The 45,874-nt window shown below is 46.2% G+C and carries 43 protein-coding genes, 1 tRNA gene and 2 pseudogenes; 21 read left to right on the top strand and 25 right to left on the bottom strand.

Annotated features, from left to right (window positions below):
* Positions 1-620: 620 nt before the first annotated feature.
* The 11 genes and pseudogenes from ACH2BK_RS08545 to ACH2BK_RS08495 all read right to left on the bottom strand — a co-directional run.
* Positions 621-836: pseudogene (locus ACH2BK_RS08545) on the bottom strand (MBOAT family protein); the annotation flags it as partial.
* Between the two features lie 109 nt (positions 837-945).
* A complete protein-coding gene (locus ACH2BK_RS08540) occupies positions 946-1,263 on the bottom strand; it encodes a hypothetical protein (RefSeq protein WP_394997942.1) in 318 nt (105 codons plus the stop codon).
* Positions 1,264-1,303: 40 nt separating this feature from the next.
* A complete protein-coding gene (locus ACH2BK_RS08535) occupies positions 1,304-2,632 on the bottom strand; it encodes a peptidase U32 family protein (RefSeq protein ID WP_394997944.1) in 1,329 nt (442 codons plus the stop codon).
* A gap of 32 nt (positions 2,633-2,664) precedes the next feature.
* Positions 2,665-3,348 (bottom strand): chemotaxis protein, encoded by a 684-nt coding sequence (locus ACH2BK_RS08530; protein ID WP_394997945.1) that lies wholly within the window; start codon positions 3,346-3,348, stop codon positions 2,665-2,667.
* Positions 3,349-3,465: 117 nt separating this feature from the next.
* The gene (locus tag ACH2BK_RS08525; RefSeq protein ID WP_394997947.1) at positions 3,466-3,741 is read right to left on the bottom strand and encodes a DUF362 domain-containing protein; all 276 of its coding nucleotides are present in this window, start codon (positions 3,739-3,741) and stop codon (positions 3,466-3,468) included.
* A 106-nt stretch (positions 3,742-3,847) separates the two neighbouring features.
* Entirely contained in the window at positions 3,848-4,345 is a 498-nt protein-coding gene (locus ACH2BK_RS08520) for a chemotaxis protein CheW (RefSeq protein ID WP_394997949.1), read from the bottom strand.
* Positions 4,346-4,349: 4 nt separating this feature from the next.
* Positions 4,350-6,737 carry a chemotaxis protein CheW gene (locus tag ACH2BK_RS08515; RefSeq protein ID WP_395003372.1) on the bottom strand — a complete coding sequence of 796 codons (2,388 nt, stop codon included), beginning with the start codon at positions 6,735-6,737 and terminating at the stop codon, positions 4,350-4,352.
* Between the two features lie 58 nt (positions 6,738-6,795).
* Complete coding sequence (locus ACH2BK_RS08510; protein WP_395003370.1) at positions 6,796-7,740, bottom strand: chemotaxis protein CheW; 945 nt, start codon at positions 7,738-7,740, stop codon at positions 6,796-6,798.
* A complete protein-coding gene (locus ACH2BK_RS08505; protein ID WP_395003368.1) occupies positions 7,733-8,557 on the bottom strand; it encodes a metallophosphoesterase in 825 nt (274 codons plus the stop codon). Before ACH2BK_RS08505 ends, ACH2BK_RS08510 begins: the two co-directional genes overlap by 8 nt.
* Positions 8,558-9,598 (bottom strand): N-acetyl-gamma-glutamyl-phosphate reductase, encoded by a 1,041-nt coding sequence (argC, locus tag ACH2BK_RS08500; RefSeq protein ID WP_395003366.1) that lies wholly within the window; start codon positions 9,596-9,598, stop codon positions 8,558-8,560.
* Positions 9,595-10,998, bottom strand: a complete 1,404-nt coding sequence (locus tag ACH2BK_RS08495) for a M20/M25/M40 family metallo-hydrolase (protein ID WP_395003364.1) — start codon at positions 10,996-10,998, stop codon at positions 9,595-9,597. The genes argC and ACH2BK_RS08495 overlap by 4 nt, the downstream gene beginning before the upstream one ends.
* 103 nt (positions 10,999-11,101) lie before the next feature.
* Between ACH2BK_RS08495 and ACH2BK_RS08490 the strand changes: the two genes are divergently transcribed.
* Positions 11,102-12,562, top strand: a complete 1,461-nt coding sequence (locus ACH2BK_RS08490) for a mannose-1-phosphate guanylyltransferase/mannose-6-phosphate isomerase (RefSeq protein WP_395003362.1) — start codon at positions 11,102-11,104, stop codon at positions 12,560-12,562.
* Here the strand turns inward: ACH2BK_RS08490 and ACH2BK_RS08485 are convergent.
* Positions 12,536-13,000 carry a hypothetical protein gene (locus ACH2BK_RS08485; RefSeq protein WP_395003360.1) on the bottom strand — a complete coding sequence of 155 codons (465 nt, stop codon included), beginning with the start codon at positions 12,998-13,000 and terminating at the stop codon, positions 12,536-12,538. The two genes, ACH2BK_RS08490 and ACH2BK_RS08485, sit on opposite strands and share 27 nt — an antisense overlap.
* 175 nt (positions 13,001-13,175) lie before the next feature.
* Here ACH2BK_RS08485 and ACH2BK_RS08480 point away from each other — a divergent pair, with 175 nt between their 5' ends.
* The 7 genes and pseudogenes from ACH2BK_RS08480 to ACH2BK_RS08450 all read left to right on the top strand — a co-directional run bounded on the left by ACH2BK_RS08480 (position 13,176) and on the right by ACH2BK_RS08450 (position 18,131).
* Complete coding sequence (locus ACH2BK_RS08480; protein ID WP_395003358.1) at positions 13,176-13,742, top strand: hypothetical protein; 567 nt, start codon at positions 13,176-13,178, stop codon at positions 13,740-13,742.
* Positions 13,681-14,391, top strand: coding sequence for a flagellar basal body L-ring protein FlgH (gene flgH / locus ACH2BK_RS08475; protein WP_395003376.1), 711 nt, complete (start codon positions 13,681-13,683; stop codon positions 14,389-14,391). Before ACH2BK_RS08480 ends, flgH begins: the two co-directional genes overlap by 62 nt.
* Positions 14,379-15,200 carry a cytidylyltransferase domain-containing protein gene (locus tag ACH2BK_RS08470; RefSeq protein ID WP_395003356.1) on the top strand — a complete coding sequence of 274 codons (822 nt, stop codon included), beginning with the start codon at positions 14,379-14,381 and terminating at the stop codon, positions 15,198-15,200. Before flgH ends, ACH2BK_RS08470 begins: the two co-directional genes overlap by 13 nt.
* On the top strand, positions 15,200-16,171 hold the full coding sequence (locus ACH2BK_RS08465; RefSeq protein WP_395003354.1) for a hypothetical protein: 972 nt from the start codon (positions 15,200-15,202) through the stop codon (positions 16,169-16,171). Before ACH2BK_RS08470 ends, ACH2BK_RS08465 begins: the two co-directional genes overlap by 1 nt.
* A 6-nt stretch (positions 16,172-16,177) precedes the next feature.
* A pseudogene (gene pseH, locus ACH2BK_RS08460) lies at positions 16,178-16,663 on the top strand (UDP-4-amino-4,6-dideoxy-N-acetyl-beta-L-altrosamine N-acetyltransferase); the annotation flags it as partial.
* A 9-nt stretch (positions 16,664-16,672) separates the two neighbouring features.
* Positions 16,673-17,728 (top strand): pseudaminic acid synthase, encoded by a 1,056-nt coding sequence (gene pseI, locus ACH2BK_RS08455; protein ID WP_395003374.1) that lies wholly within the window; start codon positions 16,673-16,675, stop codon positions 17,726-17,728.
* A 121-nt stretch (positions 17,729-17,849) separates the two neighbouring features.
* Positions 17,850-18,131, top strand: a complete 282-nt coding sequence (locus ACH2BK_RS08450) for an HU family DNA-binding protein (RefSeq protein ID WP_394997966.1) — start codon at positions 17,850-17,852, stop codon at positions 18,129-18,131.
* A 79-nt stretch (positions 18,132-18,210) separates the two neighbouring features.
* Here ACH2BK_RS08450 and ACH2BK_RS08445 read toward each other — a convergent pair whose 3' ends face one another.
* From ACH2BK_RS08445 to ACH2BK_RS08430, 4 genes are all read right to left on the bottom strand, one after another.
* Positions 18,211-19,113: an NAD(P)H-dependent glycerol-3-phosphate dehydrogenase gene (locus ACH2BK_RS08445; RefSeq protein WP_394997968.1), complete on the bottom strand. Its 903-nt coding sequence runs from the start codon at positions 19,111-19,113 to the stop codon at positions 18,211-18,213.
* A gap of 2 nt (positions 19,114-19,115) precedes the next feature.
* On the bottom strand, positions 19,116-20,534 hold the full coding sequence (locus ACH2BK_RS08440; RefSeq protein WP_394997969.1) for an alanine/glycine:cation symporter family protein: 1,419 nt from the start codon (positions 20,532-20,534) through the stop codon (positions 19,116-19,118).
* 48 nt (positions 20,535-20,582) lie between these two features.
* Complete coding sequence (locus tag ACH2BK_RS08435; protein WP_394997970.1) at positions 20,583-21,761, bottom strand: MFS transporter; 1,179 nt, start codon at positions 21,759-21,761, stop codon at positions 20,583-20,585.
* A 248-nt stretch (positions 21,762-22,009) separates the two neighbouring features.
* A complete protein-coding gene (locus ACH2BK_RS08430) occupies positions 22,010-22,276 on the bottom strand; it encodes a hypothetical protein (protein WP_395003352.1) in 267 nt (88 codons plus the stop codon).
* 242 nt (positions 22,277-22,518) lie between these two features.
* Here ACH2BK_RS08430 and ACH2BK_RS08425 point away from each other — a divergent pair, with 242 nt between their 5' ends.
* The 6 genes from ACH2BK_RS08425 (at position 22,519) to ACH2BK_RS08400 (ending at position 30,257) form a co-directional block, all read left to right on the top strand.
* Positions 22,519-24,741 carry a heavy metal translocating P-type ATPase gene (locus ACH2BK_RS08425; protein ID WP_395003350.1) on the top strand — a complete coding sequence of 741 codons (2,223 nt, stop codon included), beginning with the start codon at positions 22,519-22,521 and terminating at the stop codon, positions 24,739-24,741.
* Positions 24,742-24,757: 16 nt separating this feature from the next.
* Positions 24,758-24,958, top strand: a complete 201-nt coding sequence (locus ACH2BK_RS08420; protein WP_394997974.1) for a copper ion binding protein — start codon at positions 24,758-24,760, stop codon at positions 24,956-24,958.
* Entirely contained in the window at positions 24,959-26,677 is a 1,719-nt protein-coding gene (locus ACH2BK_RS08415; protein WP_395003348.1) for an ABC transporter ATP-binding protein, read from the top strand.
* A 96-nt stretch (positions 26,678-26,773) separates the two neighbouring features.
* Complete coding sequence (locus ACH2BK_RS08410) at positions 26,774-27,547, top strand: fumarate reductase cytochrome b subunit (protein WP_394997977.1); 774 nt, start codon at positions 26,774-26,776, stop codon at positions 27,545-27,547.
* Positions 27,544-29,526, top strand: coding sequence for a fumarate reductase flavoprotein subunit (locus ACH2BK_RS08405; RefSeq protein WP_395003346.1), 1,983 nt, complete (start codon positions 27,544-27,546; stop codon positions 29,524-29,526). Before ACH2BK_RS08410 ends, ACH2BK_RS08405 begins: the two co-directional genes overlap by 4 nt.
* Positions 29,526-30,257, top strand: coding sequence for a fumarate reductase iron-sulfur subunit (locus ACH2BK_RS08400; protein ID WP_395003344.1), 732 nt, complete (start codon positions 29,526-29,528; stop codon positions 30,255-30,257). The genes ACH2BK_RS08405 and ACH2BK_RS08400 overlap by 1 nt, the downstream gene beginning before the upstream one ends.
* Before the next feature lie 7 nt (positions 30,258-30,264).
* On the opposite strand, the gene ACH2BK_RS08395 is transcribed toward ACH2BK_RS08400, so the two are convergent.
* Positions 30,265-30,822, bottom strand: coding sequence for a phospholipase D-like domain-containing protein (locus ACH2BK_RS08395; protein WP_395003342.1), 558 nt, complete (start codon positions 30,820-30,822; stop codon positions 30,265-30,267).
* 64 nt (positions 30,823-30,886) lie between these two features.
* On the opposite strand from ACH2BK_RS08395, the gene ACH2BK_RS08390 reads away from it, so the two are divergent.
* The 4 genes from ACH2BK_RS08390 to argS are packed head-to-tail and all read left to right on the top strand — an operon-like array spanning position 30,887 to position 35,347.
* Complete coding sequence (locus ACH2BK_RS08390) at positions 30,887-32,794, top strand: hypothetical protein (RefSeq protein WP_395003340.1); 1,908 nt, start codon at positions 30,887-30,889, stop codon at positions 32,792-32,794.
* Positions 32,791-33,402, top strand: coding sequence for a guanylate kinase (gene gmk / locus ACH2BK_RS08385; RefSeq protein WP_395003338.1), 612 nt, complete (start codon positions 32,791-32,793; stop codon positions 33,400-33,402). Before ACH2BK_RS08390 ends, gmk begins: the two co-directional genes overlap by 4 nt.
* A 50-nt stretch (positions 33,403-33,452) precedes the next feature.
* The gene (tatA, locus tag ACH2BK_RS08380) at positions 33,453-33,683 is read left to right on the top strand and encodes a twin-arginine translocase TatA/TatE family subunit (protein ID WP_394998006.1); all 231 of its coding nucleotides are present in this window, start codon (positions 33,453-33,455) and stop codon (positions 33,681-33,683) included.
* Between the two features lie 41 nt (positions 33,684-33,724).
* On the top strand, positions 33,725-35,347 hold the full coding sequence (argS, locus tag ACH2BK_RS08375; protein WP_395003336.1) for an arginine--tRNA ligase: 1,623 nt from the start codon (positions 33,725-33,727) through the stop codon (positions 35,345-35,347).
* A gap of 67 nt (positions 35,348-35,414) precedes the next feature.
* On the opposite strand, the gene ACH2BK_RS08370 is transcribed toward argS, so the two are convergent.
* The 5 genes from ACH2BK_RS08370 to ACH2BK_RS08350 all read right to left on the bottom strand — a co-directional run bounded on the left by ACH2BK_RS08370 (position 35,415) and on the right by ACH2BK_RS08350 (position 41,314).
* Positions 35,415-36,302, bottom strand: coding sequence for an arginase family protein (locus ACH2BK_RS08370; protein WP_395003334.1), 888 nt, complete (start codon positions 36,300-36,302; stop codon positions 35,415-35,417).
* Positions 36,303-36,324: 22 nt separating this feature from the next.
* Complete coding sequence (locus tag ACH2BK_RS08365; RefSeq protein WP_394997992.1) at positions 36,325-38,106, bottom strand: DUF262 domain-containing protein; 1,782 nt, start codon at positions 38,104-38,106, stop codon at positions 36,325-36,327.
* Positions 38,107-38,284: 178 nt separating this feature from the next.
* On the bottom strand, positions 38,285-38,866 hold the full coding sequence (locus ACH2BK_RS08360) for an NAD(P)H-dependent oxidoreductase (RefSeq protein ID WP_395003332.1): 582 nt from the start codon (positions 38,864-38,866) through the stop codon (positions 38,285-38,287).
* Between the two features lie 104 nt (positions 38,867-38,970).
* On the bottom strand, positions 38,971-39,735 hold the full coding sequence (locus tag ACH2BK_RS08355) for a TdeIII family type II restriction endonuclease (protein ID WP_395003330.1): 765 nt from the start codon (positions 39,733-39,735) through the stop codon (positions 38,971-38,973).
* Positions 39,728-41,314 (bottom strand): DNA methyltransferase, encoded by a 1,587-nt coding sequence (locus ACH2BK_RS08350; RefSeq protein ID WP_395003328.1) that lies wholly within the window; start codon positions 41,312-41,314, stop codon positions 39,728-39,730. The genes ACH2BK_RS08355 and ACH2BK_RS08350 overlap by 8 nt, the downstream gene beginning before the upstream one ends.
* Positions 41,315-41,389: 75 nt before the next feature.
* Here ACH2BK_RS08350 and ACH2BK_RS08345 point away from each other — a divergent pair, with 75 nt between their 5' ends.
* The gene (locus tag ACH2BK_RS08345) at positions 41,390-41,662 is read left to right on the top strand and encodes a winged helix-turn-helix transcriptional regulator (protein WP_395003326.1); all 273 of its coding nucleotides are present in this window, start codon (positions 41,390-41,392) and stop codon (positions 41,660-41,662) included.
* 91 nt (positions 41,663-41,753) lie between these two features.
* On the opposite strand, the gene ACH2BK_RS08340 is transcribed toward ACH2BK_RS08345, so the two are convergent.
* Both ACH2BK_RS08340 and ACH2BK_RS08335 read right to left on the bottom strand, forming a co-directional pair.
* Complete coding sequence (locus ACH2BK_RS08340) at positions 41,754-41,963, bottom strand: molybdopterin-binding protein (RefSeq protein ID WP_394997997.1); 210 nt, start codon at positions 41,961-41,963, stop codon at positions 41,754-41,756.
* Between the two features lie 155 nt (positions 41,964-42,118).
* Complete coding sequence (locus ACH2BK_RS08335) at positions 42,119-42,628, bottom strand: peptidylprolyl isomerase (protein ID WP_394997999.1); 510 nt, start codon at positions 42,626-42,628, stop codon at positions 42,119-42,121.
* An 80-nt stretch (positions 42,629-42,708) separates the two neighbouring features.
* Here ACH2BK_RS08335 and ACH2BK_RS08330 point away from each other — a divergent pair, with 80 nt between their 5' ends.
* Complete coding sequence (locus tag ACH2BK_RS08330; protein WP_395003324.1) at positions 42,709-43,701, top strand: hypothetical protein; 993 nt, start codon at positions 42,709-42,711, stop codon at positions 43,699-43,701.
* Between the two features lie 79 nt (positions 43,702-43,780).
* Positions 43,781-43,855 (top strand) — tRNA-Asn (locus tag ACH2BK_RS08325).
* A gap of 144 nt (positions 43,856-43,999) precedes the next feature.
* On the opposite strand, the gene ACH2BK_RS08320 is transcribed toward ACH2BK_RS08325, so the two are convergent.
* Positions 44,000-45,841 carry a glycosyltransferase gene (locus tag ACH2BK_RS08320; protein WP_395003322.1) on the bottom strand — a complete coding sequence of 614 codons (1,842 nt, stop codon included), beginning with the start codon at positions 45,839-45,841 and terminating at the stop codon, positions 44,000-44,002.
* Positions 45,842-45,874 lie beyond the last annotated feature (33 nt).

Here is a 45,874-nt window from a genome sequence, read left to right as displayed (position 1 = left end):
TGCACACCACGAAGCGGGCGAGGGGCGGTATGCACTTGCGTGCTACACATTTTATGTGATTTTTGCTGCGCAAAAATGGCGCAATTTTACAATTGCGCTCGGCTTGCGCTATTGCGCACATTATTATTTGAATCTGAAGTATCAAAATGAGATTCTAAGCCTTCCTTAGATTCTGAATCTGTCTTACATTCCGCGCTTGGCTTTGCCTCATTACAATGTGTAGGTGCGATAGCACCAACCATCTCTCGCCCTTGTCGTGGTGGCAAAAATGCGTTAAAAAAATGCAGGAGTGCATTTTTAGCATTTTTGACTAGACAAGGAAAAAGCGAGGCTCTCCCCTTGATTGCCGTGCCAAAGGCTTGCAAGCAAAGCGCAGCAAAAACAGCGGCGGCTTTTTCGGGGCTAAGGGGAGCGGGGAGGGGATAAACCCCTTTTTGCGAAAAAACAAAACGATTTTGAGAATCTAAACAATATCCGTGAGAATGCGAATCTAAGAGGCTAGATTCTGAGCTTTGATGAGATCGTGAATCTGTTGGAATAGATTCTATAAAAGCCTTAGATTTTAAGCCCGCACTAGATTCTGAATCCGTGCTAGATTGCGTGCAAGCAAAATTTCCCTCATCGCTCAAGGCGCGATGCCTATAGCAATCCACCAAAAAGGCAATTTGCTGAAAAGTCACAAAAGAGAGCGCAAGGGGCAGGAGAATATGGGGCAGGGGAATGCTAAAGTCTAGGTGCGCTAGCTGCGTGAAAAGATTAAAATTTTCTAAGAAAAAATCGGTGTATTTAAAAAATCCAAGTAAGCAGAGATTAAAACCTATGCCTAGGATAAGCAAGAATCTCGGGGTGAGCGGGGAGTGGGTGCGTTTTTTGGGCTGTTGGTTGTTTGGGTTTTGGGGCTTTGTGGAGGCGTTGCGTGGGTAGGGATCTAGCGCGGCGTGCGGGCTAGATCCTGCCCTGTGCTGCCCCCCCCCCCAATTTGCTTACAGGATAATCACTAGCGAGGCTGTGCGCACAGGCGCGCGATGAGCGTGAGGGGAAGCGCAAAATCGCAAGGGCAAAGAGGTAATTTATCACAATCGAGCCCAAAAGTATGGGGAGATACTCGAGCTTAAAATACGCGTAGAAAAAAAGCGAGGCGAGCACCAAAAAGAGCTTGGCACAGGTGTATGAGGCGGCAAAGGGCAGGGATTTGAGGATATGGAAGCCTAGCCACACAAAGGGCAGAAACGCAAAGATAAAGATATAGGAGGAGAAAAGCATAACAATCCTTAGGAGTGGGGTTGCGCGTGTATCGCGTGTCTCATAGTCTTTGACGCAAAAAGCTAAATGCCGGCAGGGGTAGGGGCAAAAGGAAGTGGTTGGTGTTGCCACTATGGATAGAATCTAGCTCCTTGCCATTTTCTAGCACGATTTTAAAAAAGCGCATATAATGCGCGCCATCGTGCTCGTATATCTCGCCTAGCTCGTTTTTGCCACACACGATGTGTGAATCTAGCGGCGCGACGATCTGCAGGGGCTTGTGCGGGATAATGGTGTGCTTGCAGAGTGCCTTATCGCCGCTTGGGGCGACTTGGGCATTGACTTGGTAGCTTCCCTCGCTGATGGCGGTTTGGTGGTTTTGTGTGTCAAGGCGGCTATGGGGGCGATGCACGAGATAGCCATCGCTAAAACCGCGATTTTTGAGCGTGTGGAGCTCGGACTGATAGAATCTCTCATCAAACGCACCCGCATAATAGTCGTCAATCGCCTTGCGGTAGGTGCGTGCGGTGATCGCGGCGTAATACGCTGACTTGGTGCGCCCCTCGATTTTGAGCGCATTGATCGCTCCAGAATCTAAGATTTCTCTAAGGTGGCTTGCGAGATTGAGATCTTTGGAATTAAAAATATGCGTGCCCACGCCCTCGCTCTCCTCAAGTCTCATCATCACGCCATTATCGGGGTTTTTGACATAAAACTCCCGCCCATCAAAGCGTATGAGCTCATCATTTGCGAGGTTGCGCACATAGTATTCATAATCAAAGCGGCAGTCATTGGCGCAACTCCCGCGGTTGGGCACTCTGCCATTTTGCAGTGCCGAGATGAGGCAGCGTCCCGAGAAGGCAAAGCACATCGAGCCATGCACGAAAATTTCTAACTCTAAGTCGGGCAGGGCTTTTTTTATCTCTATGGCGTCTTTGAGGCTAAGCTCGCGCGCGGCTACTATGCGCTTCACGCCCATTTCATAAAACACCTGCGCATCAAGGACATTGAGCACATTGGCTTGGGTGGAGAGGTGGATGGGGATTTGGGGCGCGATGGTTTTGGAGAGCTTGAGCACGCCCGGAGCAGCGATGATAAAGGCATCGGGCTTGAGCTCTGCCATTTTGGCTATGTGGGACTCTAGGAGTTTTAGCTGGGCGTTGAAAGGGAAGCCGTTGATGGTTACATAGATTTTTTTGCCAAGGGCGTGTGTGTAATCAACCGCTTGTGCGAAGGTCTCAAAGTCAAATTCCTTGCCAGAGCGCGAACGCAGTGAAAAATGGCTAACGCCGCCATACACGACATCTGCGCCATAGGCAAGGGCGATTTTGAGTTTTTGAAAATTGCCCGCGGGTGAGAGGAGCTCACATTTTTTGAGAGAATCTGACATATAAGGCTCTTAAGGCTCTATTTGGCAGGGCTCTACTTGGCGCCAAATGAGGCGATGAGCGCCTCGATATCGTCATCGCTCGCGATATCCCCTTTGTTATCGCCTGCGATATACACAGCGGAGCTCACGCGCTTATTATCCTCGATCTTGCCTTCAAAGAGCGAGTTCATATATTGTGCGAGGGCGCGCATTACATTGATCACGCGCTCGATTTTTTGGCGATGGATATCTTGGTATTGCATAATATCCATAGCCTGCATAGACGCATCGCTCACTTCATCGCAGTAGTTTATGGCTTCTTTGAGGGTGGCTTTGGTGTGGGTGATCTCCTCCATAGTTTTGGTAAATGTCTGCACATTTGGGAAACTCTCGCAGAGCTTGCTAAAGAGCTCCTCTTGGGAGTCGAGGAATTTTTTGATTTGCTTGAGCTTTTTGGCGGCATTATCGGCTGCTGATCCCATAATCTCGAGCTGATCAAAAATCTGTGTGGCTTTGACTTCTGAATCCTTGGTAACATCATCAAGCTGATGAACGACTTTGTGATCGTCGGTTGGAGGTGGTGGGGGCCATTTTTTGTCGGCTTCTACGCGATAGTTTTCCATATTGAGTTCTGATGATTCGCTAGTGTTGTTTTGGGATGGGGTATCGTCCTCTTGTGCAACAACATCATCGAGATTGTCGCTATTCATCAGCATATTGAGTTCTTCTTGGGTCATAATACGCCTTCAAAATGATTTTGTGGGGAATTATAGGATATTTTATTTTATGTTTTTGTTAAATCTTGGGTTTTGGAGAAAAGTTTGGATTCTAGTAAGCACTAGAATCCTAGAAAGTTACACACAAGGATGTGTGCCATCTCTCATATCTGTGGTGATAGAATCTCGGTTGGTAGAGCCGAGCTCACTCCACACGATGCAGCCATCGGTAGGACACGCACTAGCGCACGCTGGTTCGTCATTGTGCCCCACGCACTCTACGCATTTATTAGAATACACATAATAAATGCCCTCTCCTGTTGGGTTATCATCATCATCCACGATCGCCCCTACTGGACACTCATCGATACAAGAACCGCACGCTATGCAAATATCAGTAATCTTAACAGCCATCTTTACTCCCTTATTTGTTGTTGTATTTTGGTAGAACCAAAACCAAAGTATAGGATATTAATCTTAAAATAACCTAAATAATAAGAAAGTTAAGAATTATTTAACCCTAAAATGTCCGTTTTAGGAGATTCTCAAGACTTAGAATAGTGATGAGTCTATCCTCTTGCTTTCCGATACCTTGCATAAAGCTCTCCGCTCCCTCTATCGTCTCTGGGACAGGATCTATATCGTTTTGGTTGATTTTCACGGCTTCATTGAGCTTGTCGATGATTAATCCGACATTTTCATCTTGGTGCATTACGACGAGATAGCGAGTATCCTGATCCTGCTTGATAGAGGGAAGCCCAAACTTAAGGCGCAAATTGATGAGAGGAAACACACCACCCCTTAGGTTAAACACACCCACTACATAGTTTGGTGCTCCCGGAACTCTCGTGTATTCCATAGGCTTGATGATTTCTTTGACATTGAGGATAGGCACGGCAAACTCTTCACTCCCCACCATAAAGCTTATAACCTGTAAAGTCTCTTCAAAGAAAGCATTGTCCTCCCCTGATTTCTTTTTTTGTTGCTTTTCAAACACTTCTTTTAGCTGATTATTCATACTCTTACTCCCCATCTGTTACGAGATTGATATTGCGCCTTACGACGTTTATTAGATACTCTGGCGTATATGGTTTGGTAATGTATTCTGTCATACCAGATTCTACTCCGCGCATTCTGTCGGTTTTGCTATTTCTACTTGTTACAGCAATGAGTGGCAAATTCCTAAATTTGTTGTATTTGCGCACCTCTGAGGCAAAAGTATAGCCGTCCATCTTTGGCATTTCAATATCCACGAGCACAGCATCAAGTTGCTTATCGCCATTTTTGACGATATCTAGCGCCTCCAAGCCGTTTGAAGCCTCAAGCACCGTAACACCCAATGTTTTGAGGCATTTTTTCATAATGGCGCGATCGGTGCTGCTATCATCAATGGCAAGCACGGTATAGTCGCTTGGAGAATTTTTCACTTTTTGGGATTCCACTTCGTCAAGCATTTTGTTGATATTTACCTTCATACTCTTAGCCATATTCATCATACCAGCGACATCCACGATAAGCGTGATCTTGCCATCACCTCGCACCGTGGCGCCAGTGATACCCTCAATGCCTTTGAGATAGTAGCCAAGCGATTTGATCACCACTTCTTCTTGTCCCACGAGATAATCCACAATCACACCGATTTTCTGATCAGCCAATCCGATGATGACGACATACACCTCATTCATTGCCTCAAGCACAGAATCTACCTTGAAAATATCTGCTAAGCGCACGAGCGAGAGCACTTCATCGCGAGAGCGCAGCACGCTCTTGCCATCGACTGTGTAGATTTCATCTTGACTAATGCGCACGGTTTCTATGACAGATGAGAGTGGGATCGCGTAGTATTCCTCCTGCACGCCCACGAGCAACGCCTGCATAATCGCTAGCGTGAGAGGGATTTTGAGCTTTTGTGTTGTGCCCACGCCCTTTTCAGATTCTATCTCGATGATACCGCTAAGCTTTTCGATATTGGTTTTTACCACATCCATACCCACGCCGCGCCCAGAGACATTAGTAATGCTTTTGGCAGTAGAAAATCCGGGCTTGAAAATAATCCCAAACGCCTCTTTGTCAGACATAGAATCTGCTTCCCTCTCGCTAATTAGGCCCTTTTCTATCGCTTTTCGTTTGAGCATCTGCGCGTCAAGCCCCTTGCCATCATCGGTTACCTCAATCACGATATGGTTGCCTTCATTATAGGCTTTGAGTTGCACCGTTCCCATAGCAGGTTTGCCCAGAGCCTGTCGCTCTTCAGGAGATTCTACGCCGTGATCGCAAGAATTTCTGATGATATGCACGAGCGGATCGCCAATCTCCTCTACGATGGATTTATCCACCTCTGTTTCCTCGCCTGTAATCACAAGATCAATGTTTTTGTTAAGCTCTCTAGAGAGATCACGCACCATACGCGGGAATTTATTAAACACCTTGCCCACAGGCTGCATTCGAGTTTTCATCACTGCGAGTTGCAAATCTGTAGTGATTGATGAGATAGAGGAGACGACTTGATTGAGCTCTTCGAGGAATTTTTCCCCATCATAGCGTTCCTCCACATCGCTATAGATTTTGATAAGCCTGTTTTTGCCAAGCACCAATTCCCCGATGAGATTCATCAAATGATCTAGGCGGCGCACATCCACGCGCACTGTTTGTTCGACATTGGTCGCTGGAGCACCGCCATCTTCTTTTTTGGCTCCAGCTTTTGGTTTGGCGGCAGCGGGCTTGGGGGCTTGGGGGCTTGGGGTAGATTGTGCTTCTTTTGGCTCGCTTGGTGCCTGCACATTGGGGGCTAGTCCTTGTTTTTTGAGCTCCTCTCGACGCGCCTTGTCGGCTTCTTGACGTTTTTTCAAAAGCCTCTCGATTTCCGCCTCTACCTGCTCCCCACTCATTGAGGAATAATCCAAATCTGGCTCATCAGCAAGCGGATTATCCGTAGCATTTACGCTTTGCTCTGCCGGTTTAGAATCTTCCTTGTTAGTTTCTTGGCTAGCCTCTTGTGCTGGGGCTTTTTCCTCGCCACTATCGCCAGAAACCTCTTGGAGTCGCTTGACAATATCTGTGATATCAATGCCGCTATTTGCGTCTGTCCCATTGTCCCTAATCGCACTCAAAAGTGCCTTCATCAAATCCACAGATTGCAGCACCACATCCATAACATCGGGAGTGATTTTTAGCTCTGCACGACGCGCTTTGTTGAGCACATCTTCCATATGATGTGTTAGGCTCGTTAAGATATCAAAATTCAAAAACGAGCTTGAACCCTTGATCGTGTGCGCCACGCGAAAGATTCTGTTGAGTAGGTCCAAATCTTCAGGATTACTTTCTAGCTCCACCAAGTCTTGATCGAGCTGCTCTACCATCTCGAAAGCCTCTATGAGAAAGTCCTCCATTATCTCTTGTATATCGTCCATTGCCTAACCTCACTTTCAAAATTTAAACTCTGCCCGCCATTCTAACAGAATTTATTTCTTATTTTGATAAAATTCGAGATATTTCATCATAAAATAACCCCGTATCGAATTTTATCAGATACGCCTCCGCCCCGATTTCCTTGCTTTTTTCTTCACTCAGATTGTCACAGATTGAGGAGTTGAACATAATGGGAATATCCTTAAAACGCTCATCTTGCTTGACTTGCGCGGCGAAGTGGAAACCATCCATTTGGGGCATTTCCACATCCGAGATAATGATTTTTAAATGCTCGCTTAGATTCTCTTGATACTGCTCGTATAATCGCTCGAGCTTTTGTATGCCATCTTCGCCATTGACTGCCTCAATGATATCAAACCCCGCGTCCCTAAGTGAAGTGCGCAGGAGTTTGCGTGCGACGAGACTATCATCTAAAATCAGCGCAAAACCGCTAAATTTGGGCACTTCTTTTTGGCTCCCGTCCTCATTGATCATATTTTTCATCGGATCGTAGAAGTTGCAATCATCTAAAATCCCCTCCAAATCCAAAATCAGCAATGTCCTGCCATCTTCTATGGGCGTTGTGCCCGTGATTTTACCGCGTTGATTGTCGTTGCTTACATTAAACGCCGCGCCCTCGATATCTTTCCAATTAATCCGCCTAATCCTCTTTGCCTCGTGGATGATAAAGCCAATCTTGATATTATTAAATTTCGCCACGATGACTTTTTGGCTCGTTTTTGAAGTGTCTGTCTGCACACACATCCACCTGCCCAAATCCACTAGCGGTATGATCTCTCCGCGCAGATCAAATGTCCCCACCACATAATCAGGTGCAGCCGGGAGATCAAAGACATGATCGGGGAACTCCACCACGCCATCGACTTTGGAGACATTGATCCCATACACGCCCTCATAGCTTTCTTCGCCATGTATCTCGTAGATTCTAAAATCCACCAATTCCATTTCGTTTGTCGCAAGATTTAACAGACTTTTTTTAGCCATTCTTACCCCTAGTTTGTGATTGACAAATGCCAAATTGTAGCCTAAAGATGCTTCCATCAATATAAAATGAGGGCAAACACGCATAAAAAACGCGCCCCCCTCCCGCCTCTAGCCACATCTCGCGCCCTAGGTGGAAGTGCCCCTCGATGATGATGTGTGGTAGAGCCTTGTATCGCTTGAGGAAGTAGGTTTGATACGATTGCGCGCGGCGTGCGCAAAACTCCTCATACTCCCCCCTAAACGCGCGGATATGTTTAGAATCTATGCCTGCTTGCAGTGCCCTATACACCCACCCGCGCGAGAGCCAATCTATAGCCTTTAGCACACTAAGCCCAAAGCGGGAGTTGAGCACACCGATATAGAATCTGTATCGCTTATTTAGGAACAAATCCCCGTGCGCGAGGCTCACGATTTGCCCTCTGTAAGTGGCGATGAGGGGTTGGCGCGCACGAGGGATAAAGCGCACCTGCGCTAGAGCAGAGCCCAACGCCTCTAAGCCAAAGTCGTGATTGCCCTCAAGCCAATACACACAGCTACGCTTACTTAAATTTTGTATGCACTCTAGCAGAGCCTTGTTGGATTCTGTGCTTGTGGCGAGATTGCCCACGAGCATTTGTGCGATATCTCCCATCAAAAACACCTGCGAGCATTGCAGTGAATCTAAGCACGCTAATAGCCCCTCATCGCCTGCCTTCCAATGCGCATCCGCGACAAACACCGCATCGTCATTGATACGCAATGCCGCCGCCTCGCGCAATGCCCCCTCTAATGCCTCTTTTGGTGCTCCCTCTGATAGTTTTGGTGCGTCGCTACTCACTCACCACCCCACTTGCGGTATGCCACAATCTTGCGGCAGCCCACACATTATGTTGGCATTGACCACGGCTTGGGAGCTCGCCCCGCGCATAAGGTTGTCAATCGCGCTATTTATATACAACGCCCTGCCTCGCTTGAGCGCGAAGATATCGCACATATTGCTCCCGCGCACATCGCTCACGCGCACGCTTTGAGTGCAGATTCTCACAAAGGGCGCGCCCTCATACGCTCGCTCCAAAATCTCTAGGGGCTGTATATCCGCATACTCCTCCCTAAGCGTGGCAAACACGCTCACAAGCATACCGCGCGTAAAAGGACACAAATGTGGGACAAAATGCACGCGCGCACTCACTGCCCCAAACTGCGCGCACTTCTCCTCAATCTCGATTTGGTGGCGGTGGGTTAGTGGCGCGTAGCTAAAGATATTTTCATTGATAGTTGGGTAGTGCGTATCATCAGTGAGTTTTTTGCCCGCTCCACTCACACCGCTTTTAGCATCGACAAAGATTTCGCCCTCCACATAGGGGAGAAACGGCAGCAGTGCCAAAAGCGTGGCGGTGGGATAGCAGCCCGGATTTGCGACTAGAGAGGCGCTTGCTATGGCATTGTGCGCGTATTCAGGCAGTCCATACACCGCACGAGAGAGTCCCTCATCATCGATATGTGGGCAATACACCGCCTCATAATGCTCCGCGCTCAAGCGATAATCCGCGCTCAAATCTATGATTTTTAGTGAATCTAGCGAGCTAGATTCTGTATTTTTTTGGGCTTCTCTCAATGCCTTGACAAACTCCATCGCGCTTTTGTGTGGCAGTGCCAAAAACACCACATCGCATTGCGCGCACACATCTTTAGCGCAAGCCTTTTGCACGGGCAAATTAAGCACATTATAAAATTCCTTATGGATTTCATCTAGATTCACACCGCCTTGGGTATTTCCCACATAGCTTATCTCAAAATATGGGTGCTTGTGGAGAATCTTTAGCAAATCCGCGCCCGTGTAGCCACTCACCCCAACTATCCCTGCTCGCAATGTTTTCATACTCTCGCTCCTAGATTCTGTAATGCCCCTTGTAAAATCGCCACAAACACCCTAAGACTCTCAAGGTTTAGCCGCTCCTTGGTGCTATGGGGGAAGTCGATGGTGGGACCGATGGAGAGGATTTTAGTAGGAGTTGGTTTGCTAAGCTCGCGCAGTCGCTGCCCCAAAATCCCGCATTCTAGCCCCGCGTGAATCTGCGTGATATGCGGCGTGATACCATTTGCCTCATATAGCCCTCTCAACATAGCCAAAAGCGCGTCATCATCGCTAATATTGCGCTTCCACGCGCTATAAAAATCGCTAGATTCTACACACATACCAAACGCCCCAAGTAGCGTGCCCACACGCCGCTGCATACGCGCTAGCTTAGCATCATCATTAGCCCGTGCAAAGAGATCGAGCTCTAATGCCCCATCTTGCACGCGCGCACACGAGAGATTGAGTGAATCTATCACACTTTTGGTGCTAGATTCTATCTCATACACGCCGCTATGGAGCGCGATGATGGGCGAGAGGATCTCTGCTGCGTAGGCGTGGGATTGCGCGCTAGATTCTAAGGGCGTGCTAGATTCTGAATGCGGGGCGGATTTTGCGCTAGATTCTGTGCCAGATTTTAGAGGCGTGATGGCAAACATCGCATTGGCGTATTGGCAAAAATCCTCACCAGCCACCACCACGCATTCCACGCCCACAGGGATAGAGTTGCGCTTCTCCCCTGCGCGCAGTGAGAGAATCTGCGCGGGCTTGTCGATGAGAAAATGCGCAAACTCCACAATCGCATTAGGGATATTTTTGTGTATATCCACCCCACTATGCCCACCCACAAAGTCCTTTGAGCGTATCACAAAGGTTTTGTCGTAGATTCTGTGCGTAGGCTCTAGCTTTGAGCGCGCGCTCAGATCCATCCCGCCCGCACAGCCCAGCACGATCTCATTAATGTCTTCAGAATCCAGATTGAGCAGCACTTCAGATTCTATAAGCATTTGGAGATTTTTTGCCCCGAGCATTCCCACTTCCTCATCGTTGGTGATGAGCACTTCAAAATCGCTCATTTCTTTGCCCAGAGCCAGCATACACGCCAGCGCGATACCATTATCCGCGCCAAGACTTGAATCCCGCGCGCGCAGATACGCCACCCCCTCTATTTGCTCCTCATAAGTCTCTATGGGCGTATGACGCGACGCAGCTCCCACGCACACCATATCATAATGCCCCTGCAGACAGCACACGGGCTTAGAATCCCCTTTTTTGGCATAGATATTGCGCGCCTCATCGCTACGCACGACAAATCCGAGGCTTTCCAACTCGCGCGTGAGGTAGGCAAAAAGCTCTTTTGTGTGAAAGCTTGCGTGGGGTATGGCGCATATTTGTGCAAAATAGGCTAAGACTTCCCGATACATCATCTTTCCTTAAGGTTTTAGTGAAGTTTGCGATAATTTTTGGCATTATAGCCAAAGCAAAATGCGTTCTTACCACACCATTTTCAGCTTGAAAGGAGATTTTATGACGATTAGCATACTTTGTGGTGGCTCTGGCACGCGGCTTTGGCCCCTCTCACGCGAGCTTTTGCCCAAGCAATTTGCCCCAATCCTGCCCAGTGCCAAAGAGGCGACTTCACACCGAGAGGACGCCTCACGCAGTGGGGGCACAGACGCGCTAAACACACTCTTTGCCCACACGCTTAGGCGCAACCAACCCTTTGTCCAAAGCCACAACGCTACCTTTAGCGTCATCACTAACGATAAGCATTTCTTTTTGGCTAAAGACATTGCCCAAGATGCGGGCATAGCCATAGATTCTTTTCTCTTAGAATCTTTTGCCAAAAACACCGCGCCCGCTCTGTGCTTTGCCGCACTTAGGGCTTTAGAATCTAGCCCTGAGGAGATCCTCCTCGCCCTGCCAAGCGATCATCTCATCAAAGATGAGCCAAGCTACCAAGCGTGCATACACAAAGCCCTAGATCTCGCCCAAAAGGGCTTCCTTGTAACCTTTGGGATTAAGCCCACTTCCCCACATACCGGCTATGGCTATATCAAAGCCCAAGATGGCATCGTCGAGCAGTTTGTAGAAAAGCCCGATCTCCCCACGGCGCAGCGATACCTCCAAAGTGGCAAATACTTTTGGAATAGCGGGATGTTTTGCTTCCGCGCCGATGTGTTTTTGCGCGATCTAGGGGTGCATACTCCAAGGCTTTTAGAATCCTGCACCAAAGCCTATGAGATAAGCAAGCAAAGCGCGCCAAGCACGCAGATACTGCGCCTCGAGCCCAAAGCGTGTGAGAGCATAGAGGAGATTAGCATAGACTACGCGCTGATGGAGAAAAGCTCCAAAGTCGCGTGCGTGGAGGGGACATTTGTGTGGAACGATGTGGGGGGCTTTGAAGCACTCAAAGAGGAGTGGCAAGCTGATGAAAGGGGCAACGCCACAAAGGGCGCGTATGTGGAGCTAGATTCTACAAACAACTTTATCCTTTCTGATAAGCTTGTCGCCACTATCGGCGTGGAGAATCTCGCCATCATTAATAGCGGAGATTGCCTGCTCATCGCGCCGCTCACGCAAACCCAGCGCATAAAAGAGCTCATCCCCACGCTCAAAGCCACCTATCCGGAGCTTACACAGATTCACAACACCGCGCACAGACCTTGGGGGACTTATAGCGTGCTTTTAGAATCTCCCACTTACAAAATCAAGCAAATCGTCGTCAAGCCAAAGCATAGACTAAGCTTGCAGAAGCATTTTCATCGCAACGAGCATTGGATCGTGGTGAGCGGGAGTGCGATCGTGCAGATTGGGGAGAGGGAAGTGTTTTTGAAGGCAAATGAATCCACTTATATCCCTATGGGTGCTTCCCATCGGCTAGAAAATCCGGGCAAAATCCCCCTCGTGCTGATAGAAGTGCAGATGGGTGAGTATTTGGGGGAGGATGATATTGTGAGATTAGAGGATGATTATAAACGGTTGTGAGTTAAGGCATTGGGCTTTTTTCATGGAAAACGGCTCCTTGGGTATGCAATGCGATAAGATTGCGGATTTTTCGGAAGGCACGCTCGGTTTGTCCGCTAACCTTCCAAAAAATCCGCAAAGCTTACACAGCCACACCGCAATGACTAATTTTTTTGCTTGCAATAGCGAACTCACAGAATCCACACCACGCCAATAGGGCAAGCCAAGCGCGGAATGTAAGGCAGATTCAGAATCTAATGTGGGCTTAGAATCTAATTTAACAGAATCTCGTGTAGATTCAGAATCTAAGAAAAGATTAGATTCTAATTTTGATAATTTAGATTCAAATACAGAATCTAAACAACTTACAGAATCCACAACGCCAAAAAATCCTAGCGAGGCTTTGCTAAATACAAATAATAGTGCGTGCGCAAGCACGATGCCTAAGCGCAATTGCAAAATTGCGCCATTTTTGCAACGCAAAAATCAAATAAAATGTGTAGGTGCGATAGCACCAACCGACACTCGCCCGCTTCGTGGTGTGCAATCGTTGAGAAAAGGAGGCAGCAGTGCCTCCGCAACGATTGCGCTAGAAGCGGAAAAAGCGAGGCTCTCCCGCCAAAAGATATACTTTGTGGCTGCCGAAAAGACCCAACGGGTTGCAAGCAAAGCGCAGCAAAAAAGCGGCGCTTTATCTTTTTCGGGGCTGGGGAGAGCGGGGAGAGGGGAAACCCCTTTTCTTTTTGCGCAAACACGAGATTCTAAGAATCTAGAAAGTATTCGTGAGAATGCGATTCTAAGAAATTTAGAATCTACAGAATCTAGTGCGGATTCAGAATCTAAAACACACACAAAATCTAAAGGGATTCCAAAAAGCGAGCAAGGACAGAATCTAAGCAATGCGGAATTTGGGGAATCCAAAGCAGATTCACAATCTAGGGCATTTACAGAATCTAAGGTGGAGATTCTCAAAAGCGTAGAATTGAAAGAGGTTTTAAAAAACGAGCCAATACAGAATCTAACCCCACAAAAACCAAAGCAGATAAAAAATCCTAAGTCTAGGCTTAGCAAACCCCACGCGGAATGCCCTTTGCTTCTATCCCAAAAACACCAAAACCAAGGATTAGGTGATGAAAAAAATGAGACTATGCGCGGGATTGTGCGCTTTTGTGGGCCTTGCGAGTTTTGTGTATGCTTTTGATGCGGATATCGACTTTAGCGAGATTCCAAACTATGTCGAGGAGTCGCCCTCCCAAGAATTTATCCCAGAGATTCCGCGTGCAGGCAGTCTCTTTGGGACAGGGGATAGGCCACTATTTGCCGATAGGAGGGCGATGAAGCCCGATGATCTCATCACAGTGATTATCAGTGAAAACGCCACGGCAAACTTCACGACTAACAAAGCCTACAACGGCACGAGTGGCGGCGTGGTAACGCCCCCTAGTATCCAATATGGCGGGGCTGATGAGGAGCAGCAAAGAATCGCCCAAGAGCTCAACAACCAAAGTGCCTACACACTCACCAAAGCCAACAACACCACCAACTTCACAGGCGGGGGCAACCAAAGCCATACAGATTCTATCAACGCCACTATCACCGCGCGCATCATCAAAGTGCTAGAAAATGGCAACTACTTCATCGCTGGGCAAAAGGAGATTCTCGTCGATGGCGAGAAGCAAATCCTGCAAGTAAGCGGCGTGGTGCGCCCCTATGATGTGGAAAAAAACAACACCGTGCAAAGCCGCTACCTCGCCGATGCCAAGATCGCCTATCGCTCGGTAGGACCTATCAGCCAAACGCGTAGCAAAAATCCCGTGAGTGATGGGATAGAGAGCGTGTGGCCCTTTTAGGCAATGCTGTGAATCTCGCCATAATCCCCGCGCGCGGAGGCTCTAAGCGAATCGCAAACAAAAATATCAAACCCTTTTGTGGCAAGCCCATCATCGCCTATGCGATTGAGAACGCGCTAAAAAGCGGGATTTTTGATGAGGTTATCGTGAGCACAGATTCTGCACAGATAGCCACTATCGCCGTGCGCTATGGGGCAAAGACGCCCTTTATGCGCCCTCAAGCTCTAGCTGATGATCACACACCCACGCTCCCTGTCATCGCCCACGCGCTTGAGAGCCTGCAGGCGCGCGATGAGGACTTTATCTGCTGCCTCTATCCCGCTACGCCGCTTTTGCCCACGCACTACCTCACACAAGCCCACGCCCTGCTTTGTGAGGATAGGCGCGTGCGCTATGTGTTTGGCGCACTGGCGTATGCGCATAGCCCGTGGCGGAGCTTTAGGCTAGATTCTGTGGAGTTTGTAGATTCTGTAGATTCTGCGGGGTTTATAGAATCTAATGGGCGCGTGGATTCTAGGGCTTGCCTTTTAAACGCGCATAATGCCCACTCGCTCGCCCCCACGCTTTTGCACCCCGAGTTTGAGCACACGCGCTCCCAAGATCTCGCGCCACTCTATCACGACGCGGGGCAGTTTTATTTCGCGCGTGCTAAGAGTTTTAGGGAGCAGCTCCCCATTTTCACCCCACACTCGCGCGCGCTTATCCTTAATCCCCTCCACGCTCAGGACATCGACACACCGCAGGATTGGCAGCTTGCTGAGCTCAAATATCAGCTCACCCACCCCGCCCCCACGCCACAAGCGCAATAATGAAACTCTACCTCTTTTATGATGATGGCGCGCAGGCTGGGCTAGGGCATTATCGGCGTGTGAGCGCGCTCGCACACAAGCTCGCGCTCCTCTCCTCGCGCACAAATCCCATAGAATCTGTGCTATGCCCCATCATTACCCACAAGCTCGATGAGGTAGAAAATCTCAAGGCGTTTTGCGCGCAGATTCTATCAGGGGAGGCGTTGGGCGCGGTGGTGGATAGCTATGTGTTTGGGAGAGAGCATTTCGCGCTGCTAGATTCAGTATTCGCGCGCCTTGTGTGCTTTGATGATACCAATCGCGCCGTGTATCCGCCACAGAGTTTTATCCTCAATGCCGCGCCAAATGCCCACAAGCTCTATGCTGCGCGCATTTCAAGGCATTTGCTAGGTTTGGGATTTGGGCTAAGTGATGAGGCATTTACGCCCATCACGGCGGTGCGCGAGAGGGTGGGCGATATTTTTGTGAGCTTTGGGGGGAGCGATCTGGGCAATCTTAGCGCGCAGATTCTGCCATTTATAGAATCTAGCGTGCTTTTCGCCCCGCACAATCCCTCATTAGATTCTATGCCCTGTGTGATCCACCTCGTGCTTGGGCGACACTACCCCCACACTCCGCCCACGCGCCCTTATCTCAAGCACTATCGCGATCTTAGCCCTGTGCAAATGCACGCGCTTATGCGCCGCTGCGACATCGCCATCAGCGCGGGCGGTGGCACGCTCATCGAGCTGGCTGCTAGTCTTATGCCCACCATTATGATAGAATCCGCCCCAAATCAGCATTTCCAAATCTCGCAATTTGCCGCCCTTGGGGCATTCAAACACGCCCAAAGCCTCGCGCAAATCCCCACGCTCATACAATCCCTATTGCCAAAGTTTGCGCGCAATCAGGCTAAAACCACGCTCAAAGCCCTGCGCATAGGGCTAGAGCTAGAATCTGCCTTGGGGAATATCTTTGGCTTACACTCTTAAAAGGATATGCGTATGAATTACAAAATAGGCGATTATGAGGCGCGGGATTTTTGTGCGTGCGATAGGGAGGTGCTAGAGGAGATACTCGCGATACGCAACACTCCAGAGGTGGCGCGGTGGATGTATAGCGCGCATATCACGCACAAGGGGCATTTTGAGTTTGTGGAGCATTTGAAGCTTGATAAAACGCAACGCTACTGGGCAATCCTGCATAATGGATATATCCTTGGCGTGGGCTCGCTCACGCGTATGCGCCACCAACACGCCTATTTGGGAATCTATACCAACCCCAAAGCCACGCATATCGCGCACAAGGGGCAGGAGATTCTAAAAATCATCGAGCACATTGCCTTTGAGGAGTTGGGGCTGCATAGTTTGTTTTTAGAAGTGATGAGCACAAATGCGCGCGCGATAGATTTTTATACCAAGGCGGGATTTGGCTACAACGGCACTTTGCAGGATTTTGTGGTGAGTGATGGGAGGTTTTGTGATGTGCTCATAATGAGCAAGAGTGATGTCGCAAACTTTGAGATAGCACGCCATAGCACAAATACTGCCAAAGCACCGCTTATCGTGGCAGAGCTAAGTGCTAATCACTGCGGGAGCTTGGAGATAGCGCGCGATTCGCTGCGAGCGATCGCCCAAAGTGGCGCAAACGCCGTGAAGCTCCAAACCTACAAGCCAAGTTGCCTCACGCTAGATGCCAAAAACGAGCATTTTAGAATCCAAGGGGGATTGTGGGAGGATCGCTATCTCTATGAGCTCTATGAGGAGGCGCAAACGCCCTGGGAGTGGCATAAGGAGCTCTTTGCGCTAGGGCGTGAGCTAGGGCTAGTCGTCTTTAGCTCGCCTTTTTCTAAAGAGGGGGTGGATTTTTTAGAATCTCTGGGCTGCCCGATGTATAAAATCGCGAGTTTTGAAGTGCTAGATCTCGAGCTAGTGGAGTATGTGGCGCGGCTTAAGAAACCTATGATCCTCTCAAGTGGCGTGGCTGACGATCGCGAGCTGCACGAGGCGATCACGCTGTGCAAAAAGTGTGGCGTGCGCGATCTCACGCTGCTGCTTTGCGCGAGTGCGTATCCCGCACCCCTAGATTCTGTGCATTTGGCGAGTATGCCCACATTTGCGCAAAAATATGGCGTGAAGTTTGGGCTCTCTGATCACACGCTTGGCACGCTATGTGCGAGTGTGGCGGTGGCATTGGGTGCGAGCGTGGTGGAGAAGCATTTCATACTAGATAAAAGCCTGCAGAGTGCCGATAGTGCCTTTAGCTTGGATGCGCAAGAGTTTGGCGCGCTGGTAAGGGAGATACACAATGTGTGCGAGATGATGGGGGAGGGGGAGTGTATGCCCACACAAAAAAGGGGGCGTGAGTTTGCGCGGAGCATTTGGGTGGTGCGCGATATAGGCGAGGGCGAGGAGCTCAGTGCTGAAAATATCAAGGTGCTGCGCCCAAATGGCGGGCTACACCCTAGAATCTACAAAAGTCTGCTAGGGCGCAAAGCGGCTAGGGCACTGAAGTTTGGGCAGCCGCTCACACAGGGCGATGTGCTATAAATACGCATTGTGCGTAAATTTTTGCCAAAAAAATGCCAAAAACGCGTTAAATCCTTGACTTTTGCGCAAAAATTGCTACAATATGCGTGTTTTTTAAATTTCATTAAGAAAGGGGTTCATCATGAACAAGGCAAGCTTTATAGATCTCGTTAAGACTACAGGAAAGTTCGAAACTAAAAAAGACGCTGAAAGAGCGGTAAATGCTTTCACAGAGGCGGTAGAAAAAGCACTTGCTAAAAAAGAGAGCGTGGAGCTCGTTGGTTTTGGTAAATTTGAAACTGCAGTGCAAAAAGCAAAGAGCGGTAAAGTCCCCGGAACTAACAAAACTTACACTACTAAAGAAAAGAGAGTGCCTAAGTTTAGACCCGGTAAGGCTCTAAAAGATCTCGTGAGCAAAAAATAAGGCTTTATAGCTCTAGGGAGACGCCCCCTAGAGCTCTCCTCCCACCACTTCCTTACACAACTCTTTTAAGATTTCTCTCTTATTTCATCAATGTTTCAAGACTTTTACTGATATGTTTGCCATTGATTATTGCGCACACTTCACTAGCGATAGGCACATAGATACGCTCTCTCTCTCCTATTTGCGTGATAGCCTGTGAAGTCCGCACGCCTTCAGCTACTTCGCCTAGCTCGCATAGAATCTCTTGCATACTTTTGCCTTGAGCGAGCCCAAGCCCCACGCGATAGTTGCGCGACATCGTGGAGTTTGAAGTCAAAAACAAATCTCCAGCACCCGAGAGCCCCAAAAAAGTCTCCATTTGCGCCCCAAAGTGCTCTCCAAAGCGATTCATCTCCACAAGCCCGCGTGCTAGCAGTGAAGCTTTGGCGTTTGCCCCCAGATTTAGCCCATCGCATATCCCCGCAGCGATGGCGATGACATTTTTATACGCTCCAGCGATTTCCCCACCTATCACATCGGGGCTTTCATAGGTTTTGATAAAGCTTGGCATAAGCGCGCCAAACTCCCGTGCAAGCGCGAGGTTGCGCGTATGGATCACAAGTGCGCAGGGCAGTGAGCGCAAAACTTCTGAGGCGAAGCTCGGTCCGCAGAGGTAGGCGACATTGTTTTGTGAGGTAAAATGCTCATAAATATCGCTCACAAAGGCATTGTACTCTGTTTCTATGCCCTTAGAAGCAGCGAGGATTTTGCAATTTTTTGGGAGATTCACACTCGCTAGCCAGCCCCGCAGCGCGTTTGTCGCGATGGCTATCACAAAATATTCACTCTCCAGTGCCTCGCTTAGCCCTACTTGCTTGATATTTGGCGCAAGCGAGTGCGTGAGATCGCGCCTAGAGACGATACACACCTCATTTTTTTGCGAGAGTCCAAAGGCTAGAGCCCTGCCCCACGAGCCACCGCCAAACACACTAACGCGCGCCATTGCTATTTCCAGCACTCGGTGTTTGTGAGCCCCACATCAGCGGCTTTAAAATGCGGATCTTTGCCCTCTTTGCGTTGTTTCTCGTAGTCTCTTAGCACGCGCAATGCGATATTACCAAGCAGGAGGATCGCCACGATATTAGTGAGTGCCATAAGCCCCATAAACACATCTGCCAAATCCCACGCGAGTTTAAAATCTATCTGTGTGCCGGCAAACACCATAGCCACCGCGCTTGCACGGAAGATATTGAGTGCGAGTTTGTTTTGTGTGATAAATTTGAAATTCATCTGTGCGTAGAAAAAATTGCCAATAAGCGAGGTAAAGGCAAAGAGCACCACCGCAATGCTCACAAAATGCAATCCAAACTCCCCAAAATACCCCTGCATCACCCTTTGCATAATCGCCATACCCTTTAAATCCTGCAAATTCTCCTGTGAGCAGAGCACCATTAGCGCAGTAGCGGTGCAGATGATGATCGTATCGATAAACACAGAGAGTGTCTGCACCATACCTTGTTTGGCAGGGTGCGTGGTGTGTGCGGCAGCAGCGGCATTAGGCGCAGAGCCCATACCCGCTTCGTTTGAAAACAATCCGCGTTTAATGCCTATCACCATCGCACTACCCGCAAATCCCCCAAAAATCGCCTCAAAATCAAAAGCCTGCTCAAGGATATGGGCAAACACACGAGGCAGCTCATCAATATGGCTCACGATCACCACAGCCGCCACGCCAAAATACCCAATCGCCATAATGGGCACGAGGATTGAAGTGATGAATGCCGAAGATTTGTTTTTGCCATAAAAAAACCCTACCACAAGCATAGATAGCAAGATGCCAAGAAAGATTCTGAAATAGCCATTTTGGAATGAATCTGAGCCGATATAGATCTCAAACGCAGAAGTGAGCGTATAGGACTGCAAGCCGTTAAATCCATAGGTAAAGCACAAAATAAGCGAGATGGCAAACACGATCCCAAAGCCCCTTGAGCCCAACGCGCTTTGGATATAATACGCCGGACCGCCTTTGTAGTTATACGCGCCGTCTTTGCGCTTATACACCTGCGCGAGCGTGCTCTCTATAAACGCACTTGCCCCACCAAGCAGAGCCGTGATCCACATCCAAAACAGCGCACCCACACCGCCCATACTCATCGCCACCGAAACGCCCACGATATTGCCTATACCCACGCGTGAGGCGGTAGAGATCATCAACGCCCCAAATGGCGAGACGTGCTCCTCGTGGGACTTTTCTCGCAAAATCTTAAAAACCTGTGGCAAAAAGCGAAACTGAATAAAGCGCGTGCGGATACTAAAATAAATCCCGCACGCAAGAAGCGTGAAAACCAAAATATAGGTATAAAGATAGGTGTTTGTCTGATCGAGCAACTCTATAAAAGCCTGAAGTGAAAAAAAATCCTGCATTACATTCCTCCTCAAAAATCCAAAATCCTAGCCAAAAAGCCCTTAATATCACATTTTTCTTAAGCCCACCACCCCCAAAAGTGCAAAAATCACTACACCAAGCCCCAAAAAAAGCTCCAAAAGCCCATAAGCGCGTATGAATGGCTGCGTGATGAGTGGGGAGGCGAATTGCCCAAAAAACATACAAGAGCTCATAAGCCCCATAGCCTTACCTCTTTGATGAGGTTTGGCAATGCTAAAAAGATAGGAGTTGTTATTGACAAGGATTAGCCCCCCGCCACAACCAAGCAAAATCAGCCCCACAAGCACGATGGAGTATGTGTGAAAGGTAAAAAATAGCAAAAACGCGCTCCCCATCGCCGCAAGGGCGAGCATATAGACTTGCTTGATGCTAAGGTAGATTCTGATACGCTCATAAAAAAGCGCGATCACGCCAAACGCCACCGCAGAGATCGCCATAGAGATTCCCACGATTTTGGGGCTCTCATGCAGGTATTGGGTGATAAAAAAGGGCAGGCGCGTGGGCGAGACAAAGTAGGTAACCATCACAAAAAACCCCATAAAATACACAGGGAGAAACGCCCAGATTCTAAAAGGCTCATCGCTATGAATCTCGTGTGATGCGCCCTTTGGAGTTTTGGGCTCAAAGAGATACACACTCGCTAAGACAAAAAACACAAAGCCCAAAAAATACACCAAAAACGGATACCGCCAGCTAAGCGCGGAGAGATACCCCGCTAGGCTCAAAAACACCGCGCTCCCGCCCGCAGTGGCAAAGCCCTGCACACCGAGCATTTTTTGTCGCTCGCTGCCTGTGTAGTAGCTCGCCACTAGCACCGAGGCAGAAGTCATCACAAACGCCGTGGCTATACCAAAAATCGCGCGTGAGATGAGCAGAGAATAAATATCATCAAGCCAGAATCCAAGCACTCCTGCAATGCTCCAAACCACCATTGAGGGGAGCAAAAATCGCACTTTCCCAAAGGTATCAATTGCAATGCCGGCTATGGGCGAGAAAAACATCACAAAGAGTGAAGGCAGAGTGAGGATAAGCGGCACGAGCACATCGGCGTGAGGGATATGGGCAAAATGCTCATTGAGCGCGGGGAGTGATGGGGCGATAACGACATTGCCTAGCACCGTCATCGAGGTGCTCGCAAACAACGCCACCAAAAACAGGGGCTTGTGCGTGAGGGCGTGCATTTTTTGTTCAAATTTTGTGGGCAAAACCATTCCTTTTGTCGTGGATAGAATCTAAGCTCATCATAGCAAAATCTGTGTTAGAAATTCTTGTGGTGGGTGGAGTTGGGAACTATTTACTCTGGGATATTACACTGCGCCGCGAGAATCGTTAGATTCTAAAATTCGGCTTGCACGCAAAACAAGGCGTAGCCGAAGTTTCTTTAGTAATCCTAGAATTTCTAGTGGGAGCAAACAGAATCTAGGGAAAGTTTAGAATCTAGATTCTGAAACAATCACAGAATCTGCCACGATTGCAGAATCTCATCAAGGCTTTGCCCCATTAAAATATGTAGGTGCGTTAGCACCAACCGCCCCTCGCCCTTGTCGTGGTGGCAAAAATCAGGAGCAAGGTGGCAGCAGTGCCACCGCTGATTTTTGCCTAGACAAGGAAACAGCGAGGCACTCCCCTTGATTGCCGAAAAAGAAAAGCGGCGCTTTATCTTTTTCGGGGCTAAGGGGAGCGGGGAGGGGATAAACCCCTTTTTCTTTTGCGCAAACAAGCGACTTGAAAAATTAGAAAATATCCGTGAGAACACGACTCTAAGAAGGCTTGCCAGAAATTCTAGGATTGTGCGTAAGATTTAAATGTTGTGCAAGGCGAGGCGCAAGGAGCTACCTAAGCGGTAGTGACTAAGCCGAGCCGCTGCACTCATTTAAAGATTACTAAAGAAACTTCGGCTACGCCTTGTTTTGCGTGCAAGCCGAATTTCTAAAATTTTCAATTAAAATTATGGAGCTCTTAATGAAACAAGCAAACTTCTACATCGATGGTATGAGCTGCTCAGCCTGCAGCAGCGGCATAGAGCGCTCGCTCTCGCGCAAGCCCTACTGCAAGGACATACAAGTCAATCTCATCAGCCAAAAAGCACATATCACTTATGATGAGAATCTCACGAGCCTTGAAGAGATTTTTGCCTTCATCGCCAAGCTTGGCTACACGCCTAGTATGCTCCCACCCAAAGCCCAGAAAAGCGATACAGAATCTAGCGGCATTTTTGCACGCCTTAACGCCCTAGATTCTAAGCTTCTACCACCTAAGCGACGCCTAATGCTTGCGATTATTTTCACACTCATCACGCTTGTGTTTGCCTTTAACGCGATGTTTGGCTTCCTCAAGCCCCACGCGCTCATCTCGCTAGAGGCAGATTCAGTGATTATGCTTTTTAGCACATTGGTGGTGATGCATATGGGGAGGAGTTTTTATCTTAAAGGCTTCAAAGCCCTCATCGCGCGCAATCCCACGATGGATTCTCTCATCGCCCTTGGCACGAGCGCGGCGTTTTTGTATAGCCTAAAGGGAATGGTGGATATTTTTAGCTCTCACACGCATTTGTATTTTGAGAGCGTGAGTGTGATTTTGTGCTTTGTGATGATTGGCAAATATATCGAAAATGTCTCCAAAGAGGACGCCAAACAAAGTGCGAACTTCCTGCTTGAAATCAACCAAAAAAAGGTGCTAAAACGCGCGCAAAATGGCGAGTGGGTAGAGACTCTAGCCCAAGAAGTGCAAAAAGATGATGTGATAAAAGTCCTGCCCGGGGATATGGTGCTTGTCGATGGGATCGTGCTCGAGGGGCGCAGCAGTGTCGATGAGAGTAGTATCAATGGCGAGAGCATTCCGGTGCTTAAAAAAGCAGGAGATTCTCTTTTATCAGGCTCTATTAATATCGAGGGTGCGCTGGTGCTGCAAGCCACGCAGGTGGGTGCTAAGAGTATGCTAAGCCAGATCTTTACCCTCATCGCTAATGCCACAGAATCTAAAGCCCCTATTGGAATCTTAGCCGATAAAATCGCGGGAGTTTTTGTGCCCGTAGTGATCACGATAGCACTTGTTGCGGGAGTGTTTTGGTGGGCTATGCGTGATTTTAGCTTTGGGCTTGATATTTTTATCGCCACGCTTGTGATCTCCTGCCCTTGCGCGCTTGGGCTTGCCACGCCTATGGCGTTTTTGCACGCTAAGGCAAAGGCGGCTAAGATGGGCGTGTTTTTTAAAACCGCAAGTTGTCTAGAATCGCTTAGCAAAACCACGCATATCGTGTTTGACAAAACCGGCACGCTCTCTGATGGGCTTGAAGTCTTTGAAGCGCGAAGCGAGATAAAAGAGCGTGAGTTTCTCTCCATCGTGCGCTCTTTAGAATCTAATAGCGCGCATATCATCGCCCAAGCACTCACTGCCTATGCCACCGCGCACAACGCGGAGCTAAAGCCTGTGCAAAACTTTGAATCCATCGCTGGCTTTGGGATTAGGGGCGAGATAGAGGGCACAATCTATACCCTAGGCAATCTTGAATGTGTCAAGCTGCATAATCCTCATATCACAAATCCTTTTGTGGATTGCGTAGATTCTAAGCTCGCGGTGTATTTGGCAGATTCTCAACGCATCATCGGCGTGCTGTATTTGCGTGATTTACTGCGTCCCGAGATAGTCCCTACGCTGCAATCCCTGCGTGCGCAAAACCTCCACCTAACAATGCTAAGTGGCGATACCAAAGAGAGCGCGAGGGCGAGCGCGGAAGTTTTGGGGATTGATGAAGTCATCGCACAGGCAAAGCCAAAGGATAAGTTAGAGTTTATCACGCGCACGAAGGCGCACGATCCCCACGCGCAGATTCTGATGGTGGGCGATGGGGTAAATGACGCCGCGGCACTCAAAAGCGCGGATGTGAGTATGGCGTATGCAAGCGGCAATGATGTGGCACAAAACTGCGCAGATATCATTATCTACAACCACAACGCCAAGGCGATTTTAAACACTTATAACCTAAGCAAGGCGACGATTGCCAATATAAAGGGGAATTTATTCTGGGCTTTTGGGTATAATATCGTTTTTATCCCCATTGCGTTTGGGGCACTCGGAGGCTTTGGAATCTTCTTAGACCCGATGTTTTGTGCGCTTGCGATGAGTTTTAGCTCTATTAGCGTGGTGCTCAACTCATCGCGGTTGAGGAGGTTTGAGATTCTATAAATCTAAAGGAGCAACAATGGAAGCTACATTTAACAATGTGGGCGGTATGAGATGTCAGGGCTGTGTCGATAAACTCGAGAAGTTTATCGGATCAATCGATGGTGTGGAGCGCGTGCAGGTGGATCTCTCTGCTAAAAGCGTGCAGGTGGATTTTAGCGCGCCCGCTACACAGGAGCAAATTTCTGAGGCTATTTTGGACGCTGGGTTTGAGCTATAAGTGAAAGTTTTAATCCAGTTTTTTAGACGCTTTTTGCCCTATATCAAGGGGCATTACACTTCATTTATCATCGCTGTAAGCGCGTCCTTGGTGGCGGCACTCTGCACGGCAGGGGTAACCTATATGGTTGAGCCGCTGCTAGGCACGCTTATGGGAAAAGTCCCCAAAAACACTCCCCTTTTTAACTTTGAAGATATGGCGCGAGACAATCTCCTTGCTATTGCTATGCCACTTTTGATTATCCTAATCTATTTGGGCAAAGCGGGCGGGACTTATGTGCAGTCGTATTTTATGAATTTTATCGGGCAGGATATCGTGCGTCAGGTGCGAGATAGAATGCTTGGGCATATGCTAAGCCTTGAGCTAGAATTTTTTAACAAAATGCGTGGCGGGGAGCTAATGTCGCGCATTACCAACGATATTGGCATTATCCGTATGGCAGTCTCTAACTACATTACGGAGTTTATCCGCGAGTTTAGCACGATTATTGGGCTTGTTTGCGTGGTGTTTTACCAAAGCCCCAAACTCGCGATTATCGGGCTTATTGTGATCCCGCTTGCGCTCATACCGATCAATATGATTATCCGCAAGATGAAAAAATACGCTCGCTCCCTGCAAGAAAAAAATGCCGATATCACCTCCAAGCTCACCGAGATTTTCAATAATATCGAGATCATCAAGGCAAGCAATGGCGAAAAGCTCGAAGCCAAGCATTTTGAAGAGCAAAATAGGCAATTCCTAAAAATCAGTATGAAGTCCGTGCGCGTGGGGGAGCTCACCACGCCGCTAATGGAGCTGCTAGGTGCGGTGGCGTTGGCTGGGATTATCTACATCGCTACGATTGAGATTCACGCTGGGAGGCTCACGGCTGAAGAGTTTGGCTCGTTTGCTGCCGCGCTTTTTATGATCTTCACACCGCTTAAAAAACTCGTCAATATTTGGGGCGGTATGCAGGGCGCGATAGTCGCAAGCGATAGAATCTTTGAAATCCTTAGCAAAACCTCGCATATCACAGATGGCACGCACACCCTCACAAAGCCCATAGATTCTATACAGGTTAAAAACGCGAGTTTTTCTTATGAGCAAACCCACGCGATTAAGGGCATTAGCCTAGATTTTAAGCGCAATGAAATCACAGCTCTAGTGGGCAAGAGCGGGAGTGGCAAGAGCACGCTAGTTAATCTCATACTGCGCTTGTATGAGTGTCAGAGCGGGGAGATTCTCATTAATGGCAAAAATATCAAAGACTACACACAAAAAAGCCTGCGTGAGAATATCGCCATCGTTACACAGAGAATCTTTATCTTTAACGATAGCATTGCCAAAAATGTCGCCTATGGTATGGAAGTCGATGAAAAGCGCGTGATAGAGGCACTAAAAAGCGCGCAAATGTATGAGTATGTGCAGGCTATGCCCCAAGGGATTTACACGATATTAGATGAGTTTGGCACAAATCTAAGCGGCGGACAGCGGCAGCGCATAGCCATAGCTAGGGCAATGTATAAAAACCCCGATATTCTCATACTCGATGAGGTGACAAGCGCACTAGATTCACAAACCGAGGATTTGATAAAAGAAGCCATACACCTAAACCGCAAGGACAAAATCATCATCCTCATCGCCCACAGACCGAGCACCATCGAGCTTGCTAACAAAGTCGCAGAAATCAGCGAAGGAAAAGTAACAAAAATACACGAGCGCGAAAAAAGTTTTTTATAACATTTTCTTTTCTTAATCTTTTTAAAAGCATTTTGTCCTACAATCAAAGATATATTCAACGTATAAGGGGAATATAACACAAGATAAGGAGAGGATATGCAAGAAGAGAAAGTTATTGAGAGTTACACCGGCGTAACTCCTGAGCGCAAGCATAGCAAGATCCCTGCAAAGCTGGATTTTTACCAAAGTGCTACGGGCTTATTTTTGGCGTTGTTTATGATAGCGCATATGTTTTTTGTCTCAAGCATTTTGCTCGGCAAAGAGGCGATGTATGCCATCACTAAGTTTTTTGAGCTGGATTTTATCTTTGAGGGTGGGAAACCCATCATCGTGAGTATTATTGCCGCGATTGTGATCGTTGCGTTTGTTACACACGCATTTTTGGCAGTGCGCAAGTTTCCCATTAACTACAAGCAATTTTTGTCTTTTAAAGTGCATAAGGACTTAATGAAGCACGGCGATACGAGCTATTGGGGATTGCAAGTGCTCACGGGCTTTGCTCTCTTTTTCTTAGGCAGTATTCATCTCTATATTATGCTTACCAAACCCGATACCATCGGTCCGAGCACTTCTGCATATCGTTTTGTACATGATCACTTTTGGCTTTTGTATTTGGTGCTCCTTATAGCGGTGGAGATTCACGGATCTGTGGGACTTTATAGGCTTTGTATCAAATGGGGTTGGTTTGAGGGACTTGGTATCAAAACTCTCCGCACTATCAAAATGGGTATGACTATTTTCTTCCTTGCGCTTGGTATCTGCACCTATGCTGCGTATGTGTCTATCGGTTTGGGGCAAGATTCACAAAAAACCTTGCAAGATTATAAAGCACAAGATATACAAGACTTTGGCAAAAAGGAGAGCAAATGAAGATAACATATTGTGATGCGCTTGTGATAGGCGGGGGCTTGGCTGGGCTTAGAGCATCGATTGCAGCAAAACAAAAGGGCTTAAACACAATAGTTTTGTCTCTCGTGCCGGTTAAGCGATCGCACTCTGCAGCGGCACAGGGTGGTATGCAAGCAAGCCTTGGGAATTCAAAAATGAGTGATGGGGATAATGAGGATTTGCACTTTGCTGATACGGTTAAGGGAAGCGATTGGGGTTGTGATCAAGAAGTGGCGAGAATGTTTGTAACCACTGCGCCAAAGGCTATTAGAGAGCTTGCTGCGTGGGGCGTGCCTTGGACGAGAATCAAAAAAGGCGATAGGACTGCTATCATCAATGCCCAAAAGACTACCATTACCGAGGAGGAGTACAGGCACGGCTATATCCACTCACGCGATTTTGGTGGCACCAAAAAATGGCGAACCTGCTACACTGCTGACGCTACCGGGCACACAATGCTCTATGCGGTGGCAAACGAAGCGTATAAAAATGGCGTAGATATCCAAGACAGAAAAGAGGCGTTAAGCATTATCCACAAAGATGGTAGGTGCTATGGGGCAATCGTGCGTGATTTGGTAACTGGTGAGCTAAGCGCGTATGTTTCTAAGGGCACGCTTATCGCCACGGGTGGCTATGGCAGAATCTACAAAAACACTACAAATGCTGTGATTTGTGAGGGGACAGGGCTAGCGATTGCTATGGAGACAGGCGTGGCAAAGCTTGGCAATATGGAAGCGGTGCAATTCCACCCCACTCCGCTTTTCCCCTCTGGAATCTTGCTCACAGAGGGTTGTCGTGGCGATGGCGGGATTTTGCGTGATGTCGATGGCTACCGCTTTATGCCCGATTATGAGCCCGAGAAAAAAGAGCTCGCAAGCCGCGATGTGGTTTCCCGTAGAATGATTCAAAGAATCCGTGAGGGCAAGGGCGTGAAGTCTCCTTATGGCGAACATTTGTGGCTTGATATCTCGATTTTGGGACGCGAGCATATCGAGCGCAATTTGCGTGATGTGCAGGATATTTGTAAAGTCTTTGCTGGTATTGATCCTGCCGATGAGGGTAGAAAAGGCTGGGCACCTGTGAAGCCTATGCAGCACTACTCTATGGGCGGCATTCGGACAAATTACCAAGGGCACACATATTTGCAGGGACTCTTTGCTGCGGGTGAGTCGGCGTGTTGGGATTTGCACGGATTTAACCGCTTGGGCGGAAACTCTGTGAGTGAAGCAGTGGTGAGTGGTATGATTATCGGGGATTATTTCGCGCAATTCTGCGAGGGCGCGCAAACTGATATCTCTACCAATGTCGTAGAATCTTTCCTCAATAAGCAGCAAAGCTACCTTGAGAGCCTACTCAACAACTCGGGCAACGAAGATGTCTATGTCATCAAAAACCAAATGAAAGAGATTATGGAAGAAGATGTGGGAATCTTCCGTGAGGGCAAGGGCTTGCAAGATGCGGTAACGCGCCTAGAGGAGCTCTATAAGCGTAGCAAAAATATCCAAGTCAAAAACAAAAAGCTCCACGATAACCCCGAGCTTGAAGATGCCTATCGTGTGCCAAAAATGCTAAAAATCGCGCTTTGTGTGGCACTTGGGGCGTTGCAAAGGACAGAATCTAGAGGTGCGCATAGCCGCGAGGATTATCCAAAACGCGACGATCTTAATTGGCTTAAGCGCACGCTCACAAGCTGGGAGGATCCAAACCAAACCCTGCCAACGGTTACATATGAGGATTTGGATATTATGAAAATGGAGATCGCGCCCGGATTCCGCGGGTATGGTGCTAAGGATAATATGATAGAAAATCCTCTATCCGCGCAGCGACAAGCCCAAATAGATGCGATCACACAAGAGATTCAGGGCAAGGGTGGCGATAGATACGCTATCCAAGAAGCATTGATGCCTTTTGAACTTCAAGCCAAATTCAAGGCAAGAAACCAACGATTAGGAGATAAATAATGAGCGCACAAGCAAGAACTTTAACAATCAAAGCATTGAAATTCGATCCCCAAAGTGCTGTTTCTAAGCCGCATTTTCGAGAATACAAGCTCCAAGAAACAGATTCTATGACTATTTTTATCGCGCTTAATCTTATCCGTGAGCACCAAGATCCGGACTTGAGTTTTGATTTTGTGTGTCGCGCGGGGATTTGTGGGAGCTGTGGTATGATGATAAATGGTCGTCCGCGCCTTGCTTGCCGCACACTAACTAAAGATCTCCCTGATGTGATCACGCTTATGCCTCTTCCGGCGTTTAAGCTCATCAAGGATTTGAGTGTCAATACCGGCGAGTGGTTTGAGGGAATGACAAAGCGCGTGGAGAGCTGGATTCACTCACAAAAAGAGGTGGATATCTCTGCGGTTGAAGAGCGCGTGGAGCCTGAAGTTGCACAAGAGGTGTTTGAGCTAGATCGTTGTATCGAGTGTGGCTGCTGTATCGCGAGCTGCGCGACAAAGGTAATGCGCGAGGACTTCCTAGGGGCTGCAGGTATGAATCGCGTGGTGCGCTTTATGATTGATCCACACGATGAGCGTAGTGATGAGGATTATTACGAGCTTGTGGGCAATGACAATGGCGTATTTGGCTGTATGAGCCTCATCGCCTGCCACGATGTCTGCCCCAAAGAGCTGCCCCTACAGAGCAAAATCGCCTACTTGCGCCGCAAGATGGTTGCAGTAGGGATGAAGTAGCCAGCACTTATCTAAACGCTTGGCATTCTTTTAGCATACGCGTGAAGTATTGGGCTGCTTTGCGTGTGTGGCTTGGATTGCGCGTGATGAGCAGCGTTTCATAATTGTATGCAAACGCGCTTTTGCTCCAATTTGCAGAGCCTAGTATGAGAATCTCCCCATCCACAACCATCATCTTTTGGTGCATTATGCCCGTGTAGCTTGGTGCGGACTTCCCCTCTAGTGTGCAAGCCTCGATGTTGTTGTATTTGGCAAGGTAGCCGATGGTGGAAGTGTCGTTTTTGAGATTTGAGCTTTTGTCATAGATAATCGTGATTTTTACCCCCTTTTTGGCGGTGTCGCGCAGTGCCTTAGCAATCTCTCTGTTGGTGAAGCTATAGATAGAGATGTCAATCTTTTTCTTAGCATTTTTGATATATGTGAGCAAGGATTTGAGAGCCTCATTATTTTCATAGGGCATTATGTATAGAGATTCTATATTGCTGTGATTAGGGCTTATTTGGGGGCTTTCTTGTCCGTAGAGTGCGAGGCATACCACGCACAAAAAACACTTTTTTATCCACATTTTATATCCTTTCTCATCGTGGTTTGGTTATAATAGCAAAATTACTCTTTAAGCAAGGTGTGAGATGAAAATACTTTTTATTAACACAAATCAAATCGTCCAAAAGCTCGTCGAGGTTACCGCGCAAAAGGCAAATGTGGAGCTCATAACCGTGAGTGAGCCAAGCCAAGTCGGCGATATGGAGCAGTATGACTATATCATCGCTGATGATGGCTGCTACAATATGGACAAATCCGCCTATGATACGCTCATAAGCGGTCGCCGCGCGTGTCTTATCTACTCCAAGCACGAGGAGATGAGTGAGGGCTTTAGCGAATATATCAAAAAGCCCTTTATCCCCACGCATATTCTTGAGATTATGCTTGCTCAAATTGCCAACGCACAAAATAAAGAAGCGTTTTTCCAAACTACAGAATTTACAGAATCTAACCCCTCGCCTGATATATCTGATGAAAGCCCACAGAGCGATGAGCATCTCTCGCCTCTCTCTCATCTCAAAGCCCTCTCTGAAGCATACCATCTCGACAATGAGGAGAGTAGCCTCGAGGATACGGGCAATGCGCAGCCTCTACCCACAGAGCTTGGCAAAGAGGATATTTTGGGGGATTTGAAGCTAGAGGAGGGATTGGAGGATTTGAATCTCACAGAATCTAGCGATATGGATATGAGCGAGGATTTGCTAGATTCTCTCACGGCACAATCTCCCCAAGCCCCCGAGGGCGCACCGCAGGAGTTGGCACAAACAGATGAGGGGCAAGATATCGATTTAGAAGCACTCGATTTGGGGGAATTTGGCGATGTGGAGACAGAGGAGAGCGCGCTAGATAATGATGAGAGGCTTGAAAGCGAGAGTGAGATTGCCCAGCAGGTGGAGGAAGCGCGTGAGGGCGCGGATGTGGAGGAAAATGCAGAGAGTGGGGCGGAGGATAGGGCAGCGCCGCAGGTGCTAGATTCTGAACAAATAAATGAAGTAAGCCATATCCTTGATGAGCTCCAAGAAAAAGAAGAGACAAAGGACAAAAGCGATGAGGCTAGCGCGCAGCAGGGCAGTGAAGTGGATCTGATGGGTGATATCAACCTTGATGAGTTGGGGGATTTGAGTGGTTTTGATGAGCTAGATAAGAGCGATGAAGCCAAAGAGAGTGCGCAGGAGGATTCTGATACTACACAAGAGAGCGCAGAATCTAGTGCGTCGCCCGATGAGCTAGCGCAGGGATTAAATTTGGATCTGGGTATGCAGGATTTGGATTTAGAAAGCCTTGATTTGGAGGATTTGCACTCTGAGGATATGGAGGGGCTAGAGGATACGCACGAGAGTTCTGAAAGCCTTAAAGAAGAGGAGATGAGCCTCGATGAGACGGGAGAGGAAGGCATTTCTAGCAATGAGCAGAGTGAGATTCAGAGTGGTGGTGCGCAGGATAGCAAAAACGAGGAGCTGCAAGCCCTAGAATCTGATGAGCTAGAATCTAGCGAGATAGAATCTAATGAGCCCCAAGCCCACGAGAATACCACGATAGAATCCACACAATCTCCCCAAGATACAGAATCTAGCGAGGACGCACAGGCGGAGCAATCGCTAGAAAGCCCCAAGGAAAAGCCCCAAGATACTAAAGAGGTGGAGGATTCACACATTGAGATTGAGGAAGTGCGGCTAGATGAGGACTTCCAAGCACTTGATGAACGGGAGGTATTGCGCGCAGTGGGCGAGGAGGCAGCCCCGATAGAATCTACACCGCAAACCAACGCGCAAGAGAATCTAAATGCCTTAGATACGGCGGATATAGCCCTAGATACTGCCAAAAGTGAGGAGACAGACGCAAGCAAAACAAACAAGGACATAGCAGTAGTAACCAATGCCCTAAGCCAATCCATACAAGATTCTATCAAGCATTTGCAGAGCTCGGAGCTCACGGCATTGCTTGATGGTATGGAAGTAACGATTAATATCAGCTTTAAGGACACAAACAAATGAGCAAGGGCGCGGTGCTCATCATCTCTGGACCTAGTGGCTGTGGCAAGAGCACTTTAACCCAAGAGCTTTTGCGCGCTATCCCCAATCTCTATTTTTCCATCTCGACTACCACGCGCGCTATGCGCCAAGGCGAGCAGGATGGCGTGCATTATCATTTCGTGAGTGAGCAGGAGTTCCTCGCACAGGTGCAGGAGGGGAGGTTTTTGGAGTGGGCGCAGGTGCATAACAACTACTATGGCACTTCCCTAGAGCCCATCACGCGTGCGCTAGAGCAGGGGAAGCTCGTGCTCTTTGATGTCGATGTGCAGGGGCATAGGGATATCAAGGCGCACTTTGGGGATTTTGCCCAATCTGTGTTTATCACGACTAAAAATAAAGAGATTCTAAAAAATCGGTTGCAAAGTCGCCAAACCGATGATGAGCACACCATAGAGTTTCGACTGATCCAAGCCTATGAGGAGATGCAGCATTTGCACACATTCGACTATGTGCTTATAAACGATGATATTACGCAGGCAAAGCAAGCCATTACCTCGATTGCGCGGAGTTTGCTCTATCGCAATACGCGCCAAAACGAGGAGCTTTTACAAAACTGGGGCAAAGGTTAAACGCATTTTGGCTATAATGCCCCTCATTTTAATATTATCACAAAGGAGAGATTATGGGAACAGGAAGCATTTGGCATTGGGTGATTGTCCTGCTAGTGATTGTGCTACTTTTTGGTGCTAAGAGGATTCCAGAGCTAGCAAAGGGCTTAGGTAGCGGAGTGAAGAATTTCAAAAAAGCTATCAAAGAGGACGATGAGGAGCAAGAAAAAATCGCCCAAGCTACAGAATCTAAAACACCAAATATCCAAAAAACAGAATCCACCACAGAGCAAAAAAGCTAATTTTTGCTCGTTCTCATCGCTTTTTCAAGGTATTTTTGGCTATGTATCATCACATCAAAGAGCTTTTAGAAAATCTCATACGCACGCACATCGCACCAAGTCAATCTATCCAAGTCCCACTCGAGCGCCCTAAACAAAAAGAGTTTGGGCATTTTGCCACGCCCATAGCCTTTGTGCTTGCCAAATCCCTCAAAAAAGCCCCAAACCTCATCGCTGATGAGCTTAGTGCGCTTTTGCGCGATTGTGAGGAGTTTGCTAAAGTCGAGCCGATAAATGGGTATATCAATCTCACGCTTTCTCATAGCTTTTTGGATTCGCTTTGTGAGAAAGCCCTAAATGGCGAGTATTTTGTCCCCCAAAATTTTGGGAAGCAGGAGAGAATCTTGCTAGAGTTTGTGAGTGCCAATCCCACGGGACCGCTGCATATAGGGCACGCTCGTGGGGCGATTTATGGCGATAGCCTAAGGCGCATTGGGCAGTTTTTGGGCTATGAGATTGTGAGCGAGTATTACATCAACGACGCGGGCAATCAGATTCACACCTTGGGGCTTTCTGTGTATTTGAGCGGCAGAGAGCTTTTGGGCGAGGCGGTAACCTACCCGGAGGAATACTACAAAGGCGCGTATATTATTGATATCGCCAAGGCGGCTCTAGCGCGTTTTGGCAAAGAGATTTTTGCTAATGATTTGCAGATTTCAACTCTTAGCGTTTTTGCCAAAGATTTAATGCTTGAAGAAATCCGTGAGAATCTAAAGAGTCTTGATATAGAGTTTGATTGCTATGTGAGTGAGAGGGAGCTCTTTGGGAGATGGGCGGAGACTTTGGAAGTGCTCAAATCCCACGATGGCGTGGAAGAGAGGGAGGGCAAGCTTTGGTTATGCTCGACACAAAAGGGCGATCAAAAAGATCGCGTAATCGTGCGTGAAAATGGCGAGCCCACTTATCTGGCGGGCGATATCATCTATCATCAGGACAAATTTTTGCGCGATTTTGATCGCTATATCAATATTTGGGGTGCGGATCATCACGGCTATATCGCGCGAGTGAAGGCGGCTATAGAGTTTTTGGGCTATGAGAGCAACAAGCTAGAAGTCCTGCTCTCCCAAATGGTAGCCCTTTCGCAAGGTGGGCAAAACTACAAGATGAGCAAGCGCGCGGGGAATTTTATACTTTTGCGCGATGTGGTTGCAGATATCGGGAGTGATGCGTTGCGCTTTGTGTTTTTGACTAAGCGCGTGGATACGCATTTGGAGTTTGATATTGACACGCTTTCTAAGCAAGATTCTTCTAATCCGATTTTTTATATCAACTATGCCAACGCCAGAATCCACACGCTCCTAGAGAAGTCCTCGCTTTCGCGATCAGAGGTGCTTGGTGCGCGATTTGTGGGAGAGGATTTGGCGATGTGGCAGGATTTGTATGCGCTCGTGTTTAATGCGCTAAGTATCCATCAGGTGCTGCATTCTAGCTTTTGTGAGCGCGAGATTCAAAAGGTGTGTGAGTATCTCAAAAATCTCGCAGGCGATTTCCATAGTTTTTATAACGCCCATAAGATTTTGGGCTCGCCCCATCAGGCGGAGATTCTCAAAGCCCTGTTAGTGGTGAGTGAGAGCATCACGCTAGGCTTACGCCTCATTGGCATAGAAGCAAAGACAAAGATGTGAGGAATATCGTGAGAGGCTTTTGGGTTAGATTCTGTATGTGTTATGGATTGTGCTTGTTTGCAGAGTATTAAAACAAAGGCAATTCCCTCATCATATTTCTTAGTTTTATCGCAACTCTTGGCATATGCTCGGCTATACTAAGTCCCACTAGCTCATAATTTGCGTTTATGGAATTTATGAGACTAATTACCTCAGCTATTTTTAGCCCATTTTCCACCACGCCCACCGCCATCACTAGCTCACTAGGATCTAGCACATCTAAGTCAAAATGCACCGCCACCTTACTTTTGCCCGTGCTTTTTAGCCACTCTAGTAACTTTGTAGGATTTTTAGAATCTTCAGGGCTTAGGTATTTTACACCGATTTCATCTAGTCTTTCTTTTTTACCCTCAAAGTCCCTAACACCCACAAGCAAAGCATTTTGCGGCTTAAAATGAAAGGGTAAAAGCTTAGCAAGTCCTTCTTTATCCACAAGCCCAAAACAAGCAGCCAAAGCCATAGCGTGATAGCCCTCGTAAGCATCGCCGGGCAAATTTAAATCCTTATGTGCGTCTATCCACACCACCGCCACATCGCCCTTATACTTATGTGCTAGGTAGCTAAAAACAGGCACAGAGCATTCCCCGCCTAGAGTTAGAATCTTATCGGGATTTTCAGCTTCTAAAATCTCTAAAGCCGCCTTTGTTTGCTTCACAATCTCATCGTAGTTTAAAATTCCATTTTTAGATTCTCTTTTATACTCCATAGACACAGGCACTTTAGCGGTTTTGCTATTTAAATTCTGCGGTGCTAAAAAATTTAAAAGCTCCGCACCCAAAGCATAACCAAGACTAGAATCCTCTTCCTTAAGCTCCGGCACAAGCCTTGCTATATTATCTCCCTGCCACTGGGGATAAAGTAGCCGCAGGGTCTGGGAGGCTTCAATAGAATGCATCTTTATAGAATCTCGTTGCATTTTGCTCCTTTTTAGTCAAACCTCAATATAGACGGTCTATATTCCATACTGCAAAAAATTCTTTTACTAATCTATCTGTGCGTTCTTGGATAGTATATCTATCCCATTGCTTGATATCTAAGAGTTCTTTTGTAATCAGTAAATCTGCACATTTTTTTATAGTATTTTTTCTACTCCCATCGCCATTGAGTTTAATCTCCCAAGATTGATTTTTGATAACACTATTTAGCCCACCTTTTAGCAAAGTCATATTGCCAATTTGATAAATAAGGTTTTGGGCGTTTTCCTCACTTTCACCAATCTCTTCCCAATGCTTCTTCCATGCCTGTGGCATCAAATGTTCTAATGTGTAAGCATAAGGAAGTTCGATAATATCCTGCTTTCCTTGATTGTTATGGCGTCTGTATAGTTCTATCCAAAAAAGCACCAGCGTTGCCCGCTTATTATTAAGATAGTATTTTTCTGAGATAAGCGAGTCTTTAATATCTTTGATCGTTGGAATCCCCTCTTTTTGCAAAGATTGTTTGAGAGTTTGCAAAAAAGTATCATTCTTTGTTTTTTGCAAGGCTTTTATAATTTGTGGAAAGAATTTACTATAGTTTCTAGTCGTTTCATTGCAAAGAAAGCGAGTTGTCACAAACACTTCTAAAAGATACAAAGCCTCTTTTAGAATCCCTTGCTCTTGCAGTGAGCTTTTGAGATATAGCACAAGGGGCATTATAGTGTTTGTGTCTGTAACCTTTAAAATAGCAAAGAGTCTAGATTCGTAATCCTCATAACTCAATAAACTTTCTTTTGTAATTTTTGGAAAATCTTTGTATAAAGAAGCATATTTATAAATCTTTTGCAAAAAAGATTCTAGTTTTTCTCTGTCTTCAAAGCTTTGAATCTGCCTTTTATAGATAGCACTAAGATTTTCTAAAGTATCATGCTCGGGGTTAAAAAAGCCATCAATAATGGCAAAAGCATGCAAAAATATCTCACTTTGCACCCTGCGTATTCTCCCTGTGGAGACTTCTTGCTCCCAAAAATTCCTTTGTTCCTCGTCTTTTTCAAAAAGTGATTCCCAATATGTCTCATACCATTTTTCATAGTCTGCTTGCAGCCTCATAGCTCTATCAAAAAGGGCATTTTTGATAATATCTGTTGCTGTAAGTCTAAGCCCTGCGGTATTGATAGAATCAAAGATTTTTTGCTCGTCCTCATTAGCTTCTAAATTAATAATAACCCAAAGTTTTGAATCTAAGATGTAATCCAAAAATGCTTTTGCTTCTCCTACTTCTTTAATTTTTTCAGAAAAATACTGATAGCATGAAATCAATCCTTTCTCTTTTTGCTTTTTTACATTATTGGATTTTCTCTCATTCTTAGCGACTTGAAATTCTCCGCAATCTTGTGTGTTCTTTGCCTGTAATATCGCATTAAAAGCAAAACTATCAATTTTAGAATGTCTGATTTTAGATTTTTTGTCCTTTGTTGGTCGTTTAAACAAATACCCTGCATAATCTGCTTTATCCTCGCTATTTAAGGTATCATACAAAGTTTTAATGAGGAGGGAAAAAGTAGTAAGCCTTTGTTGTCCATCTATGAGACTTCTTTTTGCCCCCTCTCCGGCGTTACTTGGTAGCTGCTTGAGTATAATAGAGCCCAAAAAATGCTCTTTTTTATTTTCAAAGCTTTGTAATAAATCCTCAAAAAGCTGCTCCCACTGCTCTTGCTCCCACACATACGCTCTCTGAAAAAAGGGGATTTCAATGATACTTTCCTCTTGCATAAAAGAAAAATTGCTTTCATTTGCTTTCATTATACCTCCTATCCTTGTCTATTATGTTTCTAACATATACTGATTATAACATTTTTTGAAACTACACCGCTACAAATTATTTTAATTAATTACACTCAAACAGCTTGGAATCTAGCGTTAGATATACACATAATTAATTAAACTCAATATTTTTACTAATTGTTTTGTGTGTAGTCTTTTAGCCAAAAACCCTTTGCAAATGTGCCTTATAATCAGCCTTGTATTTATCAAAATCAGGCTCTTTATGCACATCATTACACATAAAGCTAGGTAGAGCCTGCATACCCAAAAACTCGTGGGCTTTGTGCAGGTGGAAAAGCACACCATCGATGCCTTGGGATTCAAAAAACTGCCCCGATTCTGTAAAAGCCTCTAGCGGGGCATTCCAAGTCGTGCTAAAAAGATATTTTTTGCCTTGCACGAGCCCACCACTACCATACTTTTTGCTAGAATCGCTTCGGCTTCGTCCGTCATTTGCATAGAGCTTCGTATGCCCCGCACAAAAAACCTCATCAATATACTTTTTCACTATCCACGGCTCACCCATCCACCAGCCCGGAAACTGCCACAGCCACACATCAGATTTAAGCAGCTTTTCTAACTCCTCATCTTTATCATAGCCCTTGTCTATATGCGTTTCAAGCACCTTGTGTCCTAAATTTTCTAAAGTCTCTTTTGCTGTACCGTGCAAAGCCTCATTCAGCTTAGCACCTGATGCACCAAAAGCCTTGCTACCATTGAGTAAAAGTATAGTTTTCATTGCAATCTCCTTAAATTTTTGCAAAATTATAAATTTCAATGGTTTTTTTGTCAATACGCACTTTTTTGGTATATACTATGCTTTTGGGAAGTGTAAAATTATAGTTACTTGTATTCAAACCTCTTAAAATACTCATCAATCTCATCTCTCATCTCACAACCCACTTCCTCAAAAGCTTCAAGCAGCATTTCATAACTAGAATTTCCGCCCAAAAAGTTCCAGAATTCACTTGCTACCTTGAGTTCAGAATCTAAGTCTAGCATTCCTGCCATAGTCCATCTTTCGTAGGGCTTTGGTTCGTAAGGATTGTAGGGGATAGCAATGAGTGTATGAATGTCTAGGTTGGGATTGCTATATGCAAAACTCGCCACCCAAGTTAAAAGTGTGCGTTTAAATTCCTTAAATCCACCCTTGTTTGGTTTAGCCGTTTTTATGTCTATAAGATACACATTATTATCTTTTTGTAAGAATAAATCCACCTTTGTGGGTTTTATCTTGCTAGTCTCACCACTTTTTGCCACAGCTAAAATTCTTTGTATTTCACTTTCTTTATCAGGCTTAGAATCGCCTCTTTCTAAAGAGTCCATAATGTCTTGCACCACTCTTTGAGCCTCTTTTGTGATAATACTACCCGCCTCAACCTGCCTTTTAACCACATCAAAATTTTGCAGTGCTAAAACTTCAGCCACAGGCTCAAAAATGCTTGTGCCAAAGTTTGTATTAAGACTTTGGATAAAACTATACAAAGCCATTCTATCTTTTCCTAGTAATCTTGTATGAAAAGGCATAAAGGCACTTTCAGGCTTATAATTTGTGAATTTTTGCCTTAGAGCTGTGCTAAGTCTAGCCTTTATTTTTTCTTTAAGCATTCTTTTCCTTTAGACAAAATATACTTTCGCTATATGTTTTAGAATCTTTTTCACTGCGATTTAGCACAGGTCTGTCGTATTTTTTGATTATTTTCATTCCAGCTAAGTCGGCTATTTTTGGATAGAGGCTAAATTTATCATTTGCTACCAAAAAAACTACATAATCTTTTTGCAAAAACTTTTTTGCATTAAGTAGGCTTTGTGCTATATCTTTTACATACCGCTCCTGTGCTACCCCGCTCTGCCCCTCGCTTAATCTTCCTATCTCATTTACATCTTGTCTATTTAAGTTAAAAATATCATAGGCATAAGCATGTTGTTCGTGGTAATCAATCAGCCCTACATAAGGTGGAGAGCTAAAAATCCCAGCTATCTTTTGAGATTTTAACAAGGTAGCAAAATCTTTATCTTTATTTTCTAGCAAATCCATAATATTTGCATTCCTAGAATCCGCATTAAGGCATATTTGTTTGGTATTGGTTTTTAAGCTTTTAAATTCTTGCAATCTTTTTAAACTATCCTTAGCATAGCTTTTAAACCATTTTTCTATGCTAAAAAGTGGCTTACAGATTCTGCCATGTTTCCTGCAAAAATAACTCATCGTAATTGGCTCTTGTAGGGTCGCTAAATCGCTATGTGTAGTCGCTCTGCAGCTTCTAGCTGTGCGACTTAGTATGATTTGTAATATATCTTGTAATTCTTTGGGGGCACTCTCAATAGCATTTTTTAACAATAAAATCTCTTGTCTTATGGAATCTAAATACCATTTTTCAAAAAAACTTCCCTCTGTATTTAGCCCTGTATTAATGCCAAATTCTTTTAAAATATTCTGATAGATTGGCAAAAATTCCTGCTCTTTTTGTTTGCCATAGCTTTTTTCATCAATCTCTTTTAAGGCTACCCTTCGTTTAAAATCTCTTGGAAAATATTTAGCATTAAACTCGTTTAAGGCTTGATTTAAGGCATTTTCAAAGGCTTTAATTTCTTTAGTTTTATTATATGATTCCAAAAGCCTTATTAATCTTTGTAACTCAGATTCTAAAGACATTAAATCATAATCTCGCACTTTTGCATTTGCTAGTTTTGTATTAAAGATTGAGAGTTCTAGCCCTATGGCATGCATTCCTAGCTCATTTGCCACACTTAAAGTTGTGCCACTTCCGCAAAATATATCAAGCACTATATCACCCTTTTTAAAAAAGACTTCCTGCTTTAACTCATCAATGTGAGAATCTAAAAAATACTCCAGAAGCTGTGGAATAAATTTGCCCTTGTAGGGGTGTAGTCTGTGGATATGCTTTGTAGTTTCTGCTTCTTTATACTTTGAGAAAGAAAGCGGGTGGGATAAATTTTCATTATTTTGTGCTAGAAAATCATAATAATTTTTAAGCTCTTCTTTGTCTATCAGGCTTTCTTTGGGATTTTTAGAGTGATTAGCGATTTTGCCGTAGTTTATGAGATAGCTAATGTTTGAATTACTTACCTTTTTGCCTAGATACTCACTTGCAAAAAGTGCTGCTTGTTTGGGAGTAAGTAGGTTTTGTGCGGAATTTACTTGCGAGAGATTTTTTAAAGTCAAATTTTACCCCTGCTAAATTTTTGAAATTATACTTTAATGAAGCTTATATTTTAGCTTTACTTTTTACTCAAAATAATGACAATCCACCACTTACTAAGCGACACACTTAGGTATAACCAAATCGCCAAATCCCTGCCAAAAGCAAGTCCAAAAATGCTTTCACAGCAATTAAAGGAACTAGAAAGCGATGGCTTAATAGAGCGGATTTTATACCCTGTGGTGCCGCCTAAGACAGAATACCACTTAACTCCACTTGACAAAAGCTTAAAGCCGGTGGAGGATTGTATCTGTGCTTTTTCGCAGGAGTATTACAAACTTTGCGGGGTGGAGGATCCACACAAAGAGTGAGATTGCGCTTTGTGTGTGCCCAAGCTCTTGTTTCTTTGCAAGGTATTTGGTGTGCTAAAATCCTTAAGAATCTTTTGTGTTTTAGTCCCTCTTACTCAACCCCAACCATCACAGATGAAGCCTTTATCACGGCATATGCTTCCTTGCCCACCTTTAGATCAAGCTCTTTTAAGGCTTCTAGCGAAATGCTTGACTTTATGATATTACCACCGCCTATGTCAATCTTAACTATGGCAGATACCGCACCTTCTTGTATCTCGACTATTTTGCCTTTGAGTTGGTTTCTCGCACTTAGTTTCATTTAGCTCTCCTTTATGTAATGTCTATGTAGTGCCCATAACGCAAAGTTAGCGGGCGATTGTAGCTACGCTGCACCTCTAAGTGCCCCACACACCGCCCTTAATAAGGACGATGAGCGAGGATAGTCCCCAACGCACAAAACGCCAAGCCTCGCACTTACGCGTTTGCCTCTGGCTCCTCTTCAAAAATCTCAATAGATTCTATAATATCCCCTTGTTTTAGTGAATCTAGGACTTTGAGACTCTCGCGCTTGTTTGGTTGTATGCGTCCAAACACCGTGTGCTCGCCATCCAGATGGGGCTGCTCCAAAAAGCAGAGAAAAAACTGACTCCCACCCGTATCGCGCCCTGCGTGCGCCATAGAGAGCGAGCCCTTTTTGTGCAGATTTGGATTGTCTTTGAGTTCGCAGCGGATTCTATAGCCCGGACCGCCCGTGCCATTGCCTATGGGGCAGCCACCTTGGGCGACGAAGCCGGGTATGACGCGATGAAATGTGAGATTGTTATAAAAGCCATTTTTTGCGAGTGTGGCGAAGTTGGTAACTGCTTGTGGCGCGTCCTCGGGGAATAGCTTGATGAGCATTGAGCCTTTGTTGGTTTTTAGTAGCGCGTAGTTGAGCTTTTCTAGCTCGCTTGGATTGATGTCAAAAACCTTTAATTCTTCCATACAAACTCCTTGTTTCAAAATAAAAATGCGCGTGCATTTTACCGATATAGCAGCATACTTTCGCTTAAAGGATGGGGAAATTGCAAAGGATTGCAAGGCTCATAGGGATCGTGTGCGTCTGCGCACTGCTGCACGCTGATGTCTATGATGAGGAACTACTCACACGAGAGGGAGCGCAGGCACAAACACAATCCCAAAAGGAGGCGATTAGCCCCTTTAGCGCGCCAAATCTCCTGCTAGAGCTAGATTCTCACGCGCCTACTTCCAAAGAGCTTTTTGATACCATCTCTGAGCAAAACACCGCACCTCCCCTATCCTCCGCGCTCCTGCCCCAGCAGCATATCCTCCCAGATCCCTTGCCAGCGTGGATTTATGCCACTGCCATTATCGAGGTGCATTTTGATGATGGCTCGATGCGCCGCGGCTTTGCGAGTATGCTTAAAAACGGCTTATACATTACCTCAAGTGAGATTGTGCATAGTGCCTCGCTCGTGCCGCGCACGATTTATGCCAAAATGCAGGATTCTAGCGCGAGTGTCATCATCTGCACCGCGCGCCTCAATCTCAAGGCGGTGGATACACATAGTGGCTTGGCTCTGCTAGAGCAGATCGCGAGCACCGATGATTATTGCAATATCGTGCCAAAGAGCTACTACCACGACAGAATCCACAAGTATGCCTTCATCGATGTGTTTAATGCCGCCCCAAGCGTCAATCCCAAGCAGGAAGTGTTTTTCCCGTATGTGGATAGATACTACTACTTCGTGCCAGAGAAGATGCAGGTGGGTGAAGTCGCGGAGTATTATGATGAGGCGTTGGCGCGGCGTGTGCGATATGGCTATCGCTTAGGGAGAGATTCTTACATACACCTTGCTTATGGCAAGGGGTTTTTTGACACAAGTGGGCGGTTTTTGGGGCTTATTAGCCTTACGCGCCATAGCTATCTGCCCGTGTTTGTGAAAAAGGAAGTGGTGCAGGATTTTTTGTGCTCACTCGATGAGCATAAAGTGCTCCAAGACAAAGACATAGCCCAAAAATGCGCGAGTTTGCACAAAAGGGAGCGATTTTTCTAGTTTGGCAGAGATCACACCTTGTGGCGCAAGTGCCTTGACTTTTGGAGAATTTTTACTTATAATTGCGCTTTTTTTACATTCCGGATTAGCTCAGCGGTAGAGTAGGCGGCTGTTAACCGCTTGGTCGCAGGTTCGAATCCTGCATCCGGAGCCATCTTTCCTTTTGTTTAATCCCTAATCCCATCGCAAGCTTTATCAAGGTTTCCTTTACACCCCCTCACCTCCTGTATAAAATACCTCGGACGCTGCTTAGATTCTGTATAAATCTTCCCTATGTATTCCCCAATAATCCCTAGACTTAGCAACTGAATCCCACTAAAAAACTAAAAGGAATGATAGTCGATGCCCAACCCCACAAGGCATTATCTGTAAAGACTTTGACATAAAGCGCATAGCCCCCAAGCCCAAGAGAGAGGAGAAAAAACACAAATCCTAGCACACTCACAAGCCGCAGTGGCATAATGCTAAAGCTTGTAATACCATTCCACGCAAAGGAGAGCATTTTGCGTAAGGGGTATTTGGATTGGCCAAACTCACGAGAGAGCCTATCGTAATACACCATATCGTGCTTAAACCCAAGCAGTGGCACAATCCCGCGTAAAAACAAATTGACTTCCTTAAACTCCATAAGAGATTCTATCGCACGCCTTGAGAGCAGCCTGTAATCTGCGTGGTTGTAGATGATTTTTACCCCCATAAAGTGCATAAGCTTATAAAATCCTAGCGCAGTGTATTTTTTCAGCGCAGTGTCCGTATCACGATCGTTGCGGATACCCATCACAATATCCGCGCCGCTTTTGTAGTGCTGCATAAACTCATCAAATTTTTGCTCATCATCTTGCAAATCACAATCAATACTTATCGCACAATCACACCGCTTGCTTGCGTATTCTAGCCCGGCTAAAAGAGCGTTTTGGTGCCCTTTATTAGTAGAAAGTCTAATGGCTACGATATGGGGAGCCATAAAGCGTGGGATAGAATCTGTGGTGGGTTGTGTGGTTTCTGTGTTGTGTAGATTCTGTTTTTGGGAATCTGTCAATCGTGCATTGCGTCTAATCTCTGTGTTAGATTCTGTGCGTGTTTTGGATTGTGAATCTACTTTGAATCGTGTGCTCTCTACATTTGCCCTTGTAGATTCTGTAATCGTCTTTGAATCTACGCTAGATTCTGTGTGTGCTTTAGAATCTATTTTGTTTAAATCAAAATTGTGTGTTTGTGGATTTGTTTGGGATTGTGTGGATTCTTTTTGGCTTAGATTCTGTCTTTGCTCGTTTTTTAGAATCTCTTTAGATTCTGTGCTTATTTCAGAATCTATTGGGCTAGATTCTGTAATCGTCTTTGAATCCATCGAACTAGATTCTGTAAATGTCTTAGATTCTGAATCTGCTAAGCTAGATTCTGTAAGCTGCGTGCTTCCTAAAATCTCCACGCTAGATTCTATAGATTCTAAGTTTCTTAGACTCGCATTCTCACGGATATTTTCTAATTTTTTAGAATCTTGTGTTTGCGCAAAAGAAAAAGGGGTTTCCCCTCTCCCCGCTCTCCCCAGCCCAGAAAAAGATAAAGCGCCGCGTTTTTGCTGCGCTTTGCTTGCAACCCGTTGGGTCTTTTTGCGCAATCGGGGAGAGTGCCTCGCTGTTTCCTTGTCTAGGCAAAACGAAGTTTCTTTAGAAAAATCAGCGGTGGCACTGCTGCCACCTTGCTCCTGATTTTTGCCACCACGACAAGGGCGAGTGTCGGTTGGTGCTATCGCACCTCCACATTGATTGGATTTTTGCTCCGCAAAAATGGCAGAATCTAAGTTCTTAGATTCTGCTCGGCTCGTGCTACCGCACGCACTATTTGTATTTAGCAAAGTCTCGCTAGGATTTTTTAGCGTTGTGGATTGTGTGAGTTGCTTAGACTCTAAATCTATTGGATTAGATTCTAAATTTTGTTTTTGTGAATCTTGGTTGGATTGTGAATCTGAAACCTTGAAACTAGATTCTAAATCTTCATTAGATTCTAAAACTATGGGGCTAGATTCTAAATTTAAATCTAAGTTGCTAAAGCTAGATTCTAAACCTCTATGAGTTTGTGAATCTAAACAATGCCTAATATCTAAGCTCGTATCTAAAACCACTCTCGGGGGGGGGGGCAATTATTAGTCAGAGACTTAAGCACACTCCAAGTC

It is taken from the genome of uncultured Helicobacter sp. (genome assembly GCF_949282165.1).
GTDB lineage: Bacteria > Campylobacterota > Campylobacteria > Campylobacterales > Helicobacteraceae > Helicobacter_F.
The sequence above is the reverse complement of the archived record's forward strand: the minus strand, read 5'-3'. Positions and strand labels throughout refer to the sequence as shown.

Coding starts and splice junctions, on each gene's coding strand:
- ACH2BK_RS08535 (WP_394997944.1), bottom strand. CDS start 2,632: ATGTCAGATTCTCTCAAAAAATGTGAGCTCCTCTCACCCGCGGGCAAT.
- ACH2BK_RS08345 (WP_395003326.1), top strand. CDS start 41,390: ATGACAATCCACCACTTACTAAGCGACACACTTAGGTATAACCAAATC.
- ACH2BK_RS08525 (WP_394997947.1), bottom strand. CDS start 3,741: ATGGCTGTTAAGATTACTGATATTTGCATAGCGTGCGGTTCTTGTATC.
- argC (WP_395003366.1), bottom strand. CDS start 9,598: ATGAAAACATTGCGAGCAGGGATAGTTGGGGTGAGTGGCTACACGGGC.
- ACH2BK_RS08365 (WP_394997992.1), bottom strand. CDS start 38,106: ATGAAAGCAAATGAAAGCAATTTTTCTTTTATGCAAGAGGAAAGTATC.
- ACH2BK_RS08335 (WP_394997999.1), bottom strand. CDS start 42,628: ATGGAAGAATTAAAGGTTTTTGACATCAATCCAAGCGAGCTAGAAAAG.
- pseI (WP_395003374.1), top strand. CDS start 16,673: ATGAGCAAGAGTGATGTCGCAAACTTTGAGATAGCACGCCATAGCACA.
- ACH2BK_RS08540 (WP_394997942.1), bottom strand. CDS start 1,263: ATGCTTTTCTCCTCCTATATCTTTATCTTTGCGTTTCTGCCCTTTGTG.
- ACH2BK_RS08490 (WP_395003362.1), top strand. CDS start 11,102: ATGACGATTAGCATACTTTGTGGTGGCTCTGGCACGCGGCTTTGGCCC.
- ACH2BK_RS08405 (WP_395003346.1), top strand. CDS start 27,544: ATGAAGATAACATATTGTGATGCGCTTGTGATAGGCGGGGGCTTGGCT.
- ACH2BK_RS08360 (WP_395003332.1), bottom strand. CDS start 38,866: ATGAAAACTATACTTTTACTCAATGGTAGCAAGGCTTTTGGTGCATCA.
- gmk (WP_395003338.1), top strand. CDS start 32,791: ATGAGCAAGGGCGCGGTGCTCATCATCTCTGGACCTAGTGGCTGTGGC.
- ACH2BK_RS08520 (WP_394997949.1), bottom strand. CDS start 4,345: ATGAATAATCAGCTAAAAGAAGTGTTTGAAAAGCAACAAAAAAAGAAA.
- ACH2BK_RS08400 (WP_395003344.1), top strand. CDS start 29,526: ATGAGCGCACAAGCAAGAACTTTAACAATCAAAGCATTGAAATTCGAT.
- ACH2BK_RS08450 (WP_394997966.1), top strand. CDS start 17,850: ATGAACAAGGCAAGCTTTATAGATCTCGTTAAGACTACAGGAAAGTTC.
- ACH2BK_RS08425 (WP_395003350.1), top strand. CDS start 22,519: ATGAAACAAGCAAACTTCTACATCGATGGTATGAGCTGCTCAGCCTGC.
- ACH2BK_RS08440 (WP_394997969.1), bottom strand. CDS start 20,534: ATGCAGGATTTTTTTTCACTTCAGGCTTTTATAGAGTTGCTCGATCAG.
- ACH2BK_RS08465 (WP_395003354.1), top strand. CDS start 15,200: ATGAAACTCTACCTCTTTTATGATGATGGCGCGCAGGCTGGGCTAGGG.
- flgH (WP_395003376.1), top strand. CDS start 13,681: ATGAGACTATGCGCGGGATTGTGCGCTTTTGTGGGCCTTGCGAGTTTT.
- ACH2BK_RS08390 (WP_395003340.1), top strand. CDS start 30,887: ATGAAAATACTTTTTATTAACACAAATCAAATCGTCCAAAAGCTCGTC.
- ACH2BK_RS08410 (WP_394997977.1), top strand. CDS start 26,774: ATGCAAGAAGAGAAAGTTATTGAGAGTTACACCGGCGTAACTCCTGAG.
- ACH2BK_RS08510 (WP_395003370.1), bottom strand. CDS start 7,740: ATGGCTAAAAAAAGTCTGTTAAATCTTGCGACAAACGAAATGGAATTG.
- ACH2BK_RS08355 (WP_395003330.1), bottom strand. CDS start 39,735: ATGCTTAAAGAAAAAATAAAGGCTAGACTTAGCACAGCTCTAAGGCAA.
- argS (WP_395003336.1), top strand. CDS start 33,725: ATGTATCATCACATCAAAGAGCTTTTAGAAAATCTCATACGCACGCAC.
- ACH2BK_RS08395 (WP_395003342.1), bottom strand. CDS start 30,822: ATGTGGATAAAAAAGTGTTTTTTGTGCGTGGTATGCCTCGCACTCTAC.
- ACH2BK_RS08340 (WP_394997997.1), bottom strand. CDS start 41,963: ATGAAACTAAGTGCGAGAAACCAACTCAAAGGCAAAATAGTCGAGATA.
- ACH2BK_RS08495 (WP_395003364.1), bottom strand. CDS start 10,998: ATGTATCGGGAAGTCTTAGCCTATTTTGCACAAATATGCGCCATACCC.
- ACH2BK_RS08445 (WP_394997968.1), bottom strand. CDS start 19,113: ATGGCGCGCGTTAGTGTGTTTGGCGGTGGCTCGTGGGGCAGGGCTCTA.
- ACH2BK_RS08370 (WP_395003334.1), bottom strand. CDS start 36,302: ATGCAACGAGATTCTATAAAGATGCATTCTATTGAAGCCTCCCAGACC.
- ACH2BK_RS08530 (WP_394997945.1), bottom strand. CDS start 3,348: ATGACCCAAGAAGAACTCAATATGCTGATGAATAGCGACAATCTCGAT.
- ACH2BK_RS08515 (WP_395003372.1), bottom strand. CDS start 6,737: ATGGACGATATACAAGAGATAATGGAGGACTTTCTCATAGAGGCTTTC.
- ACH2BK_RS08420 (WP_394997974.1), top strand. CDS start 24,758: ATGGAAGCTACATTTAACAATGTGGGCGGTATGAGATGTCAGGGCTGT.